Genomic DNA, 55,622 nt, shown 5'->3' on the forward strand with positions numbered 1-55,622 from the left:
TCCGACCTCGAGCTCGGCCGCCGCCGCGACGACGACCTCGCAAACGCATACCGACGGTGGCTCCACACGGCTTGACAGCCAATAGGAGCGTCATCACATGTCGCGCCGAAGACCTCCTCGCGCTCCACGCCACGGTTCGACCGCAATCGGCATCGCACCGTGCTGATCGAGTGTCTGGCTGGGAGCCTATCGCTGCGCGCGTAGCGGCATCGTCCAACCGCGAGGCAACGGCGTTGAGCTCGTCGTCAAGAGGGTCCGAATAGGCGTCGAGCGTCGGCTCGACCCGCAGACCCGACGGATCACCGGCTCCCGCTGCGTCGCGAGTTCCGCATGATCCGGACCGCCCGCATTGCGGTGCGTTTGACGCGCGCCGGTTGAGAGCCGTGACCGCTCTCACCGACCAACACACGACCGGTGCTGCGAATTTGACTCTGAGGGGGTTGACAACCAGTCGGTATGAAAATACTCTCGGGTATTGAAATGCTGATCGGTATCGATCGGTCCTCGTGAGCCAAAGCCGGCCCGAGGGATATGTCTGCAAGGGCGGAGATATGTCGGAAACAGAACTGACGGGCGACAACCTTTTCCAGAATCCGTATCCGGTCTACGCGCGACTGCGCGAAGAGGAGCCCGTGGCCTTCTTCGAGGGAACGAGCGAGTACTTCATCACCCGCTTCGAGGACTGCCGGATCGTGGGGTCCACCGATCGGGTCTTCGTCCCGTCGGACAGCCCGAACCGCCCCGAAGCCCGCGTCATGGGGATGCCGAACGTCCTCAGCATGAGCGGCGAGGAGCACGAACTTCTCCGGCAGGGAATCGACGAGAACCTCACTGTCGAGGCCGTCCGCGGCTATGTCGGAGCGCTGACCCGGCCCGTGGTGGAGCGGTACATCGCCGAGCTCGAGCCGCGCGGCGAGGCCAACCTGACGGCCGACCTGTTCGAGCCGATCTCGGTGCGCTGCATCGGTGATTTCATCGGCCTCGACGAGACGCCCAACGAGACGCTCGTGGAGTGGTTCCGCTCGATGAGCGCGGGACTTCAGAACGTCAGCGGCGACCCGGAGGTGTACGCACGGCTGGATCGTGCCGTCGCCGACATCGACGCCCAGCTCGGCGCGCTCTACGAGCGGGTCGTGGAATCGCCCGACCGCACGCTCATGAGCCACGTCGTCCACGGCGGGCTGCCGGCCGGACAGACGCGAACCCTCGAGTCGATCCTTCCGACGATGAAGGTGATCATCCTGGGCGGCTTGCAGGAGCCCGGCCACGCGGCCGCGAACGCGGCGACCGGTCTCCTCTTCAACCCGGAGCAGGCGGCCGCTGTCGTGGCGGAGCCCGAGGAGTACGCACTCCGGGCCTTCGACGAGGGCCTGCGTTGGATCGCGCCCATCGGCGTCACCCCCCGGGTCGCCGCCGAGGACTTCGAGACCGCAGGGGTCACGATTCCCGCCGGTTCGTCGGTCGCGATCGTCATGGCGTCGGCGAACCGCGACCCGGATCGCTACGATGACCCGGACTCCTTCGACATGAATCGCAAGAAGAAGCCGCACCTGGCCTTCGGCTTCCGCCCGCACTTCTGCTCCGGCCACGCCCTGGCGCGCGCGATAGGCGAGATCGCGCTGGAGGAGACGTTCCGTCAGCTCGACGGGCTGCGCCTGGATGACAGCCGGCCGATCACGGCGAAGGGCTGGCGATTCCGCGGGGTTGCGGACCTGCCGGCTCGTTGGGACGCGTAGGCGGATGCCGCACCTGACCATCGACTGCCACGGTCACTTCACGACCGAGCCGGAGGAGCTCCACCGCTTCCGGGCTGCGCAGCTCGAGTATGTCCGTGGTGAGTCCGAGACGCGTCCGCATCTCGATGCGATCTCGGACGAGACGCTGCGCGCGATCATCGAAGCCAACCAGCTGAGGATCCAGCGGGAGCGCGGCTCCGACGTGACGCTGCTGTCGCCGCGAGCGTCGGGGATGGGACATCACGCTCCAGATCAGTCCATCGCAACGGAGTGGGCGCAGATCTCCAACGACAGCATCCGCCGTATCGTGGATGCCTTTCCCCGGAACTTCGCCGGCGTGTGCCAGCTGCCGCAGGTGGTCGACGGCAGCCTCGAACCGGTGATCGAGGAGCTGGAGCGCTGCGTCGAGGCCGGCTTCGTGGGCTGCAACGTCAACCCCGACCCGTCCGGCGGCGGGTGGTCGGGGCCGAGCATCACCGACCCGTGGTGGGATCCGCTGTGGAGCGCGCTCGCGCGCCTGGATGTCCCGGCGATGCTGCACGTGTCGGCCTCGACGAACCCCGTGGTGCACACGACCGGCGCGCACTACATCGCCGCGGACGTCGTCGTCTTCATGCAGCTGGTGCAGGGCGACCTGTTCCAGCGCCACCCCGACCTTCGGGTGATCATCCCGCACGGCGGAGGAGCGGCTCCGTATCACTGGGGTCGGTATCGCGGACTCGCGACCATGCTCGGCAAGGGGACGCTGGCCGAGCACCTGCTGGAGAACACGTTCTTCGACACCTGCGTCTACCACCAGTCCGGGATCGACGCACTGTTCGCCGCCGTGCCGGTGGAGAACATCCTGTTCGGCTCCGAACTGCTCGGAGCGGTGCGGGGGATCGACCCTGAGTCGCGGCACGAGTACGACGACACGAAGCGATACGTCGACGCCCTCGGGCTGGACGATGCGTCGCGGCACGCGGTGTTCGAGGGCAATGCGCGCCGCGTGTACCCCCGCCTCGACCGACGACTGAACGATCTCAACGCCCGACGGCCCTCACTCATGGAGACCACACGATGACCGATGTTCTCGCCACGGTGCGACTGGCCGGAGCCGCCCAGGGATTCAACTGGCTGCCCGTCTTCGTCGCCGACGAACAGGGCATCTTCGCCCGTCACGGCCTGCGTATCGAGTACCTGCGCATGGGGTCGGTGGACAAGGCCACCGCCGCAGTGCGCGAGGGCGAAGCGGATGTCGCGCTCACGCCGCCGGAGGGAGCGATCCAGAACGCAGTCGAGGGCGGTGGCCTCCGGCTCATCGCCGCGAACTCGGTGCGTCTGCCGATGTCGCTCGTGGCGACGCCGAAGATCGCCGAGATCGCGCAGTTGCGCGGGGCCCGCATCGGCACGTCGTCGCTGACCGAGGGGACCGCGATCTACACGCGTTGGATGCTCGAGCGCGACGGGCTCGAGTACCCGAGAGACTACGAGTTCGTACTCGCGGGAGTCCACACCGCCCGATGGGACGCGCTGCGCTCCGGCGAGATCGACTGCGCGCCGCAGCCGGCGCCGTGGAGCTTCCTCGCCGAACGCGAGGGCTTCCACCTCATCGGCGAGGTCAACGACGTCATCCCCGAGATCATCTTCGCCGCCGCCGTCGCCGAATCGGGCTGGCTGGATCGCAACGCCGCAGCGGCGGGTGCACTCGTCGCCGCGCTCGCCGAGGCGCACGCATTCGTGAACGATCCGCGCAACGACGGCGTGAGCGTTCCGATCTATCAGCGGATCACCACCCCCGACGAGCCCGAGCTCGCGGAGCGCGGCTTCCGCTACACGCGCGACATGGGGATGTGGCCGCGCGGGGCGCGAATCCCTCGAGCCGCGTTCGAAGCGAGCCTCGACGCGATGGTGGCCTCCGGTCTGCTTTCGAAGGCCGCACGCGAGCCGGCCGACCGGGTCCTCGAGACCCGGTTCGGCAACAACACCGACGGGGGACGATGACATGGTCCACGTCGTCACCCGGATCGAACGTACACCGGCGGCGGTCCGCGACGGGTTCGCCGAGCTCGGCGTCGCGACCACCCACGAGGCGCAGGGGCGCACGGGACTGCTCGATCCTCGCGTGCAGGCACGGCAGATCGGCACGTCCATCTCGGGCACCGCGCTGACCTGCGAGGTCGCGCCCGGAGACAACTGGATGCTCCACGTCGCCCTCGAGCAGGCGCAGGAAGGTGACATCCTCGTCGTGAGCCCGACCTCGCCGTGCAGCGACGGATACTTCGGCGACCTGCTGGCGACCTCGGCGGTGGCTCGCGGCATCCGGGGACTCGTGATCGACGCCGGCGTGCGGGACATCGCCGAGCTGCGGGCACTCCCCTTCCCCGTCTGGAGCACCTACATCAGCGCGCAGGGAACGGTGAAGGAGACGCTCGGCACGGTTCAGCAGCCGCTCGTATGCGCCGGCGCGTTGATCAACCCGGGCGACACGATCGTCGCCGACGACGACGGTGTGTGCGTCGTCCCTCTCGCGACGGCGGCCGAGACGCTCGAACGGGCGCGGCGGCGAGCCGCCGACGAGGAGACGAAGCGTCAGCGCTACGCAGCGGGAGAGCTCAGCCTCGACGTCAATGCGATGCGTCCGCGTCTGGAGAGGAAGGGGCTCACGTATGGCGATGTTCAGTGACCCCGCGGTCCCGCGCCGAGTGATCACCGGGACCAGGAACGGCCGATCGGTCGTCGTCAGCGACGGCCCGGTGGTCAACGCGCACCACTACGCGTCGCTGCCAGGGATGATGACCTCGGTCATCTACACGACCGCAGCCTCGCCGACCCTCCCGATAACGGAGGGCGAGACTGCACCAATGCACGTCCACGTGCCGCCGGCGCAGGGAGGGACGTGCCTGATGATCGTGACCTTCCCGCCGGACTCGATCTTCGAGGCGCCCACCTTCGACCCGGCCGCCGCGGATGCCGAGCAGCGGGTTTTCATCCCGGGCCTGGCGGAACGGTTCGAGGTCGACGCGCCCGGCATGCACCAGACCGACTCGATCGACTACGACCTCGTGCTCGCCGGTGAGATATGGCTGGAGCTCGGCGGCGGCGAGACCGTCCACCTGCGTGCCGGGGACGTCGTCGTCCAAGGAGGGGCTCGCCACGCGTGGCGCAACAGGGGCGACCTCGTCGCGACCATGGCATTCGTCCTGATCGGAGGTGGAGCCGGATGAGCGCCACGAACGCAGCCACGCGGTACGACGCGCTGATCATCGGGGCCGGACACGCAGGCGCACAGGCGGCGATCTCGCTGCGCCAGGTCGGATTCGCAGGCACCATCGGGTTGATCGGCGATGAGCCGGTTGCCCCCTACGAGCGCCCGGCGCTGTCGAAGGAGTACCTCGCGGGAGACAAATCCTTCGATCAGCTGCTCATCCGTCCGGACGAGTTCTGGACCGAGAACAGCGTGGAGCTCGTCTCCGGCGAGCGAGCCGTCGGCGTCGATCCGTCCGCGAAGACCGTCACCTTCGAAAGCGGCGCGATCGTCGGGTACGGATCCCTCGTGTGGGCGACCGGCGGTGTGCCGCGACGGATCCCCGTCCCCGGCGGCGACCTCGAGGGAGTCCTCGCGATCCGCAGCAAGGCCGACTGCGACCGGCTGATCGAGGCCCTGCCGTCGATCCGGAATGTCGTCGTCATCGGAGGCGGGTTCATCGGGCTCGAGTCGGCCGCCGTCCTGCGAGCGCGCGGCGCGACGGTCACGGTGGTGGAGGCGCTGGACCGAGTGCTCGCCCGGGTCACGGCCGAGCCGGTCTCGCGCTTCTTCGAGAACGAGCATCGGGCGCACGGCGTCGAGCTGTTGTTGGGCGTCGGGATCGATTCGATCGAGGGCGACGACGCCAGCGTCACGGGAGTGCGTCTCAGCGATGGACGGGTTCTCCCCGCCGATCGGGTCATCGTCGGGATCGGCATCGTGCCCGCCATCGAGCCTCTCATCGCCGCCGGTGCCGAGGTGACCCCCCACGCGACGGGCGTCCTCATCGACGAACTGTGCCGCACGTCGCTCGCGGACGTGTACTGCGTGGGCGACTGCTCGGTGCTGCGGAACGGGCCGGGGATGCGTATCGAGTCCCGGCAGAATGCACACGAGCTCGCCACGACGGCCGCCAAGGCGATCACCGGGATCACCGACCCGCTCGTGCTCGTCCCGTGGTTCTGGTCGCACCAGTACGACCTCCGGCTGCAGACGATCGGGCTCAACGTCGGCTACGACCAGACGGTGCTTCGCGGAACACCCGAGGAGAGGAGCTTCTCGCTCATCTACCTCAAGGAGGGCGAGGTCATCGCGCTCGACTGCATCAACGCGACGAAGGACTACGTCCAGGGGCGCCGATTGGTCGAGCGCCGTGCACGAGTCGAACCGAATGTCCTCGCCGACACCGATACAGCACTGAAAGACATCGCCGCGGCCCACTGACCGCGCGAAGAACGAACGGAAGAACGATGAAGTTCACAGTCACCACGCGAGAGGGAGAGGCCCGCGACGTCGAGGCGCGCGACGGTCTGTCCCTGATGCAGAACATCCGCAACTCCGGGATCGAGGAGCTGCATGCGATCTGCGGTGGCTCGCTCTCGTGCGCGACCTGCCACGTGTACGTCGAGCGCGTACCCGCCGGCGTGGCGCTGCCCGAGAAGTCCCGTGACGAGCGGGATCTGCTCGAGGCATCCGATTTTCTCGAGGACAACTCGAGACTGTCGTGCCAGCTCACCTGCCGACCGGAGCTCGACGGTCTCCGCGTCACCATCGCGCCCGAAGACTAGACCGCCTCGAAAGGGAAGCCATGACACAGATGATGCGCGCCGCGCGACTCCACGCCGTCGGTGAGCCGATGGTGATCGACGAGGTCCCGCGGCCCACGGCGTCCGGCACCGACGTCATCGTCGGGGTGAAGGGGTGCGGGATGGTGCCGAACCTCGCGAACGTCCTCGCGAACTGGGAGACCTGGTATCCGCACATGCCGCTGCCTCCCCGCCCGGCGATCTTCGGGCTCGACCCGGTCGGCGTGGTGCGGGAGGTCGGCGAGCAGGTCGTGAACGTCCGCGTCGGAGACCGCGTCTACGTCAACCCCGGCCGGTCGTGCGGCGCCTGCCACGAGTGCGCCTCCGGGGTCCCGCAGCAGTGCGACTACTGGACGCTCGGCGGGTACTTCGGCTACAACGAGCGGAGCGTCGACATGCAGCTGCGCTACCCGTACGGGGGCTTCTGCGAGTACATGCTGGCGCCCCAGACCGCGATCGTCCCGCTGCCCGAGAACCTCGAGTTCCGCCAGGCGACCCGGATGGGCTACCTCGGCACAGCGTACGCCGCGGTGAAGAAGCTCGGGCCGCTCGCGGGCAAGACGATCATCGTCAACGGCGCGACCGGAACCCTCGGCGTCGGCGTGACGATGCTCGCCCTCGCGATGGGCGCCGCGCGGGTCTTCGCCGTCGCGCGCGGCGTCCGGCTCCTCGAGCGACTCCGCGCCCTCGCCCCCGAGCGGATCCACGTCTTCTCGAACGTGGACGGAGGCACGGCGGCGTGGGTCCGCTCGCTGACCGACGCGCGCGGCGCCGACGCCATGATCGACACGCTCGGTGCCGTCGCCTCGCTCGAGTCGATGCGGGACGCCATGTGCGGCGTTCGCCGGGGCGGACGCATCGTCAACATCGGCGGCACGGCGGGTGAGCTCGGCGTCGATGTGAAGTGGTGGATGGACGAGCAGATGGAGCTCATCGGTTCCGTGTGGTTCACCTCGGCCGAGGCCATCGAACTGTCGCGGATGATCGGCTCCGGCGCCGTCGACATGTCGGTCCTGGAACCCAGGAGCTGGCCGTTCGAGCAGATCAACGACGCCATCTCCGGGGTCACCAGCGGCGACGGCGGGTTCACGAGCTACGTCGTGGAGATCGACGCGGAGAGCCGGCGATCATGACCGACGTCACGACCGATCTCCCCACGATCCCCGCCGAGGTGGTCGCCGCGCTCGAGACCGTCGTCGGCGACGCTGCGGTATCCGTCGAGCGGACCGTGCTGCGCGAGTTCACGGACGCCTACTGGATTCCCGGAGACACGACGTACGCGGCATCCGCGATCGTCCAGCCGACGACCGCCGAGCAGGTGCGGGAGATCGTGCGGATCGCGAACCGCCACGGGATCCCGGTCTGGCCGCTCAGCCAGGGACGCAACCTCGGCCACGGCGGGCCGTCACCCCGCGTGCGAGGCTCCATCCAGATCGGGTTCCAGCGGATGAACCGCATCCTCGAGATCAACGAGGAGCTCGCGTACGCCGTCGTCGAGCCCGGTGTGACGTGGTTCGACCTCTACAACGCGGTCGCCGAGGCGGGCTACGACCTGCTCACGCCGTGTCCCGACCTCGGCTGGGGATCGATCATCGGCAACTCGATGGACGGGGGCCACACCTACCAGCACTACGGCGCCGACTACCTCATGCCCACGGGGTTCGAGGTCGTGTTGCCCGACGGGGACCTGGTCCGCACCGGCTTCGGCGGGGTGCCGGAAAGCTCGTCGTGGCACCTCACCAAGCGCGCACTCGGGCCGGCCCTGGAGTCGCTGTTCGTGCAGTCGAACTTCGGCATCGTCACGCGCATGGGCGTCTGGCTGAAGCGCAAGCCCGCGGCGTACGCTCCGCTGACCCTCGTGATCGGCGACGACGCCGACCTCGAGCAGGGCATCGACGTCATCCGCGAGCTGCTGCTCGGCGGCGACCTGGAGGGCGTTCCCGCTCTCTACTCGACGCTGCGCGCCGCGCACATGCTGCGGGATGCGCCGGTGCCGCCCGGGCCGCGACCGTTCACCGGGGAAGAGCTCGACGAGATCGGGAGCCGCCTCGGCGTGGGCGCATGGGCCGCCCGCGCCGCGATCTGGGGAGACCCCGACGTCGTGAAGCTGAAGCTGCGCCGGATCCAGGATGCGTGGTCACGCGTCCCCAGCGGCGTCTGTCTCTCGCCTCGGGTCTACGCGGCCGACGAGCTGGGGCAGATCGAGCTGTCGGCCGAGAAGATCCTCGCCGGCATTCCGACGCTGCAGGCGCTGCAGAGCGCCCCGCCGAACATCGGGCACGTGGATGTCTCGCCGAGCGTCCCGCTGCGAGGGGCCTCGATCCGCCGCGCGGTCACCGCCATCCGCGAGCTGTTCGTCGCCGACGGACGCGACTTCGGGGTCGGGATCATGATCCCCAGCGCACGCAGCGCGGTCGTCATCGCCGGCATCCGGTACGACAGCTCCGATGCCGATGCCGTCGTCGGCGCGATGCAACTGGCTCGATCGATCGTCCGCGAGCTGGGCGCGATGGGCTATGTCGACTCGCGTCCGCACCTGGAGTTCATGGACACCGCAGCGGACTTCTACTCGTTCAACGACGGAGCCCGCGGCCGGCTGCTGGAGCGGGTCAAGGACGCTCTGGACCCCAACGGCATCCTCTCGCCGGGTCGCCACGGAGTGTGGCCGGCGGCGTATCGATCCGAGTCGCGCAGTGACGCGCGGCGCACGCGCCTGGAGGGGGAGGAGACGTGAGCCTCGACGAGATGGCGCCACCGGAGACGGAAGCTCCGGCGGTGCTCCGGGTGGACGAACTCGCCGTGGAGTTCCGGGGGGTCAAGGCCCTGCAGGGCGTCTCGTTCACGATTCCCAGGGGCGGCATCTCCTCGGTGATCGGCCCCAACGGAGCGGGCAAGACCACGCTGTTCAACTGCATCAGCGGGGTGGCCAAGCACCAGGGCACCGTCGAGCTCGACGGTCGTGACCTGAGCCGGCTGCGAGCCGACCGCCGGGCGACGCTCGGCATCGCGCGCACCTTCCAGACTCCGCTGCTCATCGCCGAGCTCTCGCCGATGGAGAACGTGCTCCTCGGTGCGCACGCCGGCATCCGCGGCGGCGTCGTGGGACTGATCGTGCGCCGCCCGGCCGTGCGCGCCGATGAGCGCGCCGCGCGGGCACGCGCTGCCGAGCTCATGGAGGTTCTCGGACTGGACCCGGACGACACCCGCCGCGCGGGAAGCCTGCCGCACGGCGATCGGCGGCGGGTCGAGATCGCACGCGCGCTCATCTCGGATCCGAAGCTTCTGCTGCTGGACGAGCCTGCGGCGGGGCTGGGTGCCGACGAGACCGACCAGCTCCTCCTGGACATCCAACAGCACGCCCAGGCGACGGGCATGACCTGCATCCTCGTCGAACACGACGTGGGGCTCGTCATGCGCGTGTCTCGTCACGTCGTGGTGCTGGACGCCGGCCGGCTCCTCGTCGCGGGCGACCCCCGCGAAGTGGCCGCCGATCCCCGCGTGATCGCCGCATATCTGGGGGACGACTGGTCGGAGGACCGGCAATGACAGGAACACTTCTTCGCATCGAGGGGCTCACCGCGCGGTACGGCACCGTGCAGGTGCTCCACGGCGTGGACCTCGAGATCGGCTCCGATGAGATCGTCGCGCTGCTCGGACCGAACGGCGCGGGCAAGACCACGCTGCTGCGTGCGCTCTCGCGGGTCGTGTCCAGTCGAGGCCGGATGGTCTTCGACGGCACGGACATCTCGTCATGGAGCGGCGCTCGGACCGCGACGTCGGGCGTCGGCCACGTGCCGGAGGGTCGAGGCACGTTCGTCGACCTGACCGTGGACGAGAACCTCCGGCTGGGTGCACTGGCACGTCCGCGCGAGCTGAAGTCCACCGCCGGCGCGGACCTCGACATGGTGTACGAGACATTCCCCGTCCTCCAGGACATGCGTCGGCGGACGGCGGGACTGCTCTCGGGCGGACAGCAGCAGATGCTCGCCGTCGGCCGGGCCCTGATGGCTCGGCCGAGGCTCCTGCTCATCGACGAGCCTTCGCTCGGACTCGCGCCGATCGTCACCCGTCAGCTGTTCGACGTCCTCGCGCAGATCCGCAGGCGGTGGTCGGTATCGCTGCTGATCGCGGAGCAGAACGCGCGCCTGTCGCTGGAGATCGCCGATCGTGCGGTCGTCCTCGCGAAGGGCCAGGTCGCAGTCAGCGGCTCGGCGGAGGAGCTGGGCTACGGCGACGCGGTGCGCCGTGCGTATCTCGGCGTCGCCAACGACGAAGAAGGCGGAAAGGGGGCCGGTCGATGACCGAGTTGCTGCAGCAGACGCTCGACGGCCTCAGCGCAGGGCTGATCTACGGGATCCTGGCACTCGCGCTGAGCGTCGTCTTCCAGGGCACGGGGATGCTCAACTTCGCGCAGGGCGAGATGGCGACGCTGTCCGCGTTCGTCACGCTGGTCTTCCTTCAGTTCGGGATGCCGTTCTGGGCGGTGCTTCCGATCGTGATCGTCCTCTCCGCACTCGGTGGGGCCCTCATCGAGCGCACGGTCGTACGACCGCTGGAGCGGTCCGGTGAGCTGCCTCTGCTCACCCTGGGTGTGGCGCTGCTGCTCGGGATCAACGCGATGATGGCGATCATCTGGGGCACCAACTCGAGACCGTTCCCCAGCCCGTTCGGGCAGGGAGTGGTGACGTCCCTCGGCCTGCGGATGACCTATCAGCAGCTCGGTTCGCTGATCACGCTGCTCGCTGTGCTGACCGTGACGATCCTGGTGTTCAACAGGACGTCGATCGGACTTCGCCTTCGCGCCGTGGCGCAGAACCCGGACTCCGCGACGCTGCTGGGTCAGCACCGGGGGAAGTGGCTGATGATCGGCTGGGGGATCGCGGCGGCCGTCGGCGCGTTCGCCGCGCTGGTGGCGGCGCCCGTGCTGACGCTCTCCCCGGGGATGATGACCTTCCCCCTGCTGCTGGCGCTCGCTGCGGCGACGCTGGGAGGTCTCACCAGCAGGGTCGGTGCGGTCGTGGGAGGCCTGATCGTCGGTGTGTCCAACAGCCTCGCCGGCCGCTACATCCCGGGACTGGACGGCGACCTCGCCATCGTCGTCCCGTTCGTGATCACCGCGATCGTCGTGGTGATCAAACCCGCCGGCATCTTCGGCAAGGCAAGGACGGTGCGCGTATGAGACATGTCAGCAGACTGATCCCTCGCCTGGGGTGGATCATCGCCTTGGGCATCGGCGTCATCCTTCCCCTCCTCGTCTCGGACTTCGACCTGCTGGATCTCAGCCGGGTCCTGACGCTGGCGATGGCCGTCGCTGGGCTCAACCTCCTGGTGGGACACTCGGGTCAGGTCAGCGTCGGCCACGGTGCGATCTTCGGACTCGGCGGGTACGCCGCGATGATCCCCGTCGTCAGCTTCGGCTGGCCGTGGTGGGCCGGCGTCCTCCTCGCCGCAGTGCTGAGCCTCGCGTTCGGCATCCTGCTCGGGATCCCGGCGCTGAAGATGGGTGGCGCCAACCTCGGCCTGCTCACGATCGCGGTGGCCGTCGTCTTCCCGCTGCTGCTCATCCGCTTCCAGCCGCTCACTGGGGGGACGTTCGGGATGTTCCTGCCCAGCCCGGCGATCTCGCTGCCCGATTCGGGGTTCACGTCCCGCCAGCTCGAGTTCTGGGTGTGCCTGTTGGCGCTCGCAGTGGTGTTCGTCGCCCTGCGCAACCTCGTCCACGGTCGGCTCGGCCGGGCGCTGGCGGCGGTGCGGACAAGTTCGCTCCTCGCAGCCGCCAACGGCATCGCCGTGAACCGCGTGAAGCTGATCGCGTTCGCGGTGAGCTCGACCGTGGCCGGCGTCGCCGGCGCGTTGTACGCCCTGGTGGTCTCGATCGCGGTGCCCGACAGCTACGTCTTCACCTTCTCGATCGCCCTCCTCGCCGCGAGCGTGATCGGGGGCAGCCGGAGCTGGGCTGGCGCCATCATCGGAGCCGCGATCATCGTCTACCTCCCGACCCTCGCCGAGGCGTTCGTCGGGGGGCAGGCAGCGGGCAACTGGTCGCAGTTCGTCTACGCGGCCGGCCTCGCGCTGTGCCTCATCGTCGCTCCCTCCGGCATCGCCGGCGCAGTGACGAGCCTGCTGGGACGTGCCTTCGCGTACGCCCCCATGAGACGTGCGGTCGTCGAACGATCGACGGATATGAGAACGACATCCACCGCACCCTGAGCTTCCTCTCGCGGAAGCCATCATCCGAATCACACGAAAGGCACTTCAATGAAGAAGCACGCAGCAGCTGCGGTCGCATTGGCGGCGACCATGGCGATCCTCCTCGCGGGATGCACTGGGCGAGGCGAGCCGGCCCAGGGGGCGTCGGAGGAGACCGGCGACATCGTCATTCGCGCCAGCTACCCGCTCAGCGGGCCGCTCGCGTCGGCTGGGCTCTCGGCGGCGGGCGTAACGGCCTACTTCGACGCGGTCAACGCGGCGGGAGGCATCGACGGGCGCCAGATCGACTTCGAGGCCGTCGACGACGCGTTCGATCCGGCGCGCCAGGTGTCGAACAACCAGCAGTTCGTCGAGCAGGACGACGCGATCATCGTCATCAACTTCGGCGGCATCTCGGTTGCCGCACGGCCGCCGCTCAACAACGCCGGCGTGGCCCAGATCGTCCAGGGCGGCGAGACGGAGCTGAGTGACACCGAGGCGTTCCCCTTCTCCCGCGCGTACGTGCCCGACATCGCCTGGGAGGGCGAGCTGCAGGGGCGCTACATCACGGAGACGTTCCCCGACGCCAACGTCGGATTCGTCGGGTTCAACAACGCCCTCGCCGACAGCCAGCTCAACGGCCTGGAAGCCGGCGGCATCACGCCGAGCACCGTCATCAAGCTTCCCCCCGGCCAGGCGGACGTCGCCTCGCAGGTGACGGAGCTGCAGGCGGCGGGAGTGGACGTGCTCGTGGTCACGCAGGGTCCGCCGACCATCGGCGCGCTCCTGTCGTACATGGGTGAGATCGGCTACCACCCCACCCTGTTCATCGGCAGCCCCTATGCGGACTTCGCGAGCACGGTGATCCCCGCCGGTGCGGACAACGTGACGGGCGCACTGTCGTATCAGTGGTTCAAGGACCCGCAGAACCCCGCCGTGGAAAGCGACGAGGCCATCGTCCAGTTCACGGAGGACATGGCCGAGTACTCGCCGGACGGCGACTCGACGCAGACCTTCACCCTCACGGGGTACGGACTTGCTTCGGCGATCGTCTCCGCGCTCAGCGAGGCGGATGAGATCACGAGTGAGGGCTTCCTGGAGGCGTGGGACACTGTGTCCGACGTCGAGAACCCGATGCTCATCGAGGGAGCGAGCCTGAACGGCGGCCCGGGCGGGAGGCTGGTGTACCAGTACCCGCCTGCACACGTTCGACGGAACGAGCTGGATCCCCGACGGCGAGATCGTCAACGTCGTGGACGACGGCATCGTCGAGTAGCGCGGAGGCGCGCTCGGGCAGGACATCGGTCGTCCTGCCCGGTCGCGCACTAACGTAGATTGCGCCCGCGACCAACGGGTGCGCGAGGAAGGTGGAACGTGGCACGACTGACACGCGAACAGAGCAGAGCGCTCACACGTGAGAAGCTGCTCACGTCCGCGGGCGATGTCGTCGCGAGGGAGGGGTACGACGGTGCGTCGGTGGAGCGGATCGCGGACGAGGCCGGATTCTCCAAGGGAGCGTTCTACTCGAACTTCGCGTCGAAGGAGGACATCCTGCTCCACCTTCTCGAAGGCAACGCCGGCAACGATGTCCGCGACCTGACGGAGCTGCTTCAGGACCTGACGGATCCCGATCTGGTGATCGACGCGATCGTGCGATGGAGCGATGCGAGGGCGGCCGAGCAGAAGTGGGGGATCATCGCGATCGAGTTCCTCCGCCGGGCGAAAGCGGATGGGACCCTCACCGACCGAGAACGGAGTCTGTTCGTTTTGCAGTGGGAGTCCATCGGGCGGCTCCTCATCGCCAAGCTCTTCCCCGACGCGGATCCGCCGGTCAGCCCGATCGACTTGGGGGGGATCGTGCTCGATCTCACCTACGGAGGCATCTCCAGCTTCCTGGAGGTCAACACCACAGGGGGAATGATCCGTCAGGTGCTCGAGGCCCTTCGCATCGCCGCCGCCGCGGACGTCGCTCAGGAGGAGACGTGAGAGAAGCAGAGATCCGAAGCACAGCGCTCGTCGAAACCGATCGGGGACGCGCTACGCGAAGCAGCTCGTCTCTCACCTCAGCCGCCGCACCGGCGGCAATGGGAGGCGGACGCTGCCCATGGCTGGGTGGACATCGACGGGAGTCGAGCGGAAGTCGAGGCGGCCGAGCGTGGTGTGATCCTCCGCGTGGAGGGCTCTGTCGAGCGCGTGGCTCTCCTGGAGGATGTCGTCGGTCGCCATCTCGCGAGTTTCGGCGAGAAGGATGGGCTCGTCGTGCGGTGGCATCGAAGCGATGGCACGCCGGGTTCGATGCAGCCCGCAGCGCAGCGAACTCAACTCCCCGCGTAGCACGTGGGTCGGCGAGAGTGCGATGCTCGCGGACCGTCAGGATCTCGAGAGCGCGATCAGCTCGCTCCGGGAACTCGCACCCGCCTTGCGCAGGAGGTTCGAGACGTGGAACTTGACGGTGTTCTCGCTCACGCCGAGCTCGGTCGCGATGTCGCGATTCCTGCGACCGACGCCGACCAGCCGCAGCACCTCCTGCTCGCGTTCGCTGAGGGGAGCTCGCAGGATCCGCGGTTCCGGCCCGGTGGGGGGATCGAGTGGAATCCTGATCCGAAGATCGGATCCCCATCCGGTAGTCGAGGAGACGCCGAGCTCGCCTCCCAACGCGGTCACCCGCTCGGCGATGGGCCGCAGTGAGTCGTCGTGGGCGGTCAGCTCGCCCCGGCCATCGTCGCGAACCGCGATGAGAAGGTTCAGTCCGTCGCAATCCCACTGAATGCGGACGCGTCTGGTCGCCCCTTCGTCGACCAGGGCGAGCACCGCGCTCCTGACGATCGCGCGGGCTGCGTGGGCGACCTCCCCGGGAAGTGCGCGGCCAGTGGCGGGCGGTTCGACGAACTGCACGTCCAGGTCGCTGTGCCGCACCAGCGGCCTCAAGTCGTTGCGCAAGCGTGCGAACGCGCCGGTCACCGGTTCGATCATGCTGCTTCGCAGCTGGTCGGTCTGCTCGCGGAGGCTGACCAGTGCTCCGGCGGCGACATCGATCGCCATGGTGCGGGCAGCACGATCGGTCAGTTTCGCCGATCGCAGGGTGGCCAGGATCGACTCGAGCGTGAGCGCGTGATGGTCGGCCTGGTCGGCGACGATGCGCGCATGCTCGGCCAGGGTGTGACGGGACGTCGGACCATCCATACAGCCAACCTTGCCCTACCCGATCCTCGACTTCCACTCCGCATTACCGCCGGAACAGGTAGGGAAAACCATGCCAGAGGATAGGCCGTCCTGTCGGAATCGCCGACCACGATGGGCTCATGACTCTCACGATCACGTCGCCGACGGGAGCGATGTCTCTCATCGCGCAGGAGCTGCTACTAGCATCGGAGCGAACCGCTGTCCGGCAGGCTGACGAACTGAGCAACCTGGCCGACCTCGCGCTGCAAGCCGAGCGGACGTTCGTGTTCGGTGCGGGCCGCTCGGGTCTCGCCCTCAAGATGACGGCGATGCGACTGATGCACCTCGGCTTGGACGTCCACGTCGTCGGGGAAGTGACTGCACCGGCCATCTCGAACGGGGACCTGCTGCTGACGGCCAGCGGCTCGGGGACGACCATGAGCGTGCTGCGGGCCGCGCAGCTGGCCTCCGCTGCCGGCGCTTCGGTTGGAGTGATCACGACTGACCCGCACTCTCCCCTTGCCACACTGGCGACCGTCAGCGTCCACGTCCTCGCCGCGGAGAAGCGCGACATTTCGGACGCGGCCTCCCGCCAGTACGCCGGGAGCCTGTTCGAGCAGTGCGTCGTCGTCATCGGCGACGCACTCTTCCACACCCTTTGGCAGCGATCCGGCGTCTCCGCCGACGAGCTGTGGGAGCGCCACGCGAATCTCGAATGACCGCCCCATCCGTTCACCCCCGCGCTTACGCGCACAACACCCCACAAAGAAAGGGACACGTATGAAGCTTCAGTTCGCCATGGACACCCTTACCACCGATGCCGCCCTGGAACTGGCCGCTGCGGCCGCGCCGCACGTGGACATCCTCGAGCTGGGCACTCCGCTCATCAAGAGCGCCGGGCTGTCGGCGATCACGGCGATCAAGCGCGCCCACCCCGACAAAGTGATCCTCGCCGACCTCAAGACGATGGATGCCGGCGAGCTCGAGGCCGACATCGCGTTCCGTGCCGGTGCGGATCTCGTGACGGTTCTCGGAGTGGCCGACGACAGCACCATCGCCGGTGCGGTCAAGGCGGCGCAGGCTCACGACAAGGGCGTCGTCGTGGATCTGATCGGCGTCGAGGACAAGCCGCAGCGGGCGAGGGAAGTCATCGGGTTGGGAGCCGTCTTCGTCGAGATGCACGCGGGTCTGGACGAGCAGGCGAAGGAGGGCTACTCGATCAAGTCCCTCCTCGATGATGGCGAGGCGTCGGGTGTGCCATTCTCGGTGGCCGGCGGTGTGAACACCTCGTCGATCGTCGCAGTAAACGCATCCGGAGCCCAGATCGCGGTCGCGGGCAGTGCGATCTACAGCGCTCGCGACGTCGGTGCCGCAGCCGCTGAGTTGCGCACCGCGATCGCCTGACGATCCACGTCACGGACGAGCTCCTGCAGATCTGGGACGATTCCGACCTGCTCAAAACCGCTGACCGCACCACGCCCGGAATGGAGATCCGTGTGAAGAAGGCCTTCACCAGCACCCCACAGCGGCCTAACCTGTCCACGAGAGTGTCGACCATCACCCGACACTCGAACGTCAACCGCCACCCGACCATCTACATTGCTACAACACCGTACGTGTGACTCTGGAGCGCCGTGCTCACTCGAGAAGACGTCATCGCCGCCGAGAACCGTATCGCCGGTCACGTGAGACGTACGCCGATGCTGCGCGGCGGAACCACCTCTGAACCGGTCTGGTTCAAGTGCGAGTTCCTGCAGCACACTGGGGTGTTCAAGGCCCGAGGCGCCTTCAACCGGATGCTCGCCGCTCGCGAGCGAGGTGAGCTTGATCCCACCGTCGGCGTCGTCGCGGCATCCGGTGGAAACGCCGGCCTTGCCTTCGCATATGCCGCCGGCGTGCTCGGAGTTCCGGCGATCGTATTCGTCCCCGAGACCGCGCCGACCGTGAAGGTCCAACGGCTGCGTGACTACGGGGCCGACGTGCGGCAAGTCGGATCGGAGTTCGCCGAGGCGAACGATGCGGCGATCGCTTGGGTGGAGGCGCACGGAGCGCTGTTCTGCCACCCCTATGACCAGCTCGAGATCGCTGCCGGCGGTGGAACGATTGCGCAAGAGGTACTCGAGGATGAGCCGAGCATCGACACGATCGTCGTCGCGGTCGGTGGGGGAGGTCTGTTCGCCGGGATCACCGCGGCGGCCGCGAGTCGGGCTCGCGTCGTCGCCGCTGAACCGTTCGCCATCCCCACGCTGCACGAGGCGATCGCTGCCCGACGGCCAGTGGACGTTTCCGTCTCGGGCGTTGCCGCCGACTCCCTCGGTGCCCGCCGGGTGGGCGAGATCGCCTTCGAGATCGCCTCCCGTGTTCCACCGCGGTCAGTCCTCGTCACGGACGAGGCCATCGTCGCGGCGCGGGCGCAGCTCTGGGCTGAGTACCGCATCCCGGCTGAGTACGGTGCGGCGACCGCACTGGCCGCGATCTCGTCCGGCGCATACATTCCGGAACCCGGTGAACGGATCGCAGTTGTGGTCTGCGGAGCGAATACAGACCCTCGGACGTTGGACGCTCAGGTCAGCGTTTCTCGCTGAAGCCACTCGCCGAACCCGGCGCCACCTCGAGGTCCGCCAGCTCACTTCTTCGGCGGGAGCGCCGGCGGCGCCTCATCCGGCGCAAGGTACGTGCCGATCATCCTGAAGAGCCGGTCGGCCGAATTGTCATAGTTCCCGTCGGCGTCGAAGGCGCCGGGTTCGAAGGTGTTGGCGACCGAGATGGCGATCTCCTGCGACGGAAGGTACGCCTCTACGGCGCTATAGCCGCTCAGCAGCGGGTTCTGTAGCATCCACTCCCCGGAACGCACGACCCCGAGCCCGTAGTTGTAACCCTCAACCTGCGTGAAGCATGACGGCTCGCACACCGGAGCTTCTCCCCGAACCGATCAACTGGGAATCGGTCATCTCGTGGAAGCTCTCATCCGACAGCAGCGCGCCCGTTCCCACCGCGATCGCCGTCTTGGTCATGTCCGAGATCGTGGTCGTCTCGGCGGCGCCGACCGGGGTCCCCCACACCGGGTTCCAGAACGACGACTCCTCGTAGAACGTCACGGAGGGGTCGATTCCGAGCGCCGACCGTCGCTCGGAGCTGAACGCGTGCAAGACGGGCTCCGGGATGAACGACGAGTTGTAGCCTGCCGTCTCGGTGAGCCCCATGGGTTCGAGCACCTTCTCCTTCAGGAGCTCGTCGAGCGGTTTGCCGCCGATCATGGACAGGATGTGGCCGAGGATCATGAAATTGGTGTGCGCGTAGCTCCAGTTCCTGCCCGGCTCGAACTGCAGCGGCCGGGAGAAGGCGTACTCGATCCGCTCCTCGTAGGTGAACTCGTGGAACGGATTCGCGTTGTAGGCGGCGGTCCACCCCGGGTCGGTTTCGAAGTCGGGGTAGCCGGTGGTCTGATTAGTCAGCATCCGCAGTGCGACCCTGTCGGCCTCGGGCAGCTCCGGCGTCCACTGCTCGATCGTGTCGTCGAGGCTGACGGTCCCGTCATCGACGTACTGCAGGAGCAGGTTGCTGACGTAGGAGAACGCGACCGCACCGTTGCGGAAGTGCATGTCGGTCGTCGCAGGAACACCGGTCATCGACTCCCCGAACGCCTGCGTGATCACGATCTCATCACCGACCTGGGCCTGCACGATGACGGCCTTGAGGTCGAGCGTCGCCATCGCCTCCTCCACGATCTGGACGATGTCGGCGGCCTGCGTGGACTCCTCGGACTGTTCCGCCGAGCTGGGCGAGGGGCTGGAGGATCGGGGCGGCGGCCGCCCGATGCAGCCGGCTGTGACCACGAGCACGACCGGCACCAGGGCGGCCGCGATCAAGACGGTTCTCAGGCTGCGGCGAGCGCGCGAGCCGGTGCGACTGGCGTCCATCTGATCTCCTCTGCGAGTGGCCCGTGCGTACAACCACAGTGCACGACTGCGCGGTTGGCGCGACACCTCCCGATCGGGTGTCGGTCGCTGCTCTCGTGCAGAATGGGGGTATGCCTCGACGCCGAGCATCCATCGAGCTGGTCGGTGAGTTCATCGCGGCGTTCAACCGGGTCGACCTCGAGGCGATGCGGTCACTGCTGTCGGACTCGCTGGTCGCTTCGGTCACCAACAGCGACGGCACCCAGTCGATGGTGTCGGGGGCATCCGCCTACGTCGATTCCCTTCGCGGGCTGCTCGAACTTCCCTCCGCCGAGTGTCGCATCTCGCTCACGCAGGCGCCGGTGGTGGTTCGACCCGACTGGATCCTCGTGATGCTGGAGATCCGAGCGACCCGACCGGGTTCGTCGCTGCACAACTACTCGGCGCAACTCTTCAAGATCGAGGACCAGCGCATCACCGAGATCCGCATGACCGACGCCAAGCCGCAGGAGAGCGCCGAGTTCTGGTCGTAGGGAGTCGCCGCGGGCCGGTTGCAGTGTGAGCAGCACCGCGCCCGTCACGAGATCGGGCGGCCGCACCTGGATCCGTTCGAACGCGGCATCCGAGCGGAGACCGCCCTCGACGCCGCACTTCACAAGAAATGAACTTCAATCGCGTCATGAATGGCGTGGATTCGAGTCCCTCATTACGAGGCGGTAACGAAGGGTCGGGGGGAATTCTTCACATCCGCGCCGCCTCATCGGGGGAGGGGCTGGCGACACTCAGGTTCGTCAGCCCCTATACCTGTGAAGGAACGGAGCACAGATCGTGACCGAGTTCACCAAAGACCGTCACGGCACCCGCCGTGCTGATTTCGAGTACGACGAGTCCGTTCGTACAATGCGCGGAATTCTCATCGGACTGGTCCTGAGCCTGGCGCAGTGGGGCGGCATTGCTGTGGCTGTCCTCGCGGCCGTGAGTGGGTTCACCACGTAACCGGCCGGTTCCCGCGATCGTTGCCTGACAAGGCCGCGCGACGCCTTACGCGCGCCGCGGCGCGGTCGACGCGCGCACGATGAGCTCGGGCAGGAACACCGTCTGGCGTGGGATGAAGTCGGGGTCGGACGTCTCCTCGAGCAGCACGCGCAGCGCGGTGCGCCCGATCATCCCGCTCGGTTGGCGCATCGACGAGAGCGGTACCGCTGCGGCGGCCGCGAACGCGATGTCGTCGAAGCCGATGAGGGCGATCTCGTGTGGAACGAGCATCCGCCCGTCGACGACGAGGCCCTGGAGCAAGCCGAGCGCAAGGAGGTCGTTCGCTGCGAAGAGAGCGTCGGGCCAGTCCCGACGAGGCCGTTCGAGGATCCGCGCACCTGCCGCCGCGCCCTCGGCGACGGTGAGGGCACCCGTCGCGATGACCTCGATGTCGACGGGCTCGTCGCTGTTCTCGACCGCCACGCGTGCGCCGGCCAACCGATCGGTGACCTGTCGGATCTCGAACGGTCCGCCGACGAACGCGATACGACGTCGGCCGGTGTCGATGAGGTGCTGGACCGCCATCCGGCCGCCTTCGACGCTGTCCACGGAGACCGAGCTGAAGCGGCCGTCCCCGCTGAAGCGGTCGACGAGCACGGCGTGGATGCCGCGGGCTCGCAGCCGCTCGAGCCGGGGATGGATGTCGCCGTACGGCGAGATGAGCACGCCCCGCACCTGCTGCTCCTCGAACAGGTCGAGGTACATCCGCTCGCGGGCGACGTCCTCGTCGGTGTTGCCGTACAGCACCGCGATGCCGTGCCGAGAGGCCTCGTCTTCGGCGCCCCGCACGACGTCGCCGAAGAACGGGTTCTGGCCGTCGAGCACCACGAAGCCCACGGTCGTGCTCACCCCGCCTCGAAGCTTGCGCGCGGCGTCGTTGCGAACGTAGCCGAGCTCCTCGATGGCGCGGTGGACACGGGTGATCGATTCGGCGGACACCTCGCCGGGCCGGTTGAGGACGTTCGAGACGGTACCCACGGAGACGCCCGCGTGCTGCGCGACATCGCGGATGCTCGCCGCTGCCATCCGTGCTCCTTCACCGTCGACAGTGCACCGGGAGGTGCGGTTTCGCGGCTGACTTGACCGCTGCTCCCGTCCTCCATAGAGTATGCCTGAATCGTACATGAATCGATTCAGATCTGATTCACCTGACTCAGACCTGATTCACCTCAAGGAGGAGGACGTGCCCGTGGAGATGGACGGAGCGAACGGAGCCGCCGTGGCGCCGCCGGCGCTCGAGTTGTCGCGAGTCGTCAAGTCGTTCGGCGCGGTCCTGGCGCTCCGCTCGGGCACGATCACCCTGCACGACGGCTCGATCCACGCACTGATCGGTGAGAACGGCGCCGGCAAGTCCACCCTCGTGAAGATCATCGCGGGGCTGTATCGCCGTGACGCCGGCGAATTCCGCCTGGCAGGCGAGGAGGTCGACTTCCACACCACCGCGCAGTCGAAGGCCGCGGGCATCGCGGTCATCTACCAGGAGCCCACGCTCTTCCCCGACCTGTCGGTGACGGAGAACATCTTCATGGGCCGTCAGCCGACGAACCGATTCGGCCGGATCGACCGCAGGTCGATGCGCACGCAGGCCCAGCAGATCTTCGCCCGCCTGGGCGTCTCGATCGATCCCGACCGGGTCACGGAGGGCCTCTCGATCGCCGATCAGCAGATCATCGAGATCGCGAAGGCGATCTCGCTCGACGCGCGCGTGCTCATCATGGACGAGCCCACCGCCGCGCTCAGCGGTGTCGAGGTGGAGCGGTTGTTCGCGGTCGCGCGCAGCCTGCGCGACGAGGGTCGTGCGCTCCTGTTCATCTCGCACCGCTTCGATGAGGTCTTCGCGCTCTGCGACACCGTCACGGTCATGCGCGACGGCAGCTACATCTCGACCACGCCGATCGTCGACACCAGCGTCGACGAGCTCGTGCGGCAGATGGTGGGCCGGGATGTCGCGGAGCTGTTCCCGAAGCTCCCGGCCGAGATCGGCGCAGACGTGCTGGTCGTCGAGGGCCTCACTCGCGCGGGCGTCTTCCATGACATCGGCTTCACGGTCCGTGCAGGGGAGATCGTCGGCCTGGCCGGGCTCGTGGGCGCGGGTCGCAGCGAGGTCGCCCGTGCGATCTTCGGTGTCGACCCCTACGAGGCCGGATCGGTGCACCTCGAGGGCCGCCAGCTCCCGAAGGGCAATCCGCGGGTCTCGATGGCGCGCGGGATCGCGCTGGTTCCCGAGGACCGCCGCAAGCAGGGCCTCGTGCTCGACGAGAGTGTCACGCGCAACGTCACCCTCGCCATCCGCTCGTCGCTCGCGAAGGCGGGGCTGCTCTGGAGCGCCAGGGAGAACGCCGCAGCAGCGCTCTGGGCGAGTCGTCTCGAGGTGAAGACCGCGGCGCTCGACGCCGAGACCGGCACCCTGAGCGGCGGCAACCAGCAGAAGGTCGTGCTCGGCAAGTGGCTCGCGACCGAGCCGAAGGTGCTCATCGTCGACGAGCCGACCCGCGGCATCGACGTCGGCACGAAGGCGGAGGTGCACCGGCTCCTCTCCGAACTCGCACAGCAGGGAATCGCCATCCTCATGATCTCGTCCGAACTGCCCGAGGTGCTCGGCATGGCCGATCGCGTTCTCGTCATGCGCGAGGGCCACCTGACCGGTGAGTTCTCCCGAGCGGATGCCACGCCTGAGGCCGTGATGTTCGCCGCCACGGCGCAGAAGGAGGGCGCGCTGTGACCACGACCGTCGCACCCCCCAGCCCCAACCCGGTCACCCGCGCCACCGGTCGCGTGTTCAAGGCACGTGAGACCGGCATCCTGATCGCGCTCCTCCTCGTGATCCTGGTGGCGACGATCCGCAATCCGAGCTTCCTATTCTCCAGTGACGGATTCCGCGACCTCATGCTCACGCCATCGTTGCTCATGCTGGTCGCCGTCGGGCAGGCGATCGTGATCATCACGCGCAACGTGGACCTGTCGGTCGGCTCGATCCTGGGTCTCACTGCGTACCTCACCGGCCGGCTGTTCATCGACGTGCCCGGCATCCCGCCGATCCTGGTCTTCCTTGCGGGCCTCGGCTTCGGCGGCCTCCTCGGGCTGATCAACGGCGCGCTCGTCGCGTTCGCGAAGGTGCCCGCGCTCGTGATCACGCTCGGCACGCTCTACATCTACCGCGGCATCAACGTCGCGTGGGCGGGCGGCGACCGCATCAACGCCTCCGACCTGCCCGCCGACTTCCGCGGCGTCGGCACCGGCGCGCTGCTGGGCATCCCATACCTCACGATCATCGCCGTGGTCGTGCTCGTGGTCGCCGCGTGGGTCCTCCGCAACCTGCGCAGCGGACGCGAGTTCTACGCGATCGGCTCCGATCCCGGTGCGGCGCACCTCTACGGCCTTCCCGTGACCCGCCGGATCCTCGCGGCGTTCGTCGTGAGCGGCGCGCTGTCGGGCCTCGCCGGGGTGCTGTACGCGGCGCGCTATGGCACCGTCAGCTCGGGCGCGGGGATCGGCCTGGAACTCCAGGCGATCGGCGCGGCCGTCATCGGCGGCGTCGCCATCTCGGGCGGCGTCGGTACGGTCTGGGGCGCCGCGATCGGTGCCTACCTGCTGCTCACCATCAATCGTGCGCTCCCGATCCTCGGGATCGACGATTTCTGGCAACGAGCGGTCGTCGGCGTCCTGATCATCGGCGCGATCGTGCTCGACCGACTGCTCGCGCTCCGACAATCTCGAAAGCTCCTTGAAGCAAGGGAGGAGGAACGATGACCGCCACAGCGTCCGAGACCCGAACGCCGCGCACCTACCGCACGCATTCGCAGCCGGCATGGCGGCGGATGCTCCTCACCCGCGAGATGGCGGTGATCGCGCTGCTCGTGATCGTCATCGCGGTCGCGCTCGCCGTCGTTCCGAACTTCGACAGCCCCCTGACGGTGACTTACCTGCTCCGCGACGTCGCTCCGATCCTGCTGATCGCGCTGCCCATGACGCTCATCATCATCACGGAGGAGATCGACCTCTCGGTGGCGAGCATCGTGGGACTCACCAGCGTGCTGACCGGCATCCTGACCGAGGCCGGATGGCCGTTCCCCGCCGCCGCGGGCACGGCGATCCTCGTCGGCGCGGTCGCCGGCACCATCAACGGGTTCCTCATCACCGTGGTCGGATTGCCCTCGCTCGCCGTCACGATCGGCACGCTCGCGCTGTTCCGCGGCATCGCCGTCGGCCTGCTCGGCACGACCGCGATCACCGAGTTCCCCGAGTTCTGGACGGATCTCGCCAAGGACAACATTCCCGGCACGCCGATCCCGGGCATCATGATCCCGTTCGTCGTGCTCGCCATCGCCTTCGCCGTGCTCCTGCACTTCACGCCGTTCGGGCGCTCGCTCTACGCGATCGGGCTCAACAAGGAGGCGGCTGCGTTCTCGGGCATCGACGTCGGGCGCACGAAGTTCCTGCTCTTCCTCATGAGCGGCACGGTGTCGGGCTTCGCCGGGGTCTACTTCACCCTGCTCTACAGCAATGCGCGCGGTGACAACGCCATCGGCATGGAACTCTCCGTCATCGCGGCCGTGCTCCTCGGTGGAGTGTCGATCTTCGGCGGTCGCGGGGCGCTGCACGGCGTCATCGCCGGCGTGCTCCTCATCGGCACGCTCGGAAGCGCACTGCGCCTCGCCGGCGTCACGTCCGACATCATCAACGTCATCACCGGGGTGCTGCTCGTGCTCTCGGTGGTGTCCGCCAGCCTCCTCGCTTGGATCCGCCGGAGGCGGATCTCGGCGATCGGGAAGAGAAAGGGGCGCAGCGCGACGTCAGCCGACTCGCCCTGACCCGCCCGCCTGCCATCACAGTCCGGTCACCGGCACCATGAAAGGAAACAACGATGTTCAGTCATGATCGAAAGCGCCGCCCCTTGGGCGTCGGCATCACAGCGCTCGCCGTGGGCGCCGCGCTCGCGCTCAGCGGTTGCGCCACCGGGGGCGGCGGCGCGACCGACGGGGGAGACGGCGACAACCTCGCCATCACGTTCCTGCCGAAGAACCTCGGCAACCCGTACTTCGACACGTCCAACGCCGGAGGCGAGGAGGCGATCGAGGAGTTCGGCGGGACGTACTCCGAGGTCGGCCCGTCCGAGGCGAGCCCCACGTCGCAGGTGACCTTCATCCAGACCGCGGCCCAGCAGGGCGTGGGCGGCCTCGTCGTCTCGGCGAACGACCCCGAGGCGATCTGCGATGCGCTCAACGAGGCTCGGGACGCGGGCGTGAAGGTGGTCACCTTCGACTCCGACACCAACCCGGAGTGCCGCGACCTGTTCATCAACCAGGCGACCGCCGAGGGCATCGCGAAGGTGCAGGTCGACCTCATCGCCGAGCAGATCGGCGACGCCGGCCAGATCGCCATCCTCTCAGCATCCGCGAATGCCACGAACCAGAACGCCTGGATCGAGATGATGGAGGAGGACCTGGCGGCGAACCACCCGAACATCGAGCTCGTCGAAACCGTGTACGGCGACGACGACGACCAGACCTCGTTCGACAAGACGGCCGCGCTCCTGCAGACCTACCCCGAGCTGAAGGGCATCATCTCGCCGACGACGGTGGGCATCGCGGCCGCAGCGCGGTACCTCTCGACCTCCGAGTACAAGGGCAAGGTGGCGCTCACCGGCCTCGGCACCCCGAACCAGATGCGCGAATACGTCGAGGACGGCACGGTCACGTCGTTCGCGCTCTGGAACCCCGCCGACCTCGGCTACCTCGCCGCGTATGCGACGAAGGCGCTGATCGAGGGCGAGATCACGGGTGAAGAGGGCGACACCTTCGAGGCCGGCAAGCTCGGCGACTACGAGGTCGGCGCCGACGCCTCGGTGCTGCTCGGCGACCCGTTCGTGTTCGACGCGGACAACATCGGCGACTTCGACTTCTGATTGGCGGATGCCGCCGCAGCGGGCCCGGGACGACACGTCCCGGGCCCGCTGAGGAGCGGGTACCTACACGAGCTAGTGTCGCGTGTCGTTAGTTTCTGAACGGTTGTGTTCTGAAATCATGAGGTCCGCGAATCGTCCTTGGCGGGGCAGTTGAAGATCGGCAACACCACGGTCGCTCGCGGGTTCTGGCCTGGCGCCATGCTGCTCGGACTGGCCAATATGTAGCGCGCTGCTTGCGTTGTTCTCGACCCCGGATCGGGCGGCGCTGGGTCAGTCCTGAGACTCAGCTGCGGAGCAACGTGAGCACTGCCAGCACGCGACGGTTGACGTCTGGTGATGGCTCCAGGCCGAGCTTGCGGAATACCTGAGCGCACACCGCTTCGACGGTCCGTTCGCTCACCACCAGCTCGGCGGCGATGCCCGAATTCGACCGCCCTTCGGCCAACAGGGCGAGGATCTCTCGCTCGCGCGGCGTGAGGTGGCTAAGCGGGGAGTCCGGGCGCCGACGTTGCATGAGGCGGGACACGATGGTGGGGTCGATGACGCATTCGCCCTCGGTCACCCGGCGCAGCGCATCGATGAGGACGGCGATATCGGATACCCGCTCCTTGAGTAGGTAACCGAGCCTGCCGGGCTGGTCGGCAAGCAGCCGCTGGGCGTAGCGTGCCTCGAGGTACTGGCTGAGCACGACGACTGCCGTCGTCGGGTATCGCTCCCGGATGCGGCGAGCCGCGACCAAACCCTCGTCGGTGTGGGTCGGCGGCATCCGGATGTCGACGATCGCGACATCCGGATCTTCTAGGGCGACCAGGCGCAGGAGCGCATCGGCGTCGGCCGCTTCCCCGACGACGTCGACGCCAGCATCGGTGAGCAGTCGAGCGAGCCCCGAGCGGACCAGCATGACGTCATCGGCAACTACGACCCGCATGGGATCACCGCCGTCACCACCGTCGCGCCGGTCGCAGTCTCTGACCTGGTGAGCTGTCCGCCGAGGGCGCCAACCCGGTCGGCAATGTCCACGAAGTCTCTCGCCACACCCGCTCCACCGCCGACTTCTACCTCTGCCCGGACGGTCAGTGTGTCGTCGGCCTGGTCGATCGAGATCAGGGCATGGCTGCCCGGTGCCGGGTGCTCGACCGAGCCGAGGACGGCCGCGGCCGTCGCGTAGGCGGCCATCGCCGCGTCGGCGCCGACATCGATACGGGAACGGACGTCCAACCTCGTCGGCACATCCGATGCCGCGACCAGCTCGTCCAAGGCCGCGGCAAGCCCCTCTTCGGCGAGCACACTGGGAAAGATGCCATGCGCGAGCCGGCGCAGGTGGGCGAGGGCGGCCCGAACCTCGTCCTCGGCTCTGGCCAATGCCGGGGCGGTCGAGGGATCGACACCGGCGAGGGCGACCCTCAGATGGAACGCGGCACTGACCAGGCGCTGCTGTGCCCCGTCGTGCAGGTCGCGTTCGATGCGCCGCCGCTCACCGTCAGACGTGGCGACCACGCGTCGCTGGGACGCCTGAACCTCCGCCAGCCGCGCCCTCGCCACCGCCGAGAGCTGCGCGTTCTGCAGCGCCAGCCGGGTAGCGGGTGTGACCGCCGCGAGCACCTCACCCTCATCGGTGCCCCGGGCGACCAGAAGACGAAGCACCGGGCCCGACTCGTCCGACAAGACGACGTACCGGTCGTGGCCGGGCCCCTCGGTGGCCTCGCGGCCAGCGGCGTCGACCCATCGCGCCTCGCCCGGGATAGCGAAATGAACCCCTTCGACACCGCCGAGCGCCGCCACCGATCCGGACAGCCGGGCAGCCAACCGGTCCACGGCAGAACGGGTACGCAGGGTCCGGGCCGCGACCACGCAGATCGCAAGGGCGACGATTGCCACAGCGACCGGCTGGAGGATCAGCAGCAGACCGGCAGCTGCGATGTCCCCCCAGGTCGCCAACCGCAATATCGCCGACACGACCTGCACGCTCAGCGCCACCAGCACGGCGCCAACGATCAGGCGCGGGGTTCGCGGATCGCTGGCTCTCGACACGATGACCCCAGCAAGGATTGCCGCGACCATTGTCAGCGAGCACGAAACGACCACGGCCGATCTGGTAGAGAGCAATCCATCCAGGAGCGGTGTCACATCGGCGCAGGTGCGGGCGCATCCCAGGTCGGCGAACGGGTTGTAGCCGAGGAGATGAACCAGCGCGCCGCCGACGACCAGCGCGAACACGACGCGCATCGCCCTGGACGCGTTCCGGGAACTCGATGCCGGCCAGCCAAGGGCAACCTGGGCCACTCCCACGACGACGAACGGTGTGGCAGCGAGAGCCCCAGCACGCGCGACGTCAGGAAGCCATGACCAGGCCGCCCACAACGGCAGGAGCGAGCCGGCGGTAGCCACAGCCAGCCCAATGGACGCCCTCGGGGGATTAGCACGGGTCGCCCATAGGCCGGCGATGATGAGTCCGACAGCTGCCACGCCGACCGCTGTCAGCCAGGCCGGTAGCCGGCGTTCGGCAAACGCGAGCGGATCATCACCGACCCGAGCCGCCAGAGCTGACATCAGCACCGTCAATACCGCAACCCCGGTGGCCAGGGATGTGCTCACTGTCGCGGCATGACGTGCCCGCCCTGGCGTGGGTTGGGTTCCGCCGGCCGTGACCATAGCACCATTGTGCGCACATCGGAGCTCGGGCGATTCAGTGTTATCCACATCCGAATACCGAGGGAACCCGGTGGGCCACGTCGATCCTGGCTCCTAGCGTCCAAGCAGCGGACGATCAGGAGGCCGCGGCGGCCCCCAGATTCGCGGATCATCTTCGTCGCCAGCTCGGACGACCCAGCCCATCGGTCGTCGAGAAGCTGGTCGCCGAGGACCCGACCGTGCAGGCAGGTCTCACCGGAACCGGCGAGTCCGACTTCTTCGGGGCCGACGGGGTCCTCGCCAACGAGCATTTCGACACGCTGACGTCCATCCTCGAGGACTACGAGGCTGAGCAGGCCCGGGTGTGCCACGGTGCCGAATTGCCGCACCGACGCCGGCGCGCGCTGCGTGCGTCGACCGCCTGGAGAACTTCTCCGGCGACTGGAACCACAACTTGCAGGGACAGGCGGAGGCCGCAGAGATCGCCTGGCTCGCCGTCGCCGCGCTGCTGGAGTTGTGACGACCCGCGTCCGGCTGGTGCAGTGTTATCCACATCCGAATACCGAGGAAACCCGGTGGGCGAGGCCGATCCCGGCTTCTAGCGTCCAGACATCGGACGACTTGGGAGGCCACGATGAACATGAGAACAACCGGTCTATGGGCCGCAGCCGTGGCGACGGCTGTCCTTGTGGCGGCGTGCTCGGCTGGCGTGGACAAAGCAGGCGCCGACACGGTTGTGCTGCGGCTGGCGACCATCGACCTTGTCAACAACAACGGCCAGTCCTACGGGCCGGAGGCCTTCGTCGAGAACCTGGAGGAGGTGTCCGGAGGCCGGATCAAGGTGGAGGTGACGACCAAGTACGGGCAGTCGGCGCCGGAGGCGGAGTCCGATCTGGTGGAGGCGATCGCCTCCGGTGAGGTGGACGGCGGCTGGCCCTCGACCCGCGCCTTCGCCCGCGCCGGCATCACCGGCCTGGAGGCGGTCGAGGCGCCGATGACGCTGACGAGCTACGCGGCCGAGAAGGCGCTGGTGTCCGGTCCGGTCGCGGACAAGCTGCTGGCGAAACTGGAGGGGACTGGCGTCCTCGGTCTCGACCTCGCGGTGGGCCCGCTTCGCCGACCGTTCGCTGCGGAGGCACCGCTGCTCGGGCCGGAGGACTGGGCCGGTGCGACGTTCCGGGTCTACAACTCACCGGTGCAAACCGACGCGGTGCGCCTTCTCGGCGCCACGCCGGTAAACCTGGGCCTCGGATGGATCGACGAGGTGCGGGCCGGACGCCTGCGCGGCGTGGAGTTCGACATTGCGCAGTACGCGGCGATGGGAGAAACCACCGAGGCCGGCTACAGCACCGCCAACGTCATACTGTGGCCGAAGGTGTTCGTTCTATCCGTCAGCCAGAAACGCTTCGACGCGCTCAGCGACGAACAGCAGAACTGGGTGCGGGAGGCCGCCGACAAGGCGATGCAGGTCTCGGTCGATGCGACCTACGACGAAACCACCATCGCACAAGAGCTGTGCGGGAAAGGCACGCGCTTCATCACTGCCAGCCCCGACCAGATCGCCGCACTACGCACCAGCCTGCAGCCGGTCCTGGACGGCCTCGCCGCCGACCCGGCCAACGGCACGCTGCTTGCGGAGATCCAGGCAATAGCGGCCGACCACCCAGAGCCCGACGTCCCCACCGTGCCCGAGGCCTGCCAGCAAGGCACGGCGGACGACCAGTCGGCTGCTCCGCCAGCCTCCCCAGGCACCGGCGCTCCGGACCAGGTATCCGACCTGCCTGATGGCGAATACCGGGTGGAGATCACGACGGACGACCTCGCGGCGGCAGGATTGGACAACCACGATGGGACGTCAGGTACGTGGACGTTGACGGTTCGCGACGGCACGTATGAAATGCGCTGCCGGCCCATCGACGATCCAGGGATCGACTGCGGACAGGAGGTCGAAGATGGCCCGCTCGACGCCGGCTACCTACGGGGAACTGGTCAGACCGTGACCCTCGTGTACGACCCTGAACTGTTGTCCAAGCTGACCGGATGCAAGCTTCCTGTCTCCGAGACGCTGCCCGATCACTGCGGGCCCGGCGGCGGCGGCCCGCTGACGTGGGAGATCGAGGGCGACAGCCTCACGTTTAGTGGCGACTTCGAACCGTGGACGAAGATCGGCTAGTCCGTAACCACCGCTGTCACCGTCGTGCCGGCTCCGGGTGCGCTATCGACCCGGAGCCGGCCGTTCAGCGTTGCCAGCCGGTCGGCGAGCCCTTGCAGCCCCGACCCAGACGGGTTGGCGCCGCCCTGGCCGTCGTCGGAAACCGTGGCCATAATCGCACTGTTGACTCGCCGTACGGTGATGTCGATCCGGTTCGCGTCGGCGTATTTGACTGCGTTGGCCAGAGCCTCTGAGCAGACGTAGAAGAACGCTGACTCGGTGTCCGCGTCGCCGGCCGCATCTGCGTCGACGGTTACCGACACCGGTACCGGGCTGCGCTGGGCCACTGTATCCAGGGCGGCACGGAGCCGCCCGCCCCCGAGCTGAGCCGGAGGTACTCCTGCGACGAGCTCGACGATCTCGTCCCGTGCGGTTGCCAGCTCCGTGACGACGACGTCGAGAGACCCGGCTACCGCCGGATGACGCGTTGCCGGACGAACCGCAGTCAACTCAGACTGGGCCCGTTGCAGGGACGGTCCCACGTCCTGCCGGAGCTGCGTCGCGGCTCGCTCCCGCTCGCGGTCCGCAGCAGCGACGATCCTGGCGCGGGAGGCTTCGAGCTCGGCGAGCTGCTGCCGCTGCTCCTCCTGCAAGCGCAGATGTCTCACCGCCAGCCGGACTGCGGCAGCAACCGCGTCTGCCGTCGGTGGATCGTCCAGCACCAGCGACTGATGCGCGACGACGGCAACACGCCCGTCGGGATCGTCCACCGTGAGCCACCGCCGGTCACCACCTCCGGCTGGCACCAGGCGACCACCCTCGTCGACGTATCCCACATCCGGGCTGTGCCAGCGGAAGACCTGGACGCTGGGATCACCAAGTACGCGTCCCAACACGACCGCAAACCCGTCCAGACCCGTGAGCCGCTCGCCGGCGAGCAGCCGGTCGGCGAGCCGTGCCCGGCTGCGAATGACTGCCTGTGCGGCGACCGGAAACGCGATCGCCACGGCTAGGAGCACCAGCTCAAAACCCACCAGCGCCACGGTCGGATCGAAGACGTCCGCCCGCCAACGGGCGACTGACCACGAGGCGCCCAGCGTGGCCGCCACAGTGATAGCCGCGACCGTCGGGTATCCGGTGGCGGTATCCGGTCGGCCCTCGATCAGTACAAGCAAGGTGACCAGGGCGAACAGCGCGGCCACGGCTATCTGCGGCAGGAGCCCGATCGCGACCGGCACGGCCAGACCCACCAGCAGCCAGCGGCTCAGTCCTCGCACTCGCCCGGTCGGGAATGCGATCAGCGACACAACCAGTACCGCCTGAGGTAAGGAGCGTGCCGCGGGCAAGAACGAGGCGGTAAGCCAAGCCGCACCCACTGCCGCCATGAGCCCGCGTTCAGCGTTGGATCCAGGCGCAAGCGCGGCGGCAACCACGAAGGCTATACCGGTGGCCACGTCGAGGACGACGAGCCACGTGCTCGCGTGCGGTGCAGCTACGTCGGCACGGATGGCAAGGACGACGAGCGTGACCAGGACCAGAGTCGCCGCGAACCCCGCTGCGGCATCTCGGATCCGGTTTGAGATTTCTGCTCGCACGCTGCAATCGTGACATCCGCAGATCGGGAGCGCCAGAAGGGGTGAAGCGCCCTGGGCTTGATAGGGACTCTGGTGTGCCCCCCGTGTGCAGGCCGTGACGGCATCCAGGTCAAGGCCGTACGTGGTGTCGCCGGTGGCGGCATATGCCGTTGGTCGCTCCCCTGCCTTCTGCATGAGCCGCTCGGCGCCCTTCCGGTTCCCGCGGCGGCGTGGGTGATCGCCACGTAGATCTGCGCCAGTCCCTGCCACAGGTCTCTCCACAACTGGCCCGGCCCTTCCAGCGACTCCAGGACCTTGTGGGCCGGCGGAGGGACTCCCGGCCTTCGCCAGTCCCGGAGCCGCCGCGAATCGGGTGGCCGGGAGGGGTTCGTTCAGGGCGCATTCGTGCGCGGGCGCGGCTCGGCGGGGCTTGATGATGTCGCCCGCACGGGGCACCGGTGGAGATCGAACTGGCGTTGCAGCCTGGCTAGTGGCGCGGATTTGAAGTTGTTGGGCGGTTGGCTTTCTGGAGGATATCTTCGGCGGTCTTGGTCCACACAAATGGATGGGCTCGTTGGTTCCAGCCCTCGATGTAGGCACGGAGTTTGGCGTTGAGGTCGGGTACGGACTTGAAGACGCCGCGGCGCACGGCCTGGCGTTCGACGAGGCCGAACCAGACCTCCACGAGGTTCATCCAGGAGGCATGGGTGGGGGTGAAGTGGACCTTGAACCGCGGGTTCACCTCCAGCCAGTCGCGGACGTTCTTGTGCTTGTGGGCGGCGTAGTTGTCCATCACCAGGTGCAGCTCGAGCGGCTGGCCGTGCTCGTCGACCGCGTCGCGGTAGGTCCGTTCGATGTGCTTGAGGAAGGCCAGGAACTCCTGGTGGCGGTGCTTGGGCTTGAGCGCCGCAGTGACTTTGCCGGTGGCGATCTCCAGGGCGGCGAACAGGGTGGTGGTGCCGTGGCGGTAGTAGTCGTGGGAGCGGCGCTCGACCTTGCCGGGCTGCATCGGCAGGATCGGCACGGAGCGGTCCAGGGCCTGGATCTGGGACTTCTCATCGATGCTGAGCACGATCGCCTTCGCGGGGATGTCGGCGTGGGTGCCGAGGTAGAGCCCGCAGATGTCGGTGACCTTCCCGACCAGCTCGGGATCGGTGGAGAAACGGAACGACTCCGCCTTCCATGGCTTGATCCCATAGGCCCGCCACGCGCGAGCGACCGTGGTGTTGCCGATCTTCAACTGCCCCGCCAGCAGCCGGGTTGACCAGTGGGTCACCCCCAGCTTCTTCGGTGGCGGGGTGAGTGTCGCGGTCACGATCGCGGCATGGTCCAGCTCCCGGGGACGGCCTGAGCGCTCCTGATCCTCCAGCCCAGCCAGCCCGAGCTCCTCATAGCGTGCCCGCCACTGGATCACTGTGGTCGGCGAGGCCGCGACCCGATGCGCGATCTCCCGGTTCCCGACCCCGTCGGCGGCCAGCAGGATCATCCGCGCCCGCTTGACCAACCCCGACCTCACCGAGCGTGACCGCAGCCAGGACTCCAACTTCTCCCGGTCGCCGTCGCGCAGCGCCAACGCCGGGGCAGGACGATTCGCCATGCCCTCATGATTTCGAACACAACCGTTCAGAAACTAACGACACGCGACACTAGCCTCGCCGGACCATCCGGAGGATCATCCCGCCGATCGCCGACTGGCTGCTCGCGAAGTAGTGGTGCTTCGGAAGATCATCCGTGGCGTCCGCCTCCCGGAGTCGGTAGTAGATGTGCCGCTGCACGGGCGGCAGCTCGTCTTGGCGCTCGAAGTTGCCGCTGGGGATGAAGTACGTCTTCGTGGGGCCGGATCCGATCGACTCGATGAACGGCTGGCCGCACTCATTGCACCGTGCGCGGTCGAGATCTGCGCACTTCGCGAAGCGTCCCTTGTCGGGGTGCCCGAACCGCGAGCCCCGCCCGTGTGCGAAGCCCGGGGGCAGGAGGCGGGGTCGCTTGGACGTCGCGTGATCCGCGTGGACTGTGACGTGTGCCGCGCGCACCATGGTGACGTCGGTGGACGGCTTGCCCATGAACTCCTGGCAGTACAGGCAGTGGCAGGTGAACCGCTGCGTCGGCACCACGCTCAGCTCGAACGTGTTCGCGCCGCAGGCGCACGAGCCGCGCATCATGGTTGTGGTTGGTGTGGTGTCGGTTGACATGAGCTCTCGCTCCATTCTGTGTTGGTCGTGGTGATGGGCGTCGGCGGAAGCCGACGCACGCCTCGTATCGGACGCGCTCATCGAAGAAAGACGTTGAGGATCGCATCGGCGCGCCGACCGAATGGGGCGTGCAGGAGGTTTGTGCTGTTCCAGCGACCCTGCACGAAGATGCCCTTGGGGTGGCTCAGCGTCCGGAAGCCTTCGACGCCGTGGTACTTGCCCATGCCGCTTGCTCCGACGCCGCCGAACGGAAGGTCGTCCTGCCCGACGTGCATGATCGTTCCATTGATGGTGACATTGCCCGACGTCGTACGATTCAGGACCTTGCGCCGGTCGGCATCATCTCTTCCGAAGTAGTAGAGCGCCAGTGGTCTCGGCCGTGCGTTCACGAAGTCGATCGCGTCATCGATATCTCGATACGGGAAGATCGGCAGGATCGGGCCGAAGATCTCCTCGTGGGCGATGCGCATCTCGTCCGTGACGCCGAGCACGACGGTCGGCGCAAGCGTGTGGGGGCGGCGGGACGCGTCGCCGGGCCTGTTGCCGACCTCGATGATCCGTGCTCCATGGGCGCGAGCATCGTCGATCAGCCCGTTCAGTTCTGCATACTGCTGGTCATTGACGATGGACGTGTAGTCGATGCTCGTCGGGCCATCGGGGTAGGCGGTCCTTACCAGCCTGTCGTAGCTCCTGATGAAGGAATCGACCTCGGATTCGTGGACCAGGGCGTAATCGGGGGCGATGCAGGTCTGCCCGCCGCTGAGCAGTTTGCCGAAGACGATGTTGGAGACCGCGCGGTCGTGCACGTGACCCTTCGCTACGATCGACGGCGACTTGCCACCGAGCTCCAGCGTGACCGGCACGAGATGCTCGCTCGCCGCCTTCATGACGGATTTCCCGACCGCGGTACTTCCCGTGAAGACGAGATGATCGAACGGCAGCGCGGAGAATGCCGAACCGTCACCGCTGACGACGGTCACCTGTTCTGCTGGGAATGTCTCACTCACCATCGCCGCGAGCACTGTATTCGTTCGCGGCGCGAACTTGGACGGCTTGAGCATCACTCGGTTGCCAGCGGCGATTGCGGTGACCACCGGCAACAGCGACAAGTTGACGGGGTAGTTCCACGGTGAGATGACGCCGACCACACCAAGGGGCTGGTATTCGACGTGGTTGCTTCCGGCGCGCATGTGCAAGGCGTCCGACGACGGGTCGGGCGCATGAACCTGGGAAGGTTGCGCTTCAGGTAGTCGATGCCCTGCACAACGCCGGCGATTTCCATCATCGCTGTCTCATGTCGCGAGCGATTGCCGAAATCGGTGTTGATCGCCTCTTCGATGGCGTTCCGCCGGGCCAGCAACGCGGACTTGAACGCGCTCAGATCCTGCTGCCGTTTCGCGAGCGATGGCGCTCCGTCGCGGAGGAAGGCGGCGCGCTGAACAGCGAGGATGTTGCCGAAGAGCTCCGCATCTGTGATCTGTGGTGTGGCTTCTCTCGTGAGAGTCATGGTCTGCTCCTTGATGGTGTGGGTGGACATGGGTGAACGTGCGAGCCGCTAGACGTGCGCTGCGGGTCGCGAAATCCGGCCCATCACCTGCGCGACCATGCGGCGCGGCAGGAGCTTGCTGACGAGGGCGAGCGGTCGGCCGTTGGTCACGACCGACGGTGGTGCGGATCGACGGTCGAGGGTCTCGAGCGCGATTCGCACGACGTGTTGCGGCGTCGCGCGGGGGGCGCCGTAGTCGGCGGATTGACTGCCGGCGGCGTCGAAGAACTCCGTCTGCATCGCACCCGGATTCACGGCGAGGACTCGGAGCTCGGATCCTCGCGCCTCCGCCCACAGCGACTCGGTGAAGTTGAGGACGAAGGCCTTGGTCGCCCCGTACACGCTGAGATATGGGGTCGGCTGGAGGCCGAGCAGGCTCGCGACGTTGATGAGTACTCCACTGCCGGCCGTCAGCGGCTCGAAGTAGGCGTGGCTCAGGTCGACGACGGAACTGACATTCAGCGCGATCATGCTCTGGAGCCGCTCGGGATCCTCATCGCCGAACTCGTTGTGGGTGCCGAAGCCCGCGTTGTTGACCAGGCTTGTCGCCCGGATACCCCGGCCTTCGAGCTCGGCACGAAGCGTGCGGCCGGCGTCGGGCCGACCGAGATCACGGGCGATGACGGTCACCGTGACCCCGTAGGCACGGGTGAGTTCTTCGGCGAGGGCTTCGAGACGGCCTGCGCGTCGTGCGACGAGGACGAGATCGGAGCCTCGGCGAGCCAACTGGCGGGCGAATTCCGCGCCGAGGCCCGAGCTCGCTCCCGTGACGATCGTGGTCTGGGTGGTGTAATCGATTCTGCTCATGTGTACATGGTATGCACACTCTTGCACGCAGTGCAAGCGAATGCAGCTGGTGTATTGATGTACCATCAGTGCATGAGAACTTCACCCGTACCGCTTCGCGAACAGACACGCGCCGTGATGCGCTCGCTTATCGCGCAGACCGCCATGGATCTGTTTGCCGAGAAGGGGTACGACGACACGACCGTGGAGGACGTCGCGGCCGCGGCCGGCATCTCTCGCCGAACACTCTTCAACTACTTCCGCAACAAGGAGGATCTGGCGCTCGGCGGCCTCACCGAACAGGGGGAGCTGATCGCTGCGCGCCTCGCCGAACGGCCCGACGACGAGAGCATCTGGGCCTCCCTGCGATCGTCGTTCGGGGTCCTGCAGGAGATCGATGCGACATTCGAACGGCGGCTGGAGATCGTGTCGCTCCTGTTCGGCAACGACTCGCTCCGGGCCGGCCACGCCGAGAAGCAGGCGCGTTGGCAGGAACTCCTCGCGCCCCTGATCGCGCCCCGGCTGCCCGAATCCGACCACCGGATGCTCAAGGCTCGAGCCATCGCGGCCACGGCGATCACCTGCCTGCAGGCCGCCATAGAGGAATGGGTGCGCCGCCGTGGAGACGCCGACCTCTTCGACCTCTACGACGCGGCCATCGAGGCCGTGCGTCGCACTACCTGATCGCGCCAACCTGGATGACTCATCGCGTCCGTGAGGTCGACGTGATGTTTCCACGGGCTCCCAGCCCGGCGGACTACCCTGAAGCGTGACTTCAGGCGACGCTCCGGTCGAGGTGGAGGCTCCAGAGGAGCCCGCCACGACGTTCTCCGACCTCGGCCTCGACGGCGCGGTGCTCAAGGCGCTCGACGACGTCGGCTACGAGACGCCATCGGCGATCCAGGCCGCGACGATCCCGACGCTCCTCGCAGGCCGCGACGTCGTGGGCCTGGCGCAGACCGGCACCGGCAAGACGGCGGCCTTCGCCCTGCCGATCCTCGCGCGGCTCGACGTGTCGCAGAAGACGCCGCAGGCGCTCGTGCTCGCGCCCACCCGCGAGCTCGCGCTGCAGGTCTGCGAGGCGTTCGAGCGCTACGCCGCGCACCTGCGCGGCGTGCACATCCTGCCGGTGTACGGCGGCCAGGGCTACGGCGTGCAGCTCTCGGCCCTGCGCCGCGGCGTGCACATCGTCGTCGGCACGCCGGGCCGCATCATGGACCACCTCGACAAGGGCACGCTCGACCTCTCGGAGCTGAAGTACCTCGTGCTCGACGAGGCAGACGAGATGCTGAAGATGGGCTTCGCAGAGGACGTCGAGACGATCCTCGCGGATACCCCCGACGACAAGCAGGTCGCCCTGTTCTCGGCGACCATGCCGGCTGCGATCCGTCGCATGTCGAAGCAGTACCTGCACGACCCCGAAGAGATCACAGTCAAGACGAAGACGCAGACGTCGGCGAACATCGCGCAGCGCTACCTGGTGGTCTCGTACGCGCAGAAGGTCGACGCCCTCACCCGCATCCTCGAGGTCGAGAACTTCGAGGGCATGATCGTCTTCGTCCGCACCAAGAACGTCACCGAGGAGCTCGCAGAGAAGCTCCGCGCCCGCGGCTATTCGGCCGCCGCGATCAACGGCGACATCGCCCAGGTGCAGCGCGAGCGCACGGTCAACCAGTTGAAGTCGGGCAAGCTCGACATTCTGGTGGCCACGGATGTCGCGGCGCGCGGCCTCGACGTGGAGCGCATCAGCCACGTGGTGAACTTCGACATCCCCTCCGACAGCGAGCCGTACGTGCACCGCATCGGGCGTACCGGGCGTGCGGGACGCACCGGCGACGCGATCAGCTTCGTCACCCCGCGCGAGCGGGGACTCCTCGCGCGGATCGAGAAGGCCACGCGCCAGCCGCTCATCCACATGCAACTGCCGAGCGTGGACGAGGTGAACGTCACTCGTCTTGCCCGGTTCGACGACCGCATCTCCGAGGCGCTCGCCAAGGCGGATCGCATCGAGGGCTTCCGCGACATCGTCGCGCACTACATGCGGCACCACGACGTGCCCGAGGTGGATGTCGCCGCGGCGCTCGCCATCGTCGCGCAGGGGGAGTCGCCATTGCTGCTCGAGCCGGAGCCCGAGCGGCCGGAGCGGGTCGAGCGCGGTGAGCGGCGGGAGCGCGGCCCCCGCGAGCGGGACGAACGTGGGGAGCGCGACGGGCGGCGCGAACGCGATGGGCGCCCCGACCGCCGTCGCCAGGGCGACACGTCCATGGCCACCTACCGCATCGCGGTCGGGCGACGCCACAAGGTCGAGCCGCGGCAGATCGTCGGCGCGCTCGCCAACGAGGGCGGCCTCAGCCGAGACGACTTCGGGGCGATCCAGATCCGGCCCGAGTTCTCGCTCGTCGAGCTGCCCGCCGACCTCTCGGCAGAGACGCTCGCGCGGCTCGACGACACCCGCATCTCCGGACGGCGCATCGACCTGCGCCTCGATCGCGGCGGCCCGAGTCGCCGGGCAGCGGGCCGGGGCGGCGACGTCGGCGCCGCAGCATCCGACGAGAAGCCCTACCGGAAGCCCCGCCACAAGAGCTGAGCACGAGACTACGCTTCGGTGTCGTCGGACCCACCCGATCCATCAGGGGCGGATGCGTCGCGCGTCCCCCTGTACATGAGCCTCGTGTACCCGGCGGAATGCACGGCGACTGCGAGCACACTCGCCACCAGCACCCCGACGCCGGCCATCCACGTGACATGCCAGAATCCCGCGACGATGCCGGTGAACGCGAAGAACACCGCGACGCTCTGCGCGATGGTCACGAGCTTCGATCCCGACGCGTGCCGCTCGAAGGCCTCCTGGTGCGTGACCAGCACCAGCCCCGCGAGGAGCGGAATGGCGATGGAGAAGGCGACGACGCAGATCAGCGAGGAGACGTCGAGCGAGGTCGCCGTGAGAAACGGCTGCACCATGACGATGCCGATGCCGATGAGCCCGCCGTACATCACGTTGTTCTGGCGGATCCACTCCTGCTCGAGCCCGGGCCGCCGACTCCACGCCGCCCACTTCTGTTCGTCCTCGTCCACGGTCGCCTCCCGGTCATGCTGCATGGCGTGGGACCGGAGCCTAGCAGGCGGCGACGCACTGCTCGCGGCGGCAAGGATGACCGCCGGCAGCCGCTCTCAGGATGGTGAACATGCGTCATCCTCGCGTTCCGCCTATCCTCGTATGGTGTCCCGCCCCCCGAACCGGGGTGACGGGCTGGATCCATGAGGCGAGGTGAGACGTGTCCGAGGGAGATCAGCCCGGCGAGCCGAAGCAGGAGTTCGGCGAGCTGATACAGCAGCCCCGCGATCCGGTGCAGCAATCCGACGAGCCGATGCGCCGAACCCGCGGCCGCCACGCCGAGCCGGCAGCGGCTCCCTCAGGAGACGGATGGCGCGCACGAGTGGCCTCCGTCCTGGCGCCGGTCGTGGCATCCGCCGAGCCCCGCATCGCTGCGACGGCAGCGTGGCTGTTCGAGCGTCGCATGCACGTGCTGATCGTCTCGGCGACAGTGGCGACCATCGCGATGCTCGGCGGCACGTTCGCGCTGATCTCGTTCGCAGGGGCACAGCAGCCGGAGGACGAGGCCACGAGGGTCCTCGACACCTCGAGGCCGACGTCGACCGATCCCGACGACTCGAACACGTACGCCCCCATCCTTCCGAGCCCCGGCCCCACGCCCACGCTCAAGCCCGGCACGCCGACGCCGACGCCGTCGCCGACCGACGACCCCGACACGCCGGTCGAGGATGCGCCGACGCAACCGTCGACGGAACCCACCCCCACAGAGGAACCGCGCCGGGAGACCGCGCCCGGCGCGACGAACCGGCCCGACAAGCCGAAGGACTGAACGGGGGTGTCGAGACGCGTCCGGATTTCGAGACAGCCGCTGGCGCGGCTCCTCAATCCGGGCGCTCCTCAACCCGCAGAGCCGGCGACGGATGCTGCGTCGCGCTGTGCTCGTCAGAGCCATCTCTTGAACTTGAACACGCCGTAGAGCCCGAGGCCGAGCAGGGCCATCATGCCGAGCGCGAACGGATAGCCGAGCGTCCAGTGGAGCTCGGGCATCTCGTCGAAGTTCATGCCGTAGACCGTGCCGATCAGCGTCGGGGCGAAGATGATCGCCGCCCACGACGAGATCTTCTTGATCTCGTTGTTCTGGGCGAGGCTCGTGTCGGTCTGGCGTCGCGCCACGAGGGCGGAGTGCACCGTGAGCGCGTTGTCGAGGATCGCCCGGAACGAGTCCACCCGCTCGTTGATGCGGATGGCGTGGTCGAGCACGTCGCGCAGTGACCGCTGCAACTCGACGTCGACCTGGTACTTCTCGGACCCGCGCCGCAGCCACTCGAGCATTCCCGCGAGCGGCTTCACCGCCCGCTGGAAGTTGATCACCTCCCGGGAGAGCTCGTAGATGCGCCGGGAGAGCAGGTCGTCGTCGCTGTCGCCGAAGAGCTGGTCCTCGATCTCGTCGATGTCGTTCTCGAGGCCGGCCACGACCGGTTCGTACTCGTCGACGACCTCGTCGAGGATGGCGTACAGCACGGCCTCGGGGCCCATCGCGAGCAGGTCGGGGTTGGACTCCATCCGCCGGCGCACCGACGCGAGACTGGGTGACTCGGCGTGCCGGATGGTGACGACGAAGTCGGGTCCGACGAACAGGTGCAGCTCACCGAACTCCACGGACTCCGACTCGTCGCGGTACCGCGCCGGTCGCAGCACCGCGAACAGGGTGTCGCCGTAGCGCTCGAGCTTCGAACGCTGGTGCCCGGTCAGGGCGTCTTCGACGGCCAACGGGTGCAGGTCGAACTCGCGGGCGACCGAGGCGACCTCCTGCGGGCTGGGGCGGTAGAGGCCGATCCATGCGAGGCCTTCATGGTCGTCCATGAGGCGGTAGGTGTCGTCGAGGTTCTTCGGCGTCTCGAGGCGACGTCCATCGACGTACACGCCGTTGTCGACCAGTGGGCACATGGGGGTTCCGTTCTCGCAGGCGCCGGTGGCGGCGCAGAGACAGCAGGCAGTGTCGGATGACGCCGCACGAGGCTGCGAGAGGAACCGGTCCGTCGAGGCGAGCCGAGCTCAGCGACGGCGGGAACGGATGCGCGACGCAGCGAGGGTTGCGGCGCCGGTACTATCGTCGGACATCGCCCTCACCTCCATTCGCGTCGATGGGCCCGATGCGGACCCGACGGGAATCCTACCCCAGGTCAGGCGGCGATCGCCTCCGAGTCGGCGCCGGCCGGGCCTCGGGGCTCGCATTCGGCTTCGTCACATTCCGCGTTCATTCACCGTTCAGATTCGCATGATCGGCTAGTTTGAGCCCGACGCCCGACGGAGTGCGTCACCACCGAACCGATGGGACGACACGTGACCACCCGTACGGCCGAGTACCCGCGGCCGGACCACTTCCTCCTCCATATCAGCGACACGCACCTGCTGGCGGGCGGCGGCCGGCTCTACGACCGCGTCGCGAGCGAGCAGCACCTGCGCACGCTGTTCGACGAGTTCGAGGCATCCGGCGCCCGGCCCGAGGCGATCGTCTTCACCGGCGACCTCGCCGACCTGGGCGAGCCCGACGCCTACGACCGGATCCGGCGCATCGTCGACCCCGTGGCCGCCCGGGTCGGTGCACAGGTGATCTGGGTCATGGGCAATCACGACGACCGGTCGGCGTTCCGCCGCGGTCTCCTCGGCGACCCGCTCGGCGTCACCCGGCCGGTCGACCGGGTCGACGACGTGAACGGCCTGCGCGTCATCACGCTCGACTCCACGGTGCCGGGGCACCACCACGGCGAGGTCGCGCCCGCCCAGCTCGACTGGCTCGCCGAGGAGCTCTCGATCGCGGCGCCGCACGGCACGATCCTCGCCATGCACCACCCGCCCGTGCCGAGCGTGCTCGACCTCGCCGTGTCGGTGGAGCTGCGCGACCAGGCGGGGCTCGCCGAGGTCATCGAGGGCAGCGACATCCGCTCGATCATCGCCGGGCACCTGCACTACTCGTCGACGGCCACGTTCGCGGGCATCCCCGTGTCGGTCGCGTCGGCGAGCTGCTACACGCAGGACCTCAATGTGCCCGTGGGCGGCACGCGCGGACGCGACGGCGCCCGCGCCTTCAACCTGGTGCACGTGTATCCGACCACGGTGCTGCACTCGGTCGTGCCGCTCGGGTCGTTCCCGACGCTCGACTGGATCGACGCCGACGAGAGCGCTCGTCGGCTGCGCACCTCCGGCATCAGCATTGCGGATGCCGCGACGCTGCCGGCGCCGAAGGAGCCGCCCTTCACCATGCCGATCCCGGTGCTGGCGGGCTGACGCCGGCGGGCAGCCCCACCGTGAAGACGCTGCCACCTCCAGGCGCGCGGGCCGCGCCGATCGAGCCCCCGAGGCGTGCGGCGAGCCGCTGCGTGATGCTGAGACCGAGACCCGTGCCGACCGGCCGCGACGACCGATAGCGCTCGCGCAGCACGCCGCGGTCGAACGCGCGGGCGAGGTCGTCGTCGGAGAGTCCCGGGCCCTCGTCGCGGACCGAGATCGCGGCGCCGCCCGCGCCGGGTGCGGCCACCGCGCGAAGCTCGAGTGCGGAGCCCGGCGCCGAGACGCGCAGTGCGTTCTCGACGAGGCCGTCGACGAGTTGCCGCACCCGTCGCGGGTCGGAGACGACGGTGGGGGCGGCATCCGCATCGACGACGATCGCGACACCGAGCGAGGCCGCCCTCGCGGCCCAGGCCTCGGCGGCCTCCCGGAGGAGCGCCGCGAGATCGACCGGCGACGGCTCGATCCGGAAGTCGTCGGACTCCAGGCGAGCGAGCTCGAGCAGGTCGCCGACGAACCGGTCCACGCGCTCGGTCTCGGCGGTGAGCGTGCGACCGACCGAGGCGACGGATGCCGCGTCGACGAGGCCGTCGGCGAGCGCCTCGGCATAGCCGCGGATCGCCGTGAGCGGGGTTCGCAGCTCGTGCGACACCGAGAGGAGGAACTCGCGTTGCCGTCCCTCGCTCGCGACGAGCGCGGTGTCGAGTGCGGCGAGGGCGCGCGCCACGTCGTCGACCTCAGGGATGTCGGAACGGGGCACCGCGACGCCGCGGCGGCCGGAGGCGAGCATGTTCGCAGTGTTCGCCGTCGCGACGAGCGGGCGGGCGATGCGGCCGGCGAGCAGGACGCCGCCGAGGATCGCCGCGATCGCGGCGGCCCCGACGATCGGGAGGAATCGCGCGACGAGTTCGCGCGTCGCCGCGACGATCGCCGATTCGGGGCGGGCCAGCACGATCGCGCCATCCCCGACCGGCCGTGCCTCGAGGATGACGGGAGCCCGCCAGGCACGCGTGGTGTCCGACACCGCAGCGCCCGCGAGCACGTCGCGTGCGACCTCGGCGTCGACCCACCGGCTGGCGCTGCCGCGCACCGAGCCGTCGGATGCGACGACCGCCCACTGGTCGCCGGCGTCGCGCGCCCACGCCTGGGCCTGGCGTGCCGCCGTCTCGAGGTCGCCCCCCTCGGCGAGGATGCCGACCTGGGCGGCGAGCTGCTCGTGCGCCTGTTCCTCGAGTGCGCCGCGGACGAGCTGCAGCGATGCGATTCCGGCGACCACCGCGACGAGCGTCGCGACGCCGACCACGAGCAGCGTGATCCGCGTGTTCAGCGTGCGGCCGCGCCGGCGCGTGCCGTCAGGCATCCGCTGCGTACCCCACGCCGTGCACCGTGCGGATCGGCGACCGCGCACCGAGCTTCGCGCGCAACTGCGCGACGTGCACGTCGACGGTGCGCCCGCCCGCGTAGTCGGCCTGACCCCACACGGTCGAGAGGAGCTGTGCGCGCGTGAACACCCGCCCCGGGTGCTCGATGAGCTCGGCGAGCAGGTCGAACTCGGTGGGGGTGAGCCGCACGTCGGCGCCGTCGACCTGCGCGGTGCGGCGTGCGGAGTCGAGGCGGATCGCGCCGAGCTCGATGACACGGGAGACATCCGGTCCGCGATGCCGGCGCAGGACGCCCTTCACGCGGGCGACGAGCTCGCGCGGTGAGAACGGCTTCGTCACGTAGTCGTCGGCGCCGAGTTCGATCCCGAGGATCCGGTCGATCTCTTCGTCGCGCGCCGTGACGAAGATGATGGGCGTCCAGTCGCCCTCGGCGCGCAGCGCCCGGCACACCTCGACGCCGTCGAGTCCTGGAAGGCCGACGTCGAGGACGATGAGCGCCGGGCGGAGTCGGCGGACCGCCGCGATGCCGGCCGCGCCGTCGCGCTCGACGTGCACGCCGAAGCCCGCCGCGTCGAGGTACAGGCGTTCGAGATCGGCGATGTGCGTCTCGTCCTCGACGACGAGCACCAGTCCGCGCGGATCGTCCATGCCACTCATCCAAGCAAACGGATGCGGCGGCTGCCCGCCGTGGCCTGTGCCCGAACGATTCCCGAACATCTCCCGCACGTCGGTCGCACACCCCGGCGGAATGGTGGAGCACGACCCGGGGATCGCCCCGGACGATGACACGACAGGAGCGAAACCATGACCCAGAAGACCACCCCGCGACGTACTCGGCTCGTCCTCACCGGCGCCGCGACCGCTCTCGCCTTGGCCGGCGGCACGCTCGTGATGGGTGCGGCGCCCGCGTATGCCACGCCGTCGATCGTGGCGACGGACGCGACGGACGCGACGGAGCCGCCGAGCGACCCGGATGCCGGGAGGCTGCGCGACTGGCGCTGGTCGCAGCTGCCCGAAGAGCTTCGCGCGGATCTCGTCGAGCTCGCGCAGGCCGACGAGGCGGAGCGGCCGGCGTTGCGCGCCGAGATCCGCGCGAAGGCGCTGGCGGGCGACTACGGCGACCGTGCGAGGCGGATCGCAGAGCGGATCGCGGCGCTCGTCGCGGCGCTGCCAGACGACCTCCGCGCCGACCTCGTCGCGACGCAGGAGCTCGCGGGCGCGGAACGCCGTGACGCGATCGAGACCATCGTCGACGGGATGCTCGCAGGCGACTACGGGGACGAGGTGCAGGAGCGCGCCGAACGGGTCTCGGAGCGCGTCTCGTCGCGGCTCGAGCGGCGTGCGCTCGTGCTGATCATCGGGGGAGTCGCGGCGGGCATATCCTGACGACCGCGCAGCGGGGAGGTCGCGTCGTGCATCACGGCGTGACCTCCCGCGCGGCAGCGCAGCGCGGCAGCCGGTCAGGCGGTCAGGTCGGGAGTGGCGGAGGCCGCCGCGAACGGGACATCCGCGGCATCCGCCGTCTTCTCCCACGGGACCGCGAACGGGAAGTACCGCTCGAGGAAGTCGATGACCGCGGCCGTGCGCTGCTCCACCGGGAGCTCGGGAAAGCTCCCGTCATTGAGGCAGAACATGTCCTGGTCGCGGCGCTTCAGCAGCAGCTTCATCGTCGGCAGCGCCTTGCGCAGCGTCGTCTCGACGTACTTCACGCGCGCGTCGGTCTGCACGACCGCGCGACCGGTGAGCAGCGCGAAGTAGTGGTACAGGGAGTTCGTGACCGAGATGTCGGTGGCCGAGCGGAAGCGGCTGGCCGCGGTGCTGCGGAACTCCTCGGGGAACGCGGCCTCGAGCTCCGCCATGACGCTGCGGCGCAGGGGCGCCGCGCAGTGCTCGAGGTGACGCGTGGTGACCTTGCCGAAGCGCTCGCGCAGCAGCGCCCGGTTCACGCGGGCGGCGTTCTCGAACCCACTGCGGCCGGGGTGCGTGTCGCCCAGGCCGATGCGGGTCGTCGCCTCGACGAACTTCGTGATGCCGCCCGGCGAGAAGAACAGCGACGGGCTCACGGGCCGGCCGAAGAACATGTCGTCGTTGGAGTAGAGGAAGTGCTCTGCGAGGCCCGGGATGTGATGCAGCTGGCTCTCGACGGCGTGCGAGTTGTGCGTGGGCAGCACCGAGGTGTCGGCGAACATCTCCTCGCTGCGCACGATCGTGACCTTCGGATGCTTCGCCAGCCACGCCGGTGCAAGGGAGTCCGTCGCGATGAAGATGCGGCGCACCCACGGTGCGAACAGGTGCACCGAGCGCAGCGCGTACTTCAGCTCGTCGATCTGCCGGTACCGCGCCTCGGAGTCGTCGCCCTCGCCGACGACGTAGCTCTGCATGCGCTTCGCGCGCTCGCGCACGAACTCGTCGCTCGAGCCGTCGACCCAGGAGAAGACCATGTCGATGTCGAAGTCCACGTCGCTCGCGAGCGGCGCGAACATGTGCTCGAGCGTGGGCCAGTCGCGCCCGTGCAGGTGCACGAGGTCGTCGACGGCCTCTGAGCGCGGGAGCGTGCGGCGCATGAGTGCGTTCTCGATCGGCGCCTCGATGGTGTCGTCGCCGAACCGCCAGAACTCGAGCTGCACGGCGGTCTCGCGGCCGTAGCGCAGGCGACCCACCGGCTCGACTCGCGGACGGTAGAGGCGCAGCACGGTCGCCTTGCGATGCGCCGAGAGGCGTCCGTCGGCGAGCAGCACGGGGTGCGAGTCCGCGGCGCGCTCGGGCGCGATGGTCGCGGAGTAGAACGGCTCGTTCGCGAACGCCGCGGCGAGCGCGCGTGCGACGGCCTTGCGGTCGGCGCGGTCGACGGCGATCACGAGGCGGTCGTCGTTGCCGCGCACGAGCAGGAATCGGATGCCCGCGGCGTCGAGCGCGGTGCCCACCGCGAGCAGGTCCTCCACCATCGACTCGCGCGGGGTCATGTGTCCGTTGCGGAGGGCGAACTGTCCCTTGCGCAGGACGAGGTCGTCGCGATCGAACCGCGCGGTGCGCGGCGCGGACGCGACCAGCACGAGTTCCGAGGCATCCGACAGCCGCATCGGCGGGGCCGGAACCGGCTCCCGCCTCGCGAACGCGTGCCCGGCGTGGTCGTGCTGGTCAGGTCGATCGCGGTCGGATCTCGTCACGGAAGGGTGGCCTCCAAGGGTCGGCGGAGCGCGCTCGAACCGCGCGGGGATCCTCTGATTCTATCGAGCCAGCGGCCCAGGGCGAGTGACTTGACAAACCCCGATCCGTGGTCCGCCGGCTGGGCGACACGAGACGACGGGGGAGCGGACGGCGGGTGCGTACCTGTGAATTCGTTGAGGGTTCCTCGGAGTCGAAAGGCGTCGGCGTAACCTGACGATTGGGGGGATCGACTTCCGTGCAGACTGCGCGCCGGTCCGCTGGAGTGGTGGGTGCGACGTGGCCGGAACCGACACAGCCGGAGCCCTTGTCGCCTTGCCTCCGGCTCGCGAGCGCGTGGGCAACAGCGAGTTCACCGAGCTCGCCCGCGTCATCCGGGGGACGGGCCTCCTGCGGCGCCGCTATGGCTACTACTGGACGAAGCTCAGCCTCGTTCCGCTCGCCTTCGCCGTCACGATCGGCGGGTTCATCTGGATCGGCGACTCGTGGTGGCAGATGTTCACGGCCGTCTGGTTCGCGTTCCTCTTCACCCAGACCGCATTCCTCGGGCATGACGCGGCGCACCGGCAGATCTTCCGCTCGGGCAGGTGGAACGACTGGATCAGCCTCATCCTCGGCGGCTTCGTCGGCATGAGCTACGGCTGGTGGCAGCACAAGCACACCCGCCACCACGCGAATCCGAACCAGCTCGGCAGCGACCCCGACATCGAGCTGCCGGTCGTCGCGTTCACGCCCGAGCAGGCGACCCGGCATCGGTCGCCCCTGATGCGCTGGATCATGGCGCACCAGGGGGCCTTTTTCTTCCCGATCCTGCTCCTCGAGGGGCTCTCACTGCATGCGTCGAGCGTGCACCGCGTGTTCGCGCGCGAACGACTCCCGCACCGCCCGGTCGAGATCGCGTTCCTCGCGGTGCGTATCGTCGGGTACCTCGCCCTGGTCTTCCTCGTGCTCTCTCCCGACAAGGCGGCCGTGTTCCTCGCCATCCAGCTCGGGCTGTTCGGCCTCTACATGGGCGCGTCGTTCGCACCGAACCACAAGGGCATGCCCATCGTGCCGAAGGACGTGCGGCTCGACTTCCTCCGTCGCCAGGTGCTCATGAGCCGCAACGTCCGGGGCAGTCGGGCGCTCGACTTCGTGATGGGTGGCCTCAACTATCAGATCGAACACCACCTGTTCCCCTCGATGCCGCGCCCGCACCTGCGCCGCGCTGCGTCGATCATCGCCGAGTACTGCCACGAGCACGACGTGCCGTATACGCAGACCACGCTGTGGCAGTCGTACGCGATCGTGCTGCGTTACATCAACCGGGTGGGACTCGGCGAGCGGGATCCCTTCGAGTGCCCGCTCGTCGCGCAGCGCGCGAGCATCTGAGCACGCACCGCGTGACGTCGTGTGACGGCGGGTGCCGTCGTGTGACGGCGGGCGCTCGCGGCATCCGCTCGGCCTCCCTAACGTCGTGAGGCGGGAGGCCGGAATGTCACGACTCATCATCGGCGCTATGGTCAGGGCCATCGGCGCGTACCCCTCGGGGTGGCGCTACCCGGGTGCGCACCGCGACCCGCGCAGCGACGCTGCGGCGTTGCGCCGCGCCGCCGAGGTCGCCGAGTCCGCGCGGCTCGACTACCTGTTCTTCGGCGACTGGCTCGCCACCGGCCATGACCTCGAATTCCGCGACCCGTACCTCGTCGCCCGGATCGACCCGCTCTCGGCGATCTCCTACCTGGCGGCGTTCACCGAACGCATCGGCCTCATCGCGACGGCGAACACGAGCTACGCCGACCCGTACACGGTGGCACGGGCGACGGCGTCGATCGACCTGCTCTCGGGCGGACGCGTCGGCCTCAGCCTCGTGACCGGGGCCGAGGCGCGCGCCGCCGCCAACCACGGCCGCGACTTCCACGCGGCGAACGACACCCGCTACGACCGCGTGGTCGAGTTCGAGCACGTGCTGCGGCGTCTCTGGGACTCGTTCGAGGACGATGCGATCGTCGCGGATGCCGCGACGGGCGTGTTCCTCGACCCCGCGAAGCTCCACGCCACCGACTTCCACGGCGCCCACCTCAGCGTCGCAGGCCCGCTGAACGTGGCGCGCCCCGTGCAGGGACATCCCCCGCTCGTGCACGCGGGCTCCTCGCCCCGCTCGCGGTTGTTCGCCGCGCAGAGCGCCGACCTCGCCCTCGTCGCGGTGAACGGCTTCGAGCAGGCGGTCGCGATCCGCGAGGAACTGCGCTCGCTCGCGTTCGAGTCGGGTCGCGACGACCGCACCCTCAAGGTGATCGCGCCCGTGCTGCCGATCGTCGGGGAGACCCGGGAGCACGCCCAGTCGATCGCCGACGAGCTCAGCGAGCTCGTGCAGATCGCCGAGGACTGGCCCGACGGGCCGCCCGCAGCGTTCCCCGCGAACCGGTCCCTCGCCCAGCTCACGCAGCTCGTGGGGGTCGACGTGTCGAAGCTGTCGCCCGACCGCGCCGTGACGCCCGCGCTCGTCGCCGGGTTCTCGGCCGCGGGCCAGGAGCTCGTCGAGATCGTCGCGGAGCGCACCGGTCGGAGCCCGTCGGGGGAGCGGCCGCCGACGCTCCGGCACCTCGTGGTCGCGGCATCCGTGAACGCGTCGATGGTCGTCGGCACTGCCGTCGAGATCGCCGCCGAGTTCGAGGCGTGGGGCGAGGCCGGCGCCGTCGACGGCTTCAACGTGCTCTCCGCGGTGCAGCCCGCGCAGTTCGAGGCGTTCGCCCGCGGCGTCGTGCCCGAACTGCAGCGCCGAGGCGTGTTCCCGACCGAGTACGAGGGCGAGACGCTGCGCGAGCACCTCGGGCTCGACCGCCCCGAGAACGTGCACGTGCGCTCGCGGGTCTCGCGCGTCACTTCGTGACCCAATGTGTCGCGGCGTGACCTCGTGCGACATCCGACGGTTGAGGGCTGAGGCGCCGCGCCATAGGTTCGACGCCAACCGACGTGAGGAGCAGCCGTGATCGCCACCGACGAGCGCACCCCGCGCACGCGCGCGCGTGCCGCGCGCTCGTCGCGGACGGATGCCGCGGCCGCCGCGGTGGGCCCCGGCCCCCTCGCCGCGCTCGCCGACGCCGGCCTCGAGGTGCCCGTGCTCGGCGGCGGCACCGTGCGGCACGTGAACCTCGACGTCGCGGCATCCGCGCCCGCCCTCGACGCAGTCGTGCAGCACGTCGCACGGGTGCTGCCGTACTACGCGAGCGTGCACCGCGGCAGCGGCTACCCGTCGCAGGCGACGACTGCGCTCGTGGAGGACGCTCGCGCGACGGTCGCCAGGCACGTCGGCGCACGCGACGACGACCTCGTGGTGTTCACGCGCAACACCACCGACGCGCTCAACCTCCTGGCCTCGGCCGTACCCGGCGAGACCGTGGTGCTCGACCTCGAGCACCACGCCAACCTGCTGCCGTGGCGCTCGCGCCGGGTCGTGGTCGGCGCGCCCACGATCGCCGCCACGCTCGACGCGCTCGACGCCGAGCTCGCCGCGCGGCCCGCGGCGCTCGTCTCGGTGACCGGCGCGTCCAACGTGACCGGCGAGGTGCTCCCGCTCGAGCGGGTCGCGCGGCTCGCGCATGCGCGCGGCGCCCGCCTCGCCGTGGATGCGGCGCAACTGCTGCCGCACCGGCGCGTCGACCTCGCGGCATCCGGCTTCGACTACCTCGCGTTCTCGGGGCACAAGGCGTACGCGCCGTTCGGCGCCGGAGCGCTCGTCGGCCGCGCGGACTGGCTCGACGCGGCCCCGCCGCACCTCGCCGGCGGGGGAGCGGTCGAGTCCGTGCGGCTGGATGGCGTGGACTGGAAGCACGGCGCCGACCGGCACGAGGCGGGCACGCCCAACGTGATCGGCATCGCCGCGCTCGCGCGCGCCCTGGTCGAGCTCGAGCGGATCGGCGACGCGTCGCGCCGCGAGCACGAGGCCGCGCTCACCGCCCGCCTGCACGACGGGCTCGCCAAGGTGTCGGGCGTCCGCGTGCTGCGGGGCTTCGACGACGCCGACGACCGGCTCGGCATCGCCACCATCGAGCTCGAACGCGGCTCTGTGGGCCTCGTCGCCGCGGCGCTCGCCGCCGAGCACGGCATCTCGGTGCGGGCCGGACGCTTCTGCGCGCACCCCTTCCTCGACCGCGTCGCGACGCGGGCGAACGGGCTCCGAGCGAGCCTCGGCGCGGGGTCCTCCGCCGACGACGTCGACCGCTTCCTCGACGCGCTCACCCGGCTCGTCGCCGACGGGCCGGCGCACGCGTACGAGCGCACGCCCGCAGGCTGGTGTCCCCGCGTCGACGACCGGCCACGGCCCGTCATCGACTGAGCCACAGCACCCGCCCGCGGCATCCGCGCGGAACCGCCAGTTCCACCCGCGCCTCGCATGCGCCACACTGAGCGCATGGGATCAGCGTTGACCACCATCGGATTGCCGGTCGCCCTCGGCATCATCATGTTCGGCCTGGGGCTCTCGCTCACGCCGCGCGACTTCGCGCGGGTCGCGAGGCATCCGAAGGCGGTGATCGTGGCCCTGATCTGCCAGCTCCTCGTGCTGCCCGCGCTCTGCTTCGGCCTCGTGCTGCTGTTCCAGCTGCCGCCGGTGCTCGCCGTCGGCATGCTGCTGCTGGCCGCCTCGCCCGGCGGCACCACCGCGAACCTCTACAGCCACCTGTTCCGCGGGGACGTGGCGCTCAACATCTCGCTCACCGCGATCAACTCGGTGCTCGCCGTGGTCACCCTGCCGCTCATCGCGAACCTCGCGATCGCGTACTTCCTGCCGGGCGACGCGTCGCTCGGGCTGCAGCCCGCGAAGACCGCGGAGGTGTTCGCGATCGTCCTCGGCCCCGTCATCCTCGGCATGCTCGTGCGCTGGTGGAAGGCCGCCTTCGCCGACCGCATGGACCGGCCGGTGCGCATCGCCTCGGTCGTGATCCTCGTCGTCGTCATCGCGGGTGCGATCGTGTCGAACCGCGAGCTGCTGCTCGAGAACGCCGGGCGGCTCGCGGGGGTCACCGTGGCGTTCTGCGTGCTGAGCCTCTCGGTGGGCTACCTGGTGCCGCGGATGCTGCGGGTCGACCGCACCCAGTCGATCGCGAGCTCGTTCGAGATCGGCATCCACAACGCGACCCTCGCGATCGTCATCGCGCAGACCGTCATCGGCAGCGCCGAGATGAGCCTTCCCGCCGCCGTCTACGGCGTGCTCATGTTCTTCGTGGCGCTCGCCTTCGGCTTCCTGATCCGCGGCCGGCGCCCGATCGAGGGGTCGGTCGAGTCCGCCGTCCCGTTCACGGTGGCCGATGCCGCGGCTCGCCGGGGCGCCGAGCCGGCTGCCGCGGAGGTGACGCCGCCCGAACGCTGAGCCGCCCGGCATCGGCGGTGCACCCGCCGTCGTCCGGGCCCGGATGTCCCGGGGCACGAGATGGGAACCGAACACGAGGATCCGCTGGAACGCCGCCGCGACGAGCTGCGGCGGGTCGTCTACGGCACGCCGGGCGGTGCCGGCGCCGTCGCCGAGGCCGAGCTCGCCGCCGTGGAGGAGGAACTCGCAGCAAGGGTGCGCGGCGCGCTGCCTGTGGCATCCGAATCGTCCCTCGGCGATGGGGAATCGGGTCGGGGGACGACGGAACCCCCCGTCCCCGCGCCGACGCCGGAGGAGCCGCGGGCCCGGTGGCGGCCTACCCGCGCATGGGTGATCGGTGCCGTCGTCGCGGTGCTGCTGCTCTTGGCGGGAGGCATCTCGGTCATCGGCCCGGTCCGCGAGGCGCTGTCGCCGCCGCGGGGCCTCGCCGTGTTCGATCGCGAGCCGTTGCCCGACGACCTGGAGCGCATCGACCAGGTGGCGACCGGCGCAGGGCTCCAACCGGATGATGCGGCGACGCTTCGCTCGATCGGGCGGGCCTTCGGCTACGACTTCTGGGTCTTCCGCGACGACAACCGCGTGTGCCTCCTCTCGCGGCGTCAGTTCTTCTTCGATTGGGTCCGGTCGTGCGCGACGATCCAGGAGTTCGAGGCCCATGGGCTCACCCGTCGCATCGCTGCGGACGATATCCGCGACGGGGCGAAGCCGCGCCGGATCGGCCCGGGCGATGTCGTGGTGGTCAGCTGGGGACCGGAGTCGACGGAGGTCGACTGGACCGTGGAGCCCTGACGCAGCCCGTCGAGCTTCGTAGACTTGGAGGCGCGGGCAGGGAGGGGACGCATGCAGCCGCTGGTCGAGAGCGACATCCGCGAGTCGCTCGGGAACGCGAGCCACGCCGAGCTCGCCCAGCTGTCGCTGCCGCACGACTTCCTGCTCACCGAGTGGGCGTACCTCGACGCGTTCGCGTGGCGCGACCCGCGCATCTTCGCGCGCGGCTACCTCGTGACCGAGCTCGACGGCGCGCCGGCCGGCGTCGTGCTGCGCGCCGCGGGCTCCAACGGCTCGCATCACCGCGCCGCGATCTGCAACCTGTGCCACACGCAGCAGCCCGCCGACCAGGTCGTGCTCTTCTCCGCCCGTCGCGCGGGGCCCCTAGGGGAGCGCGGCGACAGCGTCGGCACCTACATGTGCAGCGACCTCGCCTGCCAGGAGACCGTGCGGCTCGGGCGGCCGGCGGCCCCGTCCGAGGTGCTGCCGAGCGTGCACGAGCTCGAGCGCATCGAGGGGCTTGCCCGGCGCACGCGTGCATTCGTCGCCGACGTGCTCGAAGAGGGCTGAGGCGGGCGGACCCGGCGCGCGTCAGCGCGCGGCATCCGGAGCCAGCGGCTCGAGTGTCGGGCGCTTGGCGGTGCGCCCGTCGCCCGATGAGCGACCGGTGAGCCTGCGCCCGATCCACGGCAGCACGAACTCGCGGTAGTACGCGGCCGTGTTCCGGCTGCGCGGGCCGGCCGGCGCGGCAGCGACCTCGGCGACGCCCCACTCGTCGGGCACGTGCACGCCGAGTGCGGTGAGCACGTTGCTCGCCACACGCGCGTGGCCGAGCGCGTTGAGGTGCAGCTTGTCGGGCGACCAGTAGCGGATGTCGCGAAGTCCGCGATCGTTGAAGTTGTCGACGAACGTCACGCCCGGAAGCTCGGCGAGATCGACGAGCGCCGCGGTGAGCCGCGCGCCGCGTGCGTCGAACACACGCCCCAGTGGCAGGT

Annotated in this window: 56 protein-coding genes (1 of these 56 running past the window's edge); 39 read left to right on the forward strand and 17 right to left on the reverse strand. The window is 68.9% G+C overall.

The window, feature by feature from the left end:
* The first annotated feature begins 551 nt into the window (after positions 1-551).
* The 16 genes from ASG80_RS17120 to ASG80_RS24910 all read left to right on the forward strand — a co-directional run bounded on the left by ASG80_RS17120 (position 552) and on the right by ASG80_RS24910 (position 15,071).
* Entirely contained in the window at positions 552-1,736 is a 1,185-nt protein-coding gene (locus tag ASG80_RS17120) for a cytochrome P450 (protein WP_056732946.1), read from the forward strand.
* 4 nt (positions 1,737-1,740) lie between these two features.
* Entirely contained in the window at positions 1,741-2,799 is a 1,059-nt protein-coding gene (locus tag ASG80_RS17125) for an amidohydrolase family protein (RefSeq protein ID WP_056732948.1), read from the forward strand.
* Positions 2,796-3,719, forward strand: coding sequence for an ABC transporter substrate-binding protein (locus tag ASG80_RS17130; protein WP_056732950.1), 924 nt, complete (start codon positions 2,796-2,798; stop codon positions 3,717-3,719). Before ASG80_RS17125 ends, ASG80_RS17130 begins: the two co-directional genes overlap by 4 nt.
* Position 3,720: 1 nt before the next feature.
* Positions 3,721-4,401 (forward strand): 4-carboxy-4-hydroxy-2-oxoadipate aldolase/oxaloacetate decarboxylase, encoded by a 681-nt coding sequence (locus ASG80_RS17135; protein ID WP_056732951.1) that lies wholly within the window; start codon positions 3,721-3,723, stop codon positions 4,399-4,401.
* Entirely contained in the window at positions 4,385-4,942 is a 558-nt protein-coding gene (locus tag ASG80_RS17140) for a cupin domain-containing protein (protein ID WP_056732953.1), read from the forward strand. The genes ASG80_RS17135 and ASG80_RS17140 overlap by 17 nt, the downstream gene beginning before the upstream one ends.
* Complete coding sequence (locus ASG80_RS17145) at positions 4,939-6,186, forward strand: NAD(P)/FAD-dependent oxidoreductase (RefSeq protein ID WP_056732955.1); 1,248 nt, start codon at positions 4,939-4,941, stop codon at positions 6,184-6,186. The genes ASG80_RS17140 and ASG80_RS17145 overlap by 4 nt, the downstream gene beginning before the upstream one ends.
* Before the next feature lie 26 nt (positions 6,187-6,212).
* Positions 6,213-6,530 carry a 2Fe-2S iron-sulfur cluster-binding protein gene (locus tag ASG80_RS17150; RefSeq protein ID WP_056732957.1) on the forward strand — a complete coding sequence of 106 codons (318 nt, stop codon included), beginning with the start codon at positions 6,213-6,215 and terminating at the stop codon, positions 6,528-6,530.
* 20 nt (positions 6,531-6,550) lie between these two features.
* On the forward strand, positions 6,551-7,681 hold the full coding sequence (locus ASG80_RS17155; protein ID WP_056732960.1) for an alcohol dehydrogenase catalytic domain-containing protein: 1,131 nt from the start codon (positions 6,551-6,553) through the stop codon (positions 7,679-7,681).
* The gene (locus ASG80_RS17160) at positions 7,678-9,282 is read left to right on the forward strand and encodes an FAD-binding oxidoreductase (protein WP_056732962.1); all 1,605 of its coding nucleotides are present in this window, start codon (positions 7,678-7,680) and stop codon (positions 9,280-9,282) included. Before ASG80_RS17155 ends, ASG80_RS17160 begins: the two co-directional genes overlap by 4 nt.
* A complete protein-coding gene (locus ASG80_RS17165) occupies positions 9,279-10,094 on the forward strand; it encodes an ABC transporter ATP-binding protein (protein ID WP_056732964.1) in 816 nt (271 codons plus the stop codon). Before ASG80_RS17160 ends, ASG80_RS17165 begins: the two co-directional genes overlap by 4 nt.
* Entirely contained in the window at positions 10,091-10,849 is a 759-nt protein-coding gene (locus ASG80_RS17170; RefSeq protein ID WP_056732966.1) for an ABC transporter ATP-binding protein, read from the forward strand. The genes ASG80_RS17165 and ASG80_RS17170 overlap by 4 nt, the downstream gene beginning before the upstream one ends.
* Positions 10,846-11,727, forward strand: a complete 882-nt coding sequence (locus tag ASG80_RS17175) for a branched-chain amino acid ABC transporter permease (protein ID WP_056732967.1) — start codon at positions 10,846-10,848, stop codon at positions 11,725-11,727. The genes ASG80_RS17170 and ASG80_RS17175 overlap by 4 nt, the downstream gene beginning before the upstream one ends.
* Positions 11,724-12,758, forward strand: coding sequence for a branched-chain amino acid ABC transporter permease (locus tag ASG80_RS17180; RefSeq protein WP_082590558.1), 1,035 nt, complete (start codon positions 11,724-11,726; stop codon positions 12,756-12,758). The genes ASG80_RS17175 and ASG80_RS17180 overlap by 4 nt, the downstream gene beginning before the upstream one ends.
* Positions 12,759-12,806: 48 nt before the next feature.
* Positions 12,807-14,066 (forward strand): ABC transporter substrate-binding protein, encoded by a 1,260-nt coding sequence (locus ASG80_RS17185; RefSeq protein WP_056732971.1) that lies wholly within the window; start codon positions 12,807-12,809, stop codon positions 14,064-14,066.
* A 45-nt stretch (positions 14,067-14,111) separates the two neighbouring features.
* On the forward strand, positions 14,112-14,723 hold the full coding sequence (locus ASG80_RS24755) for a TetR/AcrR family transcriptional regulator (protein WP_056732973.1): 612 nt from the start codon (positions 14,112-14,114) through the stop codon (positions 14,721-14,723).
* Positions 14,724-14,849: 126 nt separating this feature from the next.
* Positions 14,850-15,071 (forward strand): hypothetical protein, encoded by a 222-nt coding sequence (locus tag ASG80_RS24910; RefSeq protein WP_156401918.1) that lies wholly within the window; start codon positions 14,850-14,852, stop codon positions 15,069-15,071.
* A gap of 36 nt (positions 15,072-15,107) precedes the next feature.
* On the opposite strand, the gene ASG80_RS17200 is transcribed toward ASG80_RS24910, so the two are convergent.
* Positions 15,108-15,920, reverse strand: a complete 813-nt coding sequence (locus ASG80_RS17200) for a LuxR C-terminal-related transcriptional regulator (protein ID WP_056732977.1) — start codon at positions 15,918-15,920, stop codon at positions 15,108-15,110.
* Between the two features lie 119 nt (positions 15,921-16,039).
* Here ASG80_RS17200 and hxlB point away from each other — a divergent pair, with 119 nt between their 5' ends.
* The 3 genes from hxlB to ASG80_RS17215 all read left to right on the forward strand — a co-directional run bounded on the left by hxlB (position 16,040) and on the right by ASG80_RS17215 (position 18,484).
* Positions 16,040-16,618, forward strand: coding sequence for a 6-phospho-3-hexuloisomerase (hxlB, locus tag ASG80_RS17205; RefSeq protein WP_056732978.1), 579 nt, complete (start codon positions 16,040-16,042; stop codon positions 16,616-16,618).
* Between the two features lie 61 nt (positions 16,619-16,679).
* Positions 16,680-17,303 carry a 3-hexulose-6-phosphate synthase gene (gene hxlA, locus ASG80_RS17210; RefSeq protein WP_056732981.1) on the forward strand — a complete coding sequence of 208 codons (624 nt, stop codon included), beginning with the start codon at positions 16,680-16,682 and terminating at the stop codon, positions 17,301-17,303.
* 230 nt (positions 17,304-17,533) lie between these two features.
* Entirely contained in the window at positions 17,534-18,484 is a 951-nt protein-coding gene (locus tag ASG80_RS17215; protein ID WP_056732983.1) for a threonine/serine dehydratase, read from the forward strand.
* A gap of 41 nt (positions 18,485-18,525) precedes the next feature.
* Here ASG80_RS17215 and ASG80_RS24190 read toward each other — a convergent pair whose 3' ends face one another.
* Together ASG80_RS24190 and ASG80_RS17220 are read right to left on the reverse strand one after the other, a co-directional pair.
* Positions 18,526-18,810, reverse strand: coding sequence for a hypothetical protein (locus ASG80_RS24190; protein WP_156401919.1), 285 nt, complete (start codon positions 18,808-18,810; stop codon positions 18,526-18,528).
* The gene (locus tag ASG80_RS17220) at positions 18,779-19,819 is read right to left on the reverse strand and encodes a serine hydrolase (protein WP_200952605.1); all 1,041 of its coding nucleotides are present in this window, start codon (positions 19,817-19,819) and stop codon (positions 18,779-18,781) included. Before ASG80_RS17220 ends, ASG80_RS24190 begins: the two co-directional genes overlap by 32 nt.
* A 110-nt stretch (positions 19,820-19,929) precedes the next feature.
* Here ASG80_RS17220 and ASG80_RS17225 point away from each other — a divergent pair, with 110 nt between their 5' ends.
* Positions 19,930-20,331: a nuclear transport factor 2 family protein gene (locus ASG80_RS17225; RefSeq protein WP_056732985.1), complete on the forward strand. Its 402-nt coding sequence runs from the start codon at positions 19,930-19,932 to the stop codon at positions 20,329-20,331.
* 295 nt (positions 20,332-20,626) lie between these two features.
* Positions 20,627-20,794 carry a hypothetical protein gene (locus ASG80_RS23710; RefSeq protein ID WP_156401921.1) on the forward strand — a complete coding sequence of 56 codons (168 nt, stop codon included), beginning with the start codon at positions 20,627-20,629 and terminating at the stop codon, positions 20,792-20,794.
* 45 nt (positions 20,795-20,839) lie between these two features.
* Here the strand turns inward: ASG80_RS23710 and ASG80_RS17230 are convergent, their stop codons facing one another.
* Entirely contained in the window at positions 20,840-21,859 is a 1,020-nt protein-coding gene (locus tag ASG80_RS17230) for a LacI family DNA-binding transcriptional regulator (protein ID WP_056732987.1), read from the reverse strand.
* 169 nt (positions 21,860-22,028) lie between these two features.
* Here ASG80_RS17230 and ASG80_RS17235 point away from each other — a divergent pair, with 169 nt between their 5' ends.
* From ASG80_RS17235 to rhaS, 4 genes are read left to right on the forward strand one after another with little or no spacing between them, the layout of a single operon-like run.
* The gene (locus ASG80_RS17235) at positions 22,029-23,555 is read left to right on the forward strand and encodes a sugar ABC transporter ATP-binding protein (RefSeq protein WP_056732989.1); all 1,527 of its coding nucleotides are present in this window, start codon (positions 22,029-22,031) and stop codon (positions 23,553-23,555) included.
* The gene (locus tag ASG80_RS17240) at positions 23,552-24,583 is read left to right on the forward strand and encodes an ABC transporter permease (protein WP_056732992.1); all 1,032 of its coding nucleotides are present in this window, start codon (positions 23,552-23,554) and stop codon (positions 24,581-24,583) included. Before ASG80_RS17235 ends, ASG80_RS17240 begins: the two co-directional genes overlap by 4 nt.
* Positions 24,580-25,644 (forward strand): ABC transporter permease, encoded by a 1,065-nt coding sequence (locus ASG80_RS17245; protein ID WP_056732994.1) that lies wholly within the window; start codon positions 24,580-24,582, stop codon positions 25,642-25,644. The genes ASG80_RS17240 and ASG80_RS17245 overlap by 4 nt, the downstream gene beginning before the upstream one ends.
* Before the next feature lie 53 nt (positions 25,645-25,697).
* Entirely contained in the window at positions 25,698-26,738 is a 1,041-nt protein-coding gene (gene rhaS, locus ASG80_RS17250; protein WP_056732996.1) for a rhamnose ABC transporter substrate-binding protein, read from the forward strand.
* A 283-nt stretch (positions 26,739-27,021) separates the two neighbouring features.
* On the opposite strand, the gene ASG80_RS17255 is transcribed toward rhaS, so the two are convergent.
* Both ASG80_RS17255 and ASG80_RS17260 read right to left on the reverse strand, forming a co-directional pair.
* Positions 27,022-27,666: a response regulator transcription factor gene (locus ASG80_RS17255; RefSeq protein WP_056732998.1), complete on the reverse strand. Its 645-nt coding sequence runs from the start codon at positions 27,664-27,666 to the stop codon at positions 27,022-27,024.
* Positions 27,654-28,964, reverse strand: a complete 1,311-nt coding sequence (locus ASG80_RS17260) for a sensor histidine kinase (RefSeq protein ID WP_056733000.1) — start codon at positions 28,962-28,964, stop codon at positions 27,654-27,656. The genes ASG80_RS17255 and ASG80_RS17260 overlap by 13 nt, the downstream gene beginning before the upstream one ends.
* Before the next feature lie 769 nt (positions 28,965-29,733).
* Here ASG80_RS17260 and ASG80_RS23715 point away from each other — a divergent pair.
* Both ASG80_RS23715 and ASG80_RS17265 read left to right on the forward strand, forming a co-directional pair.
* Positions 29,734-29,889: a hypothetical protein gene (locus ASG80_RS23715; RefSeq protein ID WP_156401922.1), complete on the forward strand. Its 156-nt coding sequence runs from the start codon at positions 29,734-29,736 to the stop codon at positions 29,887-29,889.
* 114 nt (positions 29,890-30,003) lie between these two features.
* Positions 30,004-31,542 carry a TRAP transporter substrate-binding protein gene (locus ASG80_RS17265; RefSeq protein ID WP_082590562.1) on the forward strand — a complete coding sequence of 513 codons (1,539 nt, stop codon included), beginning with the start codon at positions 30,004-30,006 and terminating at the stop codon, positions 31,540-31,542.
* On the opposite strand, the gene ASG80_RS17270 is transcribed toward ASG80_RS17265, so the two are convergent.
* The 4 genes from ASG80_RS17270 to ASG80_RS17285 all read right to left on the reverse strand — a co-directional run bounded on the left by ASG80_RS17270 (position 31,539) and on the right by ASG80_RS17285 (position 36,477).
* A complete protein-coding gene (locus ASG80_RS17270) occupies positions 31,539-33,116 on the reverse strand; it encodes an ATP-binding protein (RefSeq protein ID WP_056733005.1) in 1,578 nt (525 codons plus the stop codon). The two genes, ASG80_RS17265 and ASG80_RS17270, sit on opposite strands and share 4 nt — an antisense overlap.
* Positions 33,117-33,582: 466 nt before the next feature.
* Positions 33,583-34,692 (reverse strand): IS630 family transposase, encoded by a 1,110-nt coding sequence (locus ASG80_RS17275; protein WP_082590564.1) that lies wholly within the window; start codon positions 34,690-34,692, stop codon positions 33,583-33,585.
* Positions 34,693-34,741: 49 nt separating this feature from the next.
* Entirely contained in the window at positions 34,742-35,287 is a 546-nt protein-coding gene (locus ASG80_RS17280; protein WP_156401923.1) for a GFA family protein, read from the reverse strand.
* A 77-nt stretch (positions 35,288-35,364) separates the two neighbouring features.
* Positions 35,365-36,477, reverse strand: a complete 1,113-nt coding sequence (locus ASG80_RS17285) for an aldehyde dehydrogenase family protein (RefSeq protein ID WP_200952606.1) — start codon at positions 36,475-36,477, stop codon at positions 35,365-35,367.
* Between the two features lie 104 nt (positions 36,478-36,581).
* Between ASG80_RS17285 and ASG80_RS24195 the strand changes: the two genes are divergently transcribed.
* Positions 36,582-36,830 (forward strand): hypothetical protein, encoded by a 249-nt coding sequence (locus ASG80_RS24195; protein ID WP_200952607.1) that lies wholly within the window; start codon positions 36,582-36,584, stop codon positions 36,828-36,830.
* Between the two features lie 12 nt (positions 36,831-36,842).
* Here the strand turns inward: ASG80_RS24195 and ASG80_RS17290 are convergent, their stop codons facing one another.
* Positions 36,843-37,640: an SDR family oxidoreductase gene (locus tag ASG80_RS17290; protein WP_056733009.1), complete on the reverse strand. Its 798-nt coding sequence runs from the start codon at positions 37,638-37,640 to the stop codon at positions 36,843-36,845.
* Between the two features lie 72 nt (positions 37,641-37,712).
* Here ASG80_RS17290 and ASG80_RS17295 point away from each other — a divergent pair, with 72 nt between their 5' ends.
* Entirely contained in the window at positions 37,713-38,303 is a 591-nt protein-coding gene (locus tag ASG80_RS17295) for a TetR/AcrR family transcriptional regulator (protein WP_162256649.1), read from the forward strand.
* An 85-nt stretch (positions 38,304-38,388) separates the two neighbouring features.
* Positions 38,389-40,206 carry a DEAD/DEAH box helicase gene (locus ASG80_RS17300; protein ID WP_056733013.1) on the forward strand — a complete coding sequence of 606 codons (1,818 nt, stop codon included), beginning with the start codon at positions 38,389-38,391 and terminating at the stop codon, positions 40,204-40,206.
* Between the two features lie 8 nt (positions 40,207-40,214).
* Here the strand turns inward: ASG80_RS17300 and ASG80_RS17305 are convergent, their stop codons facing one another.
* Complete coding sequence (locus ASG80_RS17305) at positions 40,215-40,718, reverse strand: hypothetical protein (RefSeq protein ID WP_056733015.1); 504 nt, start codon at positions 40,716-40,718, stop codon at positions 40,215-40,217.
* 176 nt (positions 40,719-40,894) lie between these two features.
* Here ASG80_RS17305 and ASG80_RS17310 point away from each other — a divergent pair, with 176 nt between their 5' ends.
* Complete coding sequence (locus ASG80_RS17310) at positions 40,895-41,503, forward strand: hypothetical protein (protein WP_056733017.1); 609 nt, start codon at positions 40,895-40,897, stop codon at positions 41,501-41,503.
* A 113-nt stretch (positions 41,504-41,616) separates the two neighbouring features.
* On the opposite strand, the gene corA is transcribed toward ASG80_RS17310, so the two are convergent.
* Positions 41,617-42,621, reverse strand: coding sequence for a magnesium/cobalt transporter CorA (corA, locus tag ASG80_RS17315; RefSeq protein WP_056733020.1), 1,005 nt, complete (start codon positions 42,619-42,621; stop codon positions 41,617-41,619).
* A gap of 396 nt (positions 42,622-43,017) precedes the next feature.
* Here corA and ASG80_RS17320 point away from each other — a divergent pair, with 396 nt between their 5' ends.
* The gene (locus tag ASG80_RS17320) at positions 43,018-43,962 is read left to right on the forward strand and encodes a phosphodiesterase (protein ID WP_235508374.1); all 945 of its coding nucleotides are present in this window, start codon (positions 43,018-43,020) and stop codon (positions 43,960-43,962) included.
* Here ASG80_RS17320 and ASG80_RS17325 read toward each other — a convergent pair.
* Entirely contained in the window at positions 43,931-45,322 is a 1,392-nt protein-coding gene (locus ASG80_RS17325) for a cell wall metabolism sensor histidine kinase WalK (protein ID WP_056733023.1), read from the reverse strand. The two genes, ASG80_RS17320 and ASG80_RS17325, sit on opposite strands and share 32 nt — an antisense overlap.
* Positions 45,315-45,992 (reverse strand): response regulator transcription factor, encoded by a 678-nt coding sequence (locus tag ASG80_RS17330; protein ID WP_056733025.1) that lies wholly within the window; start codon positions 45,990-45,992, stop codon positions 45,315-45,317. Before ASG80_RS17330 ends, ASG80_RS17325 begins: the two co-directional genes overlap by 8 nt.
* Positions 45,993-46,148: 156 nt before the next feature.
* Here ASG80_RS17330 and ASG80_RS17335 point away from each other — a divergent pair, with 156 nt between their 5' ends.
* Complete coding sequence (locus tag ASG80_RS17335; protein ID WP_056733027.1) at positions 46,149-46,730, forward strand: hypothetical protein; 582 nt, start codon at positions 46,149-46,151, stop codon at positions 46,728-46,730.
* A 74-nt stretch (positions 46,731-46,804) separates the two neighbouring features.
* On the opposite strand, the gene ASG80_RS17340 is transcribed toward ASG80_RS17335, so the two are convergent.
* Positions 46,805-48,424, reverse strand: coding sequence for a stealth family protein (locus ASG80_RS17340; protein WP_082590641.1), 1,620 nt, complete (start codon positions 48,422-48,424; stop codon positions 46,805-46,807).
* A gap of 400 nt (positions 48,425-48,824) precedes the next feature.
* Between ASG80_RS17340 and ASG80_RS17345 the strand changes: the two genes are divergently transcribed.
* From ASG80_RS17345 to ASG80_RS17370, 6 genes are all read left to right on the forward strand, one after another.
* Positions 48,825-49,880, forward strand: a complete 1,056-nt coding sequence (locus tag ASG80_RS17345) for an acyl-CoA desaturase (protein WP_056733396.1) — start codon at positions 48,825-48,827, stop codon at positions 49,878-49,880.
* A gap of 103 nt (positions 49,881-49,983) precedes the next feature.
* Positions 49,984-51,381 carry an NtaA/DmoA family FMN-dependent monooxygenase gene (locus ASG80_RS17350; protein ID WP_056733029.1) on the forward strand — a complete coding sequence of 466 codons (1,398 nt, stop codon included), beginning with the start codon at positions 49,984-49,986 and terminating at the stop codon, positions 51,379-51,381.
* Positions 51,382-51,477: 96 nt separating this feature from the next.
* Positions 51,478-52,827 carry an aminotransferase class V-fold PLP-dependent enzyme gene (locus ASG80_RS17355; RefSeq protein ID WP_235508375.1) on the forward strand — a complete coding sequence of 450 codons (1,350 nt, stop codon included), beginning with the start codon at positions 51,478-51,480 and terminating at the stop codon, positions 52,825-52,827.
* Between the two features lie 75 nt (positions 52,828-52,902).
* Positions 52,903-53,859: a bile acid:sodium symporter family protein gene (locus ASG80_RS17360; RefSeq protein WP_082590572.1), complete on the forward strand. Its 957-nt coding sequence runs from the start codon at positions 52,903-52,905 to the stop codon at positions 53,857-53,859.
* Positions 53,860-53,919: 60 nt separating this feature from the next.
* The gene (locus ASG80_RS17365; RefSeq protein ID WP_056733031.1) at positions 53,920-54,648 is read left to right on the forward strand and encodes a hypothetical protein; all 729 of its coding nucleotides are present in this window, start codon (positions 53,920-53,922) and stop codon (positions 54,646-54,648) included.
* A 51-nt stretch (positions 54,649-54,699) separates the two neighbouring features.
* Positions 54,700-55,197, forward strand: coding sequence for an FBP domain-containing protein (locus ASG80_RS17370; RefSeq protein WP_056733033.1), 498 nt, complete (start codon positions 54,700-54,702; stop codon positions 55,195-55,197).
* Between the two features lie 21 nt (positions 55,198-55,218).
* Here the strand turns inward: ASG80_RS17370 and ASG80_RS17375 are convergent, their stop codons facing one another.
* Positions 55,219-55,622: the 3' portion of an SGNH/GDSL hydrolase family protein gene (locus ASG80_RS17375; protein ID WP_056733035.1), read on the reverse strand. The gene runs 367 nt beyond the window's last position; only the last 404 of its 771 coding nucleotides appear in the window; the start codon falls outside the window, past its right edge; it ends in the stop codon at positions 55,219-55,221.

Origin of the sequence: Agromyces sp. Soil535, from assembly GCF_001428255.1 — a bacterium.
Classification (GTDB): domain Bacteria; phylum Actinomycetota; class Actinomycetes; order Actinomycetales; family Microbacteriaceae; genus Agromyces.

What these genes read in the sequence shown, in the direction of transcription:
- ASG80_RS17155 (WP_056732960.1), top strand. Translation starts at nt 6,551, where the DNA reads ATGACACAGATGATGCGCGCCGCGCGACTCCACGCCGTCGGTGAGCCG.
- ASG80_RS17335 (WP_056733027.1), top strand. Translation starts at nt 46,149, where the DNA reads ATGACCCAGAAGACCACCCCGCGACGTACTCGGCTCGTCCTCACCGGC.
- ASG80_RS17285 (WP_200952606.1), bottom strand. Translation starts at nt 36,477, where the DNA reads ATGCGCGCCGGAAGCAACCACGTCGAATACCAGCCCCTTGGTGTGGTC.
- ASG80_RS17245 (WP_056732994.1), top strand. Translation starts at nt 24,580, where the DNA reads ATGACCGCCACAGCGTCCGAGACCCGAACGCCGCGCACCTACCGCACG.
- hxlA (WP_056732981.1), top strand. Translation starts at nt 16,680, where the DNA reads ATGAAGCTTCAGTTCGCCATGGACACCCTTACCACCGATGCCGCCCTG.
- ASG80_RS17275 (WP_082590564.1), bottom strand. Translation starts at nt 34,692, where the DNA reads ATGGCGAATCGTCCTGCCCCGGCGTTGGCGCTGCGCGACGGCGACCGG.
- ASG80_RS17180 (WP_082590558.1), top strand. Translation starts at nt 11,724, where the DNA reads ATGAGACATGTCAGCAGACTGATCCCTCGCCTGGGGTGGATCATCGCC.
- corA (WP_056733020.1), bottom strand. Translation starts at nt 42,621, where the DNA reads ATGTGCCCACTGGTCGACAACGGCGTGTACGTCGATGGACGTCGCCTC.
- ASG80_RS17235 (WP_056732989.1), top strand. Translation starts at nt 22,029, where the DNA reads ATGGACGGAGCGAACGGAGCCGCCGTGGCGCCGCCGGCGCTCGAGTTG.
- ASG80_RS17200 (WP_056732977.1), bottom strand. Translation starts at nt 15,920, where the DNA reads ATGGATGGTCCGACGTCCCGTCACACCCTGGCCGAGCATGCGCGCATC.
- ASG80_RS17185 (WP_056732971.1), top strand. Translation starts at nt 12,807, where the DNA reads ATGAAGAAGCACGCAGCAGCTGCGGTCGCATTGGCGGCGACCATGGCG.
- ASG80_RS17175 (WP_056732967.1), top strand. Translation starts at nt 10,846, where the DNA reads ATGACCGAGTTGCTGCAGCAGACGCTCGACGGCCTCAGCGCAGGGCTG.
- ASG80_RS17265 (WP_082590562.1), top strand. Translation starts at nt 30,004, where the DNA reads ATGAACATGAGAACAACCGGTCTATGGGCCGCAGCCGTGGCGACGGCT.
- ASG80_RS17160 (WP_056732962.1), top strand. Translation starts at nt 7,678, where the DNA reads ATGACCGACGTCACGACCGATCTCCCCACGATCCCCGCCGAGGTGGTC.
- ASG80_RS17280 (WP_156401923.1), bottom strand. Translation starts at nt 35,287, where the DNA reads ATGTCAACCGACACCACACCAACCACAACCATGATGCGCGGCTCGTGC.
- ASG80_RS17305 (WP_056733015.1), bottom strand. Translation starts at nt 40,718, where the DNA reads ATGCAGCATGACCGGGAGGCGACCGTGGACGAGGACGAACAGAAGTGG.
- ASG80_RS17340 (WP_082590641.1), bottom strand. Translation starts at nt 48,424, where the DNA reads ATGCGGCTGTCGGATGCCTCGGAACTCGTGCTGGTCGCGTCCGCGCCG.
- ASG80_RS17120 (WP_056732946.1), top strand. Translation starts at nt 552, where the DNA reads ATGTCGGAAACAGAACTGACGGGCGACAACCTTTTCCAGAATCCGTAT.
- ASG80_RS17170 (WP_056732966.1), top strand. Translation starts at nt 10,091, where the DNA reads ATGACAGGAACACTTCTTCGCATCGAGGGGCTCACCGCGCGGTACGGC.
- ASG80_RS17260 (WP_056733000.1), bottom strand. Translation starts at nt 28,964, where the DNA reads ATGCGCGTCGTGTTCGCGCTGGTCGTCGGCGGCGCGCTGGTTCATCTC.
- rhaS (WP_056732996.1), top strand. Translation starts at nt 25,698, where the DNA reads ATGTTCAGTCATGATCGAAAGCGCCGCCCCTTGGGCGTCGGCATCACA.
- ASG80_RS17230 (WP_056732987.1), bottom strand. Translation starts at nt 21,859, where the DNA reads ATGGCAGCGGCGAGCATCCGCGATGTCGCGCAGCACGCGGGCGTCTCC.
- ASG80_RS17125 (WP_056732948.1), top strand. Translation starts at nt 1,741, where the DNA reads ATGCCGCACCTGACCATCGACTGCCACGGTCACTTCACGACCGAGCCG.
- ASG80_RS17365 (WP_056733031.1), top strand. Translation starts at nt 53,920, where the DNA reads ATGGGAACCGAACACGAGGATCCGCTGGAACGCCGCCGCGACGAGCTG.
- ASG80_RS17150 (WP_056732957.1), top strand. Translation starts at nt 6,213, where the DNA reads ATGAAGTTCACAGTCACCACGCGAGAGGGAGAGGCCCGCGACGTCGAG.
- ASG80_RS17220 (WP_200952605.1), bottom strand. Translation starts at nt 19,819, where the DNA reads ATGGACGCCAGTCGCACCGGCTCGCGCGCTCGCCGCAGCCTGAGAACC.
- ASG80_RS17330 (WP_056733025.1), bottom strand. Translation starts at nt 45,992, where the DNA reads ATGGACGATCCGCGCGGACTGGTGCTCGTCGTCGAGGACGAGACGCAC.
- ASG80_RS17350 (WP_056733029.1), top strand. Translation starts at nt 49,984, where the DNA reads ATGTCACGACTCATCATCGGCGCTATGGTCAGGGCCATCGGCGCGTAC.
- ASG80_RS17290 (WP_056733009.1), bottom strand. Translation starts at nt 37,640, where the DNA reads ATGAGCAGAATCGATTACACCACCCAGACCACGATCGTCACGGGAGCG.
- ASG80_RS17360 (WP_082590572.1), top strand. Translation starts at nt 52,903, where the DNA reads ATGGGATCAGCGTTGACCACCATCGGATTGCCGGTCGCCCTCGGCATC.
- hxlB (WP_056732978.1), top strand. Translation starts at nt 16,040, where the DNA reads ATGACTCTCACGATCACGTCGCCGACGGGAGCGATGTCTCTCATCGCG.
- ASG80_RS17130 (WP_056732950.1), top strand. Translation starts at nt 2,796, where the DNA reads ATGACCGATGTTCTCGCCACGGTGCGACTGGCCGGAGCCGCCCAGGGA.
- ASG80_RS17135 (WP_056732951.1), top strand. Translation starts at nt 3,721, where the DNA reads ATGGTCCACGTCGTCACCCGGATCGAACGTACACCGGCGGCGGTCCGC.
- ASG80_RS17140 (WP_056732953.1), top strand. Translation starts at nt 4,385, where the DNA reads ATGGCGATGTTCAGTGACCCCGCGGTCCCGCGCCGAGTGATCACCGGG.
- ASG80_RS17295 (WP_162256649.1), top strand. Translation starts at nt 37,713, where the DNA reads ATGAGAACTTCACCCGTACCGCTTCGCGAACAGACACGCGCCGTGATG.
- ASG80_RS17325 (WP_056733023.1), bottom strand. Translation starts at nt 45,322, where the DNA reads ATGCCTGACGGCACGCGCCGGCGCGGCCGCACGCTGAACACGCGGATC.
- ASG80_RS17145 (WP_056732955.1), top strand. Translation starts at nt 4,939, where the DNA reads ATGAGCGCCACGAACGCAGCCACGCGGTACGACGCGCTGATCATCGGG.
- ASG80_RS24195 (WP_200952607.1), top strand. Translation starts at nt 36,582, where the DNA reads ATGTCGCGAGCGATTGCCGAAATCGGTGTTGATCGCCTCTTCGATGGC.
- ASG80_RS17255 (WP_056732998.1), bottom strand. Translation starts at nt 27,666, where the DNA reads ATGCGGGTCGTAGTTGCCGATGACGTCATGCTGGTCCGCTCGGGGCTC.
- ASG80_RS17370 (WP_056733033.1), top strand. Translation starts at nt 54,700, where the DNA reads ATGCAGCCGCTGGTCGAGAGCGACATCCGCGAGTCGCTCGGGAACGCG.
- ASG80_RS17225 (WP_056732985.1), top strand. Translation starts at nt 19,930, where the DNA reads ATGCCTCGACGCCGAGCATCCATCGAGCTGGTCGGTGAGTTCATCGCG.